This is a genomic window from Steroidobacter cummioxidans, from assembly GCF_003104955.1.
This window is the reverse complement of the sequence record NZ_LSRW01000016.1, coordinates 1-45,832: the sequence shown is the minus strand read 5'-3', so window position 1 is coordinate 45,832 and position 45,832 is coordinate 1. Positions and strand designations below refer to the sequence as shown.

The window sequence follows — 45,832 nt, the reverse complement described above, 5'->3', positions numbered from 1 at the left end:
GCAGCGTCAGATGTGTATAAGAGACAGACTTTCAGCTCGGCAGCGATCGTGTCGAGAGTGGTCGCTTCATAGCCCTGTGCAAAAAACAACTCACGTGATTGCTCCAGAATCCGCCGCCGCTTGAATTCCTGAACCTCGGTTCGTAATTCATGCTTGTGCGACTGCACTTCCGTTTTCTTATTTGCCTTCGAGGCGCTCACCCGCGCAGCCATAAACTTCCCTCAGCGATACTCGTGCAAAAAAGCCGGTGAATGATGAGGCAGAACGACAGTCATCGCAATCAATCGCTGTGCTGTGATGCTGTCGGAAAATTCGCCAGTCGCTGCTGGCGATTCATTTGTACAGATCGTCGACACTCGCGCGCGTGCGCACCGTCGGTGCGTTCGCCATCATCGATGCGAGCGATGCGCTCACTGGGTCGACACGGGCGTGGCGACGCACTCGCGAGGGTGCGTGGCGCGCGCGGGCTGGTGGCGGGCGGGGCAAAGAATTTTGCGGCCTTCCAGCACAGAGTAGCTGCATCTGCCGATTGTTGTGGTAGGATGCGCGCCCTCGCGGCGAATGCGCCCGAGAATGTCAGCGGATGGCTCGGCAAAGGGTTCGGTGGGATCTGGTAAGTAACTGATCCTGCTAAGGAAAAAGCCCTCAGCGTCGAGACGGCCCCGAAACGGCCGGCGACTCCAGCCCCGCTTGCGACATGGCCCCGCTGCCCCGATCCGGCTCATGCAAGTGAACGGCATTCGGCCTGCGGCGGATGGATGGGCGGCTCAAGCCGTCGGCCAGGTCAGTGTGCGCCCGTAGCTCAGTTGGATAGAGCGCATGGCTACGAACCATGAGGTCGGGAGTTCGAATCTCTCCGGGCGCGCCATTCTTCACATACCTTCGACACTCGCTCCACGACGCAGTCCCTGTGGTTGCGGGACCAATCAGCAAGCGTTCGCCATGCCGGGCTGCAGCTCCGTCTGCACTCGCGATCCCATCGATGTTTCCTATCTGCTCGCGCGCCGCGCGGTTTTATTTCGCGAACGCGTGAGAGTTCGTGCACTGAGACAACAGATGACATTTTGGCTCAGTGTCTCAACGCTCTCTTTCGAAATGTTTCGAAGTCATTGTGATCGACTTGAGCGCGATCGCCCGCCTTGGATCGGAGGGTCTTCTCAACCATTGCCCGACTAGCCGTGTCAGGCTCGACCTGAAAAAGGCGTTCTGCTCTCAAGAACCTACCCGCCGGTGTCGAAGTGTTACCCATCGGGTTAATGCGAAGGCGATGAGGCAGAAACAGGCATGGGCGGGACGTCATGAGCTTTTCGAGACTGAGAATCAAAGCACGGCTAATGGTGGCCTTCGGCATCATCGTCGCGGTCCTGATCGGTCTGATCGCGGCCGCAAAGGTCAGCCAGGTCAAGCAGCTCCACTCGCAGGAAATGAACATCCATACCTACGAGGTAATTCAGCGAGCCGATCGTATCCTGCAGTCGCTGATCAACATGGAGACCGGCCAGCGCGGGTACGTGATCACCGGCACCGATTCGTTCCTCGAGCCGTTCCAGGATGGGCAGAAGGGGTTCAAGGACAGCTTCGATGCAATTCGAGAGCTGACCTCCGACAATCCGGCGCAGCAGCGTCGGCTGGATGAATTGAATCGCTTGCTGCAGGAATGGACGCAACAAGCCGTAGAGCCATCGTTCGCATTGCGTCGGCAGGTGAACGCCGGTACCAGCTCCATGGACGAGCTAGTGCAGTTCGAGCGCGAGGCGCGTGGCAAGCAGGGCATGGATGCAATGCGTGCCAGGCTCTCTGAGATCGTGGACGTCGAGAGCGACCTCCTTGACGAGCGAACGGCCATCGCTGCCGCTGCTCGCAAGACGCTGGATCTCGTGCTCCTGGGCGGCGGCGCGCTCGCGATCGCATTGTCGATGGCACTGGCCTTGCTAATCGCCCGCAGTGTCGTGAATCCGCTGCGCCAGGTGCTGCGCGCAACCGAAGACCTGCGCGCCGGCGATGGCGATCTGACCTACCGTGTGCCGCAGTTGAACGCGGAATTTGGCGAGATTTCCAGCTCGCTCAACGGCTTCATCGAAAAGCTGCATGACATCGTAACGACGACGAAGTCGCTATCGAGCGCCATTTCGACGGGTACGCTGCAAATCGCCCGTGGCAACGACGATCTGAGTCAGCGCACGCAAGAGCAGGCCGCGGCGCTCGAAGAAACTGCTTCGAGCATGGAGCAGATGACCGCGACGGTGAGACAGAATGCGGACAATGCTCGCCAGGCGAATCAGCTGTCGACCAACGCACGCTCGCATGCGGAGAAGGGTGGGGCTGTCGTGCAGCGCGCGGTGCAGGCGATGGAGGAGATCAACGGTTCGAGCCGTAAGATCGCGGACATCATCAGCGTCATCGACGAGATCGCGTTCCAGACGAACTTACTCGCGCTCAATGCGGCGGTTGAGGCGGCTCGCGCGGGTGAGCAGGGCCGCGGATTCGCGGTCGTCGCGAGCGAAGTGCGCAGTCTCGCTCAGCGCAGCGCCACGGCAGCGAAGGAGATCAAAGATCTCATCAAAGATTCGGTCGACAAAGTGCAGGTCGGATCGGAGCTGGTCGACGAGTCCGGGCGCACGCTCAACGACATCATGGAGGCCGTGAAACGCGTTAGTGACATCGTGGCCGAGATTACCGCGGCGAGCGACGAGCAGGCGCAGGGTATCGATCAAGTCAACAACGCCGTGTCGCAGATGGACGCGACGACGCAGCAGAACGCGGCGCTGGTCGAACAGGCGTCGGCGGCGAGCAAGACGTTGGAGCAGCAGGCGCAGGGCCTGGTGGAGCAGGTGGGACAGTTCCGTACCATCGAGTTGTCTGGTGTGCCAGTCAAGCCGACTACCAACACGCACAAGTCCGCAGTTACGCCGATGCGTCGTCCGACGCAGCCGTCGAGGCCCGCCCTGAGGCAAGCAGCTGCGACTGCGCCGGTCGCGAAGGTGAGCGGGCACGATACGGCCTGGCAGGAGTTCTGAGCATGACCTCCGAGCCGTCGGCCTTCGCGCACGACTCGGGTTGCCCCGCACGAAGGTGGCCGCCACCACAGTGATGGTCGTTCTCACGGTGCTCGTCGGCGACGGGCACCGTGAGTTCGACTTGGTCGTGGATGCTGTGTCCGATGTCACCGACCCCGCGTGAGCTTGCGCATCATGGCGTGACCTCCTGCATAGGAGCAGCAGGACGCTGTTTGATCCGCTCGCCGAGGAACAACAGGATCGGCGCGGCGATGAACACAGACGAGCTGGCGGCCACGATGATGCCGAACACCATCGGCACGGCGAAACTGGACACGGTTGCGCCACCCCACAGTGCCATCGGCAGCATGGCGAGAAATGCCGTCGCCGAGGTGAAGATCGAGCGAGCCAGCGTTTCGTTGATGCTTCGGTCGATCATCTGACGCAACGGAAGGTTTGGATACAGCCGCATGTTCTCGCGCATACGGTCGTACACCACCACCTTGTCGTTGACCGAATAGCCAATCAACGTCAAGAGCGCGGCGATCGCGGTCAGGTTGAACTCCAGCCCGGTCAGCGCGAAGAAGCCGATCACCTTGGTGGTATCGAGCACCAGGGTCGCGATGGCGCCCACGCCGAAATGCCAGTCGAAGCGGATCCAGATGTAGATGAACATCGCGACGCTCGCGAACAGCACGGCGAGAATGCCCGCATCCGTCAGCTCGTCGCTGATCTTCGGGCCGATGATGTCGACCCGGTCGAAGCTCGCTGTGGGCTCGGCTTCGAGGATGGCTGCTTTGGCGCGCTCGGCAACTTCGGTTTGCGCCGAGGCTCCCGCATCGGGCTGCTGCTGAATGCGGACGAGAATGGTCGTGCCACTGTCGTTGGCCTGCTGCAGGCTCACTTCGCCGAGGTCGGCTCGTTCCAGATGAGAGCGAAGCTCCGCCAGCTGCATGGCTGCAGGCGCAGAGGCTTCGATGATGGTGCCGCCGGTGAAATCTACGCCGTAGTTCAAGCCAGGCTTGACGAACAGCAGCAGCGAGGCAACCGATAGCACCAGCGATACGCCGAGGCCGACGAAACGCGCACGCATGAACTGGAAATTCGGCGTCGCGCTGCGCCAGCGCGCGGGCAGCAGCGAGCCGATGATGAACTGTTTCGGCCGCTTCCATCGCAGCCACAACGACATGATCGCTTTGACGACTGCGACCGCCGTGAACAGCGAGATGCCGATGCCGAGCGCCATGGTCACGGCGAATCCTTGCACCGGCCCGGAGCCGAGCCAGAACAGCAGCGCCGTCGCAATCAATGCGGTGACGTTGGAATCGACAATGGTGGAATAGGCGCGATCGAAGCCATTCTTCAACGCCGCTTGGGCCGACTTGCCATTGCGTGTTTCTTCACGAATGCGTTCGTTGATCAGAACGTTTGCGTCGACCGCCAGGCCAATGCCCAGCACGATGCCGGCGATACCCGGCAACGTCAGCGTAACGCCGAGTAAGGTCACCGCGGCAAGGGTGAGCAGGACGTTCACGAGCAGCGCCAGATTGGCGACGACGCCCCAGCCGCGATAGAGCACGGTCATGAATGCCAGCACGAACAGCAGGCCGGCAGCGCCCGTGACCGCGCCCATGCGAATGGCATCACTGCCGAGATCCGGCCCCACCATGCCTTCCTGAATGATGTGCAACGGTACCGGCAACGCGCCGGCGCGCAGCAGCGCGGACAGCGAACTGGTCTCCGCTGTGGTGAAGTTGCCTGTGATCTGCCCTGAGCCGCCGATGATCGGCTCCTGGATCACCGGAGCGCTGATGACTTTGCCGTCGAGCACGATGGCGAATTGCCTGCCGACGTTGTCGCTGGTGATCTTGGCGAATTCCTTGGCGCCCGCGTCATCGAAGCGGAACGAAACCACTGGTCGGCCGGTGCGGCTATCGAGCCCGCTATTCGCCTGTACGAGTCGCTCGCCCTGAAGCATCGGGCGCTGTTGCAGGACGTATTCGATGTCTTCATCCGATGCTGGAACGCGGATGGTGCCAATGGCTGGCGTGCCTCGGCCGGGCACGCTCCACGATTCGACACGGTGGAACGTCAGTTTTGCGGTGCTGCCCAGCAAGGTCCGAATCGCGGCTGGATCTTGCAAGCCCGGCAGCTGCACCAGAATGCGACTGGTGCCGAGTGCCTGCACCGTAGGCTCGGCGACGCCGATGGCGTCGATACGCCGTCGGACGATCTCGATACTTTGCTGAAGTGCCGACTGCCGACGCGCAAGCGCGGCGCTGGCATCGAGACCTTCCTCTTCGATTTCCTTTTGCAGCGCGCGCTCGTCGATCTCGAGCACCATGTGCGCGCCACCACGCAAGTCCAGTCCCAGTGCGACCTGCTTGCGCGGCAGCCAGTCAGGCCACGACTCCACTTGCTGAGCAGTAAAGAGGCTGGGTAGTGCGATGAATGTGCCAACGGCGATGATGAGCCCGTACAGCACGAGCTTCCACTTGGATGGAACCACGAGATTCTCCCGTTCGATCTACGCGACGCGCGCGCATGCCGGCCGTCACTGCGTCAGGCAGCGATCTCGACCGGAACGAAATGACACCGATCAGGTGTTTGCGGGAGGCGCTCTGGGTTGAGCGGGGGAGTGAGTCGGCCGCGCAATGGGCCGATGAGTCGTGATGCCGAGCCACGGCACTGGCTCGAAAGAGACTTCGGCGATGAGCTTGGGTGTGAGTGCAATCGGCACGCTGCCGTCGCGCATTGTCTCAGCGCGGCGGCGATCGTTTGTCTGCAGCGACAGATGCCGATTCGCCGAGGCAACGGTAGCCGGCAGATCGGTAGCATCGAAAATGCCCGTTGCGAACGACCCAGCCTGCGCCGGATTCAGCAACGCCGCCCACCAGACGACGGCGATGAGCGCGAGCCACGTGGGCCCGCTCATGCTCGAAATTCGCGTCTGTGATGTGAGTGGCGTATGCATTGGTACACGGCAGGCTAGAGCATGTTTCGATCTCGGGCAACTCACGAGCTCAATTTTGCGAGAACAACTGACGGGCGTTGTCCGTCATCGCGGCCACGGCGGGATGTTTGATCTTGCGTTCCGCCGAGATGGCGTAAAACTCCGATTTCACGCCTTTTGCCAGTCCGATGCGCACGAATCCGTGCTGCCGGCGAAAGGATGATTCCAGCACGGAGGGCACCGGCGCGAAGCCATGTCCTTCGCGCGCGAACTCACGCAGCATCGCGTAGTCCTCGAACTCGCCGAGCAGCAGCGGGCGCACGCCTTGACGATCGAGCCATTGGTCGAGCGCGCGACGGATCGCAGTGTCATCGGTGGGTAACAGCACGGGTACTCCGTCCAGAGACTTCGGAAAATCACGGCGCAGCGTCTTGGCCAAAGTGGGCGTCGCCATCCAGTAGACATTGCAGCTGCCCAGTGGATGACTGTAGGCACGAACGTTAAGTGAGGGCGTAACCGGGGAATCCGAGAGCACCACGTCGATTTCGTGAATCGCCAGATCGGCGACCAGCCGCTCCAGGGTCCCTTCGCGGCAGATGACGCGCACCGACTGCTTCAATTGCAAACCCGGCTCGACGATGCGATAAGCAATCTCCTTCGGCAGCACGTCGTCGATGCCAATCAGCAATTTCAATGGGCGCGACGACGGGCGCTGCTCGAGGGCTTCCATCAGTTCCTGACCGAGTCCGAAAATCTCGTTCGCATAGCTGTAGACCATGCGGCCGACTTCGGTCGGCACGAGCGTGCGGCCCGACTTCACCAGCAGTTTCTCGCCGAGGCGCTCTTCGAGCGTGCGCAGCTGCGCACTGATCGTCGGCGCGGCCAGTGCGAGTTCTTCGCACGCACGCGTGAGACTGCCCGTACGCACCACCGACCAGAAGTACAGCAAATGCTGGTAGTTGAGCCTCCGTATCACGGCATTCATGGCGTCTCCAGGAAGCTAGAAGCTTCGACAGTAGCGAACGGATTACAAGAATAATTCTAATTGATCGAACTGAGCATAGCCTGCACCATGCTCTCAAACCTTGCTAGGAGTGAATGATGCGTGATCATCCGATCGTGATTTCCGAGCCCGATGCCCGCGTGCTGCGCGGTCTGCTCGCTCGTGCCGCCCAAGGCCATGATCAGGAGCATCTGGAAGAGCTGAGCCTGGAGCTGGAGCGTGCCCAGGTGTTGCAGCCCGAGCAGGTCGCAGCCGACGTGGTCACGATGCACAAGCCGCTACGCATTCTGGATTTGAGCAATGGCACGCGGCAGGAGCTGACGCTCGTGGGTCCCGCCGAGGCCAATGTCAGTGCACGTCGTATTTCTGTGCTGGCGCCGCTCGGTACCGCGCTGCTCGGCAACCGAGAAGGCGATGAAGTCGAATGGCAGATGCCGGGCGGCGTGCGTCGCTTGCGAATCGAATCCGTGCAGCCGGTAGTGCTTGCGGGAGCTCATTAGCGATTGCAGAGGTGAGGAGGGCGCGTAGATGCCGAGACTGATGTGTGCGACTGATTTGTTGCCAAAGAGCGAAGCTGCGCTCGACCGTGCGGGAATGCTCGCCGAACAACTTCACGCACCGCTGTCTCTGTTGCACGTGGTCGTACCGACGATCTCCGAGCTCAATCTCGAACAGTCGCTGCAGCAAGCCATCGCAGGTCTCAACTCGCGCGCTCGTGCTCCGGCCTGGCGTTTCGGTCCGCCGCCCGAAGTTGCGGTTCGCACCGGCAGCCCGGCCCGCCTGATTCTCGATTCGATCGACAAGCAACGAGTCGATCTGCTGGTCGTCGGGCCGCATCGCAAGCGCGGCCTGCGCGATGTGCTCGAAGGCACGATTGCCGAAAAGGTTCTCAACACTCGGCAATGTCCATTGCTCATGGTGCAGCGGCCCGCTGAAGCCGAGTATCGACAGGTCCTGTTAGCGCTCGACGTCGCGGAGGAGTCCGGCGCAGCCGTGCGGGCGGCAGAGAGTCTGGTTCTGAATGATCGAGCGCAGGCGATGGTGATGCACGTCGTCGAGCCTCCGTACCAAGGCATGATGCGTTCCGCCGGCGTAGGGACCGAGGAAGTCATCTCCTACGTCAACCATTCCAGGCGCGAAGCCGCGGCAGAGATTCGCGATCTGCTCCGGCGTACCAGCGCCGATCACACCCGTTATGGCGTGGTGATTGGCGACAGTCATCCGGCCCGCGCCATCCGGCGGGCCGTCGAAATGTATCAGCCCGATCTGCTGGTGATGGGAACGAGCAGCGGTCGCGTGCGTCGGGCCCTGATCGGCAGCATTGCGAGCCAGGTCATGGATGCCGCCGGCTGCGACGTGTTGGTCGTGCCGCGTGGCTCGTCGGTCCCGGCCCAGGCATCAAGTCTGCACTGAGCGAGAATCCTTTCGACATTGCCTGCGCCCCCGGGCGTGTGATGACATGTCGGCGTCGTAGTGGGTCGAGGACGCTGAGATGACGAACCAGGCATTCTTGCAGGCGCGCGACCTGTTGCTGCGACATCGGGAAGACTATGCGACGGCAGTCGACTCATTTCACTGGCCGCAACCCACCGAGTTCAATTGGGCGCTGGACTGGTTCGATGCGCATCTCGCCGCCGGCGAGCGAGGCAATCGGACCGCACTGAAAATCGTCGGTAGCGACGCGGCGACCAGAACGTTCCGCGAGCTTTCTGAGCAATCCAGTCGCGTCGCCAACGGCCTGCGTGAGTTGGGCGTCAAACGTGGCGACCGCGTGTTGATGATGCTCGGCAACTGTGCCGCGTTGTGGGAACTGATGTTGGCGTGCATGAAGCTGGGTGCCGTCACGATTCCCGCGACCACTCTGCTGACTGCGGATGATTTGGCCGAACGCGTGCGACTGGGCGGCGTGCGCTTCTGGATCACGGATGCCGAGTTGGCTGAAAAGTTTCAGGATCTCGACTTGCCGGTGACGCGCGTCGTCGTCGGTGATCGCAAGTCAGGCTGGATCAGTTACGCCGATCTCGCGGCCGGCGCAGCGGAGTTCCGGCCAGACGGCGTGACTCGCGCCGACGATCCGCTGCTGCTTTATTTCACGTCGGGCACGACGTCGAAGCCGAAGCTCGTCTCGCACACGCACGCCAGTTATCCAATTGGTGCACTGTCCACGATGTACTGGTTGGGGCTGCGCCCTGGCGATGTCCATATGAATGTGTCCGCGCCGGGATGGGCGAAGCACGCGTGGAGTTGTTTCTTCGCTCCCTGGAATGCGGAAGCCACGGTGTTCATCGCGAACATCGGTCGCTTCAATGCATTGACGCTGCTGCAGGCGATGACGCAGAACGGTGTCACGTCGATGTGCGCGCCGCCGACGGTGTGGCGCATGCTGGTCCAGGAAGACCTTGCGCCTCATCGCGGCGTATTGAACAACCTGTGTGGTGCCGGCGAGCCGCTGAATCCAGAAGTCATGGATGCGGTGGCGCGCGCCTGGGGATTGCAGATTCGCGATGGCTTCGGTCAGACCGAAACCACTTGTGTCATTGGCAACTCGCCCGGGCAAAGGATCAAACCGGGCTCGGTGGGTCGTCCGCTACCCGGTTACGAGGTGATGCTGCTCGACCCGGAGGGCAATTCAGCGGACGAAGGCGAGATCAGTTTGCGCTTGAATCCTGCGCCCACCGGCTTGATGCGTGGCTATCAAGATGAGACCGGCACGGTGCGCAAGCTCGAAGGCGCCGTCTACCGCACCGGTGATATCGCCAGCCGCGACAGCGATGGCTACATCACGTACGTTGGTCGTGCCGACGACGTGTTCAAATCATCGGACTACCGCATCAGTCCCTTCGAGCTGGAGAGCGCGCTGATCGAGCACGCGTTGATCGTGGAAGCGGCGGTGGTGCCGGCACCGGATGCGATGCGACTGGCCTTGCCCAAGGCCTACATCGTGCTGGCCGCGGGAGCCGAGTCGAATCGCGAAATGGCGCTGTCCGTGTTCCGTCACATTCAGAAGGTACTCGCACCGTACAAGCGAGTCCGCCGCATCGAGTTCACGGCCTTGCCCAAGACCATTTCAGGAAAGATCCGCCGCGTGGAGTTGCGGCGTCTGGAAGTGGAGAGAGCGCGCGTGGGCGAGCGCTCCGCGGGTGAGTTTCGCGAGGAGGATTTCCCCGAGCTGCGCGACTAGGTCAGCAGCCCGCTGAATATCCCGACGGGGCTGTGCGCACGGGCAACGCTGATGATGAACGCGTACACGAGCAATGCCGCCACCCAACACATGACGCGGATCTTTTTCGTCGAGCCGCGTTTCAGGGCGAGCGTGCCCAGCACGATGTAAACGACGAGCAGCAGCACCTTCACGGTAAGCCAGCCATGCACGAAGGGATACTGATGCAGCATGGTTGCGAGCATCAGTGCGGCGGTTAGCAGCGCCGTGTCGATGGCGTAGGTCAAATAGCGCACCGGCGCCGCCATCGCCCAGGTCATGCCAGCGTGTAGCGAAGCGCCGCGGAGGAAGAACAGCAGGCCGCTGGCCATGACCGCGGCGATATGAACCGATTTGATTTGCGGATAGAACTCGATCATCCCGTCGACCCGAGGCGTGATGTAGATCCAGCTGGATCGTAACATTCAGAGCGCAGGTCATGATCGTGCGTCAGGCGATCCGGGCCATCCTTGGCCCGGTGCGAGCTCGTTGGCTCGGTCGATATCAGAACTTGTACACGCCGTTCACCGACAGAATGCTGAAGTCGCCATCAGCCATGTCGATATTGTCGTACTCGCCGCGCAGCTCGAACGACGGGCCGACGTTGAACGCGATACCGGCGCCCCAGGCAACGTCCTCGTCGTCGAAAGTGGCCGAGTCGATCACATCGCCGTTCACGCGGCCCTTGAGCTCCGACTCGTACGAAGCGTAGCCGAGCTTGCCGTACACGGAGACGTAATCGCCGATCGGCAGGCGGCCGATTACCGAAGCGATCAGGCCAGTGGTGCCGATTTCGATGTCGCCTCGGAAGCCAGGGACGCTGACGACGGTCTCTTTCGGCTTGCCGCCATCGAAATAGGCCGCTTCAATTGCGAAATACTGATTGAAGTTATAGCCGCCGAACACCTTGAACGCGGTGTCGTCCGCATCGAACCTGAAATCATCGACCTCTTCGTCGAACTCGATCGTCGCCGAACCGATGCCGGCACCGACATAGAAGCCGGGTTGGATTTCGGCAAGAACGGTCGTGCTCGACAGCAAACCGAGCAGTGCCAGTCCGTTCAAAGCCATTCGCTTGTACATTAGAAACTCTCCCTTATGCGACCTCGGGCGCGAGCACCCTGCTCTCGTCTTCCGAGGGCTGCGGCAGTATGCCGAGGGCGGCCGCCCGCAGTCGCATGGCAGGGGTATCAGGAACTTAAATCTGAGAGGCGCATCACGAGTTGCGCCGTGCGAAATATTCCGGCCGGGCCAGCCCAGGCGCCTTTTGACGAAACAATCGCCGCAGTCGGCGTCACTTCCTGAAGAACATCAGGATCAGCGAGATGAGCAGGCTGATGATCACCATCGTGGTCAACGGGAAGAACAGCTTGAAGCCCGGCCGATCGATCAGGATGTCGCCGGGCAGCCGGCCGATGGGTAGCTTGGAAATCCATGGCCAGGCCAGACCGACCAGTGCGATCACCAGCCCCAGCACGATGAGTGAGCGTTGCATGCGACCTTCTCCGCGGCGCCGCGCGGTAACCACGATGTGCGACGTAGCGGGATCATAGGCCATTGAGCTGAACACGCGAAGTTGGACCTTGGGGGTGCGCCCGAAAGCGCTGCTCGGCGGCGTGTTGCTTAGAAGGTCAGCACGATCTTGCCCATGAAGTTTCCTGACGCCATCGCTTGCAACGCATCGGCGTATTGCTCGATCGGATAGGTCCGGTCGACCAGCGGGTGCAGGCGATGTCGCAACATGAACTCATTCATCCGCAGGTAGTCAGCGCGCGATCCCACGAAGATGCCCTGCGCGCTCGCGGATTTCTTCAATATTCCCCAAGCGGACAGCGAGCCGTCGTAACCCGTGATGCCGCCGATGATGGACAACGTGCCTTCGTCCGCGAGACTGTCTACCGATTGCGCGAGCGTGCTCTTTCCTACCACATCGAGCACGAGATCCGCGCCGCGCCCCTCTGTAAGCCGCAGCACGCCCTTTGACCACTCAGGCTCTTTTCGATAGTTGATGCCGTCCTTTGCGCCGAGCGCGACAGCATGCGCCAATTTTTCGTCCGAGCTGCTGGTGACGATGACGCGTGCACCGGCCGCGACCGCGAACTGAAGTGCGAACGTCGATACCCCGCCGGTTCCCTGCACCAGTACGACGTCGCCTTTCTGTGTGGCGGCGCGGCCGATGACTGCATTCCATGCAGTCACTGCCGTGGTCGGCAACGTCGCGGCTTCGTTGTAGTTGAGGTGCTCTGCAATCGGCACGACCGCTCGCGCATCGAGCGCGATGTACTCCGCTGCGACGCCTTCGATGGTCCAGCCATACACCGCATCGAGATATCGCTCGTGGTACGGACCGTCGAGCCAGTTTCTGAAGTAGGTGTTGGTGACACGATCGCCCCTGCGAACATTCTTCACCGAGCGGCCGATGGCGACGACTTCGCCGGCGGCATCCGACACCGGCGTCTTCGCTGCGTCATCGAAGTTTTGCCGTTCCAGCCGCGACAGATCGCCTCGATTCAGGCTGATCGCATGCACACGCACAAGCACCTGCCCGTCGCCGATGGTCGGCATTGGAGCCTGTATCAGCCGCCACTCGTAACGCTCGCCAGTCCGCTCGATGACGATCTTGCGGCTCTTGGCTGCCGGCTCGGATGAATGCGCGAGTGCCGACAGTGCGGTACCCATCGTTACAGCCGCGATTCGGAGCAGACCGGAGCGTAGTGACATCATGGTGCACAATGTCATGCCGCGAGTGGTCGCAAAGAAGGGCCACTTCGAGGCAACTACGAGGAGCCACTTCAGTAACTACTTGTTAGCCGCGAACGCCCGCGCCAGCCGCACCAGTCCCTCGGTGATTTCATGCTCGGCCAGGCTGCTGAAACCGAATACGAGCCCGTTGCGGCTGGCCCGCCCGATCTGAAACCGGCGCAGTGAATAGACGCCTGTGCCGAGATGAATCGCCCGCGCGACGATCTTCTCGACATCGACTCGAGATTGAGTGAACGCCGCGAGGTGCAAGCCGGCTGCCGATGGTACCGGCGCCAGGTCAGCGCTCAGATACTTCTCCAAGCCATCGAGTAGCGTCTGTCGCCGGCTGCTATATATCTGACGCATGCGACGTACGTGGCGGGCCAGATGACCTTCGCTGATGAAGCTCGCCAAGGTTTCTTGCAGCAGCGGCGAGCATTGGCCATCGGCGTAGTGTTTGGCGGCCACCAGTGCGGGCCGAGCCCATGACGGTGCAACCACGAATCCCAGGCGCAAGTCGGGAAACAGACTCTTGGAGAACGTGCCGACATAGAACACCGTGGCGGCTCGATCCAGCGTCTGCAGCGCGTCGAGCGGCCGCGCGCCGAAACGAAACTCGGCGTCGTAGTCATCCTCGATGATAGCGATGTTGTGAGCGCTGGCGAACGCCAGCAACTCGGCACGACGGCGCGGCGACATTACTGCGCCCGTCGGGAACTGATGCGACGGCGTCACATAGATCGCGCTGGCATGGATCGGCAGCTTGTGCACGATCAATCCTTCCTCGTCCACCGGTACCGGAACGATCTTTGCGCCCGCGGCTATGAACGCCATGCGGGCGCGTTGATAACCCGGATCCTCCATGACGATGACACTGCGCTTTGGCGTGACGAGAATTCGCGCGAGCAGATCGAACGCTTGCTGTGCGCCGCTGGTCACAACGATATCGGACGCGTCGCAGGCCACGGCGCGGGCAAACGAAACATGTTTTGCAATCGCCTCCCGCAAGGTGGCTCGGCCTGCCGACGTTTCATCGATCAGCGGCTGGCGGGCGAACGTCCGCTGCGCTCGGCCGGACAGCCGCCGCCAGGTCGCCATGGGAAACCTGGAAACATCGGGCCAGCCCAGCCGAAATTGATAGCGCACCGCCTGTGGCGCCGGCGCTGACTCGAATAGCGCGGGGCGTTGCCAGAACTCGGCCAATGCCCTAACGCGCGCGGCGTTGGATTTTTTCTGACCAGCGAGGCGCGTCACCCCTGGCAGCACATCCGCAACATAGGTGCCCGCGCCGTGCCGAGTCGTAATGTAGCCTTCGCTCAACAGCAGATCGTAAGTCGCAATTGCCGTGTTGCGCGAGACTCCATAGTGACTGGCAAGCACGCGCGTGGCCGGCAAGCGCAGGCCCGGACGCAGGCGGCCTTCGAGAATCGCTGCCTTGAGCTGCCCATGCAGCGCCCGCAGACGCTCGCCCGATTTGCGGGGCGGGATGCGGATCGGCAGCTCCAGCATTGGTTCCATCGAAGTTCGCCTTTTTGGCTCTTTCAGGGAGCCGCATTCGGGCGCATTCTGGCGGTTGTCAGCAGTTGTGAACAAGCACTCCCATGAACAAACTCGCTCTCGGCGCCGCCATCGGCATGGCTCTGCTCGGCGCTGCCAGTCAGGCCGCGGATTCGCAAACCCAGGCGGTCGTGAAGCCACTCATGACCGAACCGCTCAGCGGCATTCCCGGCAAGGAAGTCACAGTCCTCACGGTTGAATATCTGCCCGGCGGCGCTTCGTTACCGCATCGGCACGATGCCGATGTGTTCGTCTATGTGCTGGAAGGCGCGGTCGTCATGCAAGTGGACGGCAAGCAGCCGGTCACTGTGCGCAAAGGTGAAACCTTCCGTGAGGGTCCGGCGGACATTCACCGTCAGTCCATGAACGCCAGCAAGACCGAGCCGGCCAAGTTCGTCGTCTTCATGGTGAAGGATCAGGGCAAGCCGGCAACTCGTCCGCTAGAGGGCAACTGATACGGCGCTCACCGCATCGTATCCGTCTATGGCGTCCAGGTGACCGACAACAGCCAGTTGCTCTGGATGCCGCGATGTATCTGCTGTTCCAGGAACGCTTGTGTGAGGAACGTGCCCGCATCGATCGACAGATGCGAGGGAATGTAAGTCACCGTCAGGCCCAGAGTCAGCGACGGATCGCCGAAATGCTTGCCGTTGCCGGCGCCGGCCGTATCGCCATAGATATCGAAGCCGGGGCCGGTGATATGTCCCTGGACGCCGCGTCTCGGCAGCGGATAGGCGAACAACGCATGCGGCGTGAATAACCAATCGCCTCGTGTGCGCGGCAGCTCCAGGCCTGCGAACGGCGTGAAGTGATCGTAGTGACCGTCGAAATCGATCTGGCCCTGCAGTCCGGATTGCGGGCCGCTGGTTATGGCATAGTCGAATCGATAGTCTCGTAGCTCGACCCGTTGCCAGAGCAAGCCGGCGACCCAGCTCTGGTTGCCGAGCCAACCTTCCGACCCCTGTCGTGACCAGAACAGGCCGGCGCCGAAGTCGGTGGCCGTTCCATCCAGATGGGTGAACGCCGCGTCCACGGGGCGCTCGATCGGGGTCTCCGGCGCGAACAATGTTTGCAAGGGTCGAGTGTCGTAACCGGAGTGCAGGCGCAGCGGATCGTAGAAACCGAAGGCGCCCAGTCGCGTCTCGTTACTCAGCATCCGGCTGGTTGACACAGACAGCAAGGGACCTGAGATGCTCAGGTCGCCGGCGGTGGTCGACGAATAGGCGGCTTGAACTTGATACCCGCGATTCTCCGTCCCGGCGCCGAGCTCCCAGACCGGCAGCGTCGCATAGCGATTGTCCATCATCGCTTCAGGCAGATGCTCTGCGATGAATTCGATGTCGTGCTCGGCGCTGGCCGCTGCGGCCATGCTCAGCCCGATCGTCCCGAGCAGCGCGGTGCATGTGCGGTTCATGGGAGAATGCACGCTGGTTTCGTTGGGGGTATGCCTGGAGTAGGACGCTGTGCCTGGCGAAACCAATCGCAGTCACAGTCGTTATCCAGCAATGAAAAACACCGATTCACGCCGGGACGGTAGAGTCACGGTCCGCGGCGCGCGCGAGCACAATCTCAAGAATGTCGATGTAGAGATTCCACGCGATGCGCTGGTGGTGTTCACCGGCGTGTCAGGGTCGGGAAAATCCTCGCTCGCGTTTGGCACGCTGTACGCCGAGGCGCAGCGGCGTTACCTGGAATCGGTGTCGCCGTATGCGCGCCGATTGTTTCATCAAATGGGTGTGCCGCAGGTCGATGAGATCGACGGCTTGCCGCCGGCCGTCGCGCTTCAACAGCAGCGTGGCTCGCCGACAACGCGCTCGTCGGTCGGCAGTGTGACGATGCTGTCGAATCTGCTGCGTATGCTGTACTCGCGGGCTGGCGACTATCCGCGCGGTCAGGCGCTTCTCTATGCCGAATCCTTCTCGCCCAATACGCCGCAGGGTGCATGTCCGACATGCCATGGCTTGGGCAGAATTTACGATGCCACCGAAGCTTCGATGGTCCCCGATCCGTCGCTCAGCATTCGGGAGCGAGCGATTGCGGCGTGGCCACCCGCATGGCACGGGCAAAACTTACGAGACATCGCGGTTACGCTCGGTTACGACATCGACAAGCCCTGGCGCGAGCTGCCCAGGAAAGATCGCGATTGGCTGTTGTTCACCGACGAGCAGCCTACCGTTCCCGTGTACGCAGGCTACGAGCCGCACGAGGTGCGGCGTGCGCTGAAGCGCAAGGAAGAACCGAGCTATCAGGGAACGTTCACAGGCGCGCGACGCTACGTTCTGCACACTTTCGCGAACACAGAAAGTCCGCTGATGAAGAAGCGGGTGTCGCAGTATCTGGTCAGCACCGACTGTCCGCTCTGCAAAGGCAAGCGGCTGAACCTCGAAGCGCTAGCGGTGAAGTTTGCCGATCTGGACATCGCGCAGATGTCTGGGCTGCCGCTCAAAGAACTTGCGAAGTTGTTGCAACCGTACGCGTCGGGCACGGCGCCGCGCTGGCGCAAGCTCGAAGCGGAGCATCCGGAGAAAGCGCTGGTCACCCAACGCATTGTCCAGGATCTGGAAGCGCGTGTTGCGGTGATGCTCGACCTGGGCCTGGGGTATTTGTCGCTGGAGCGCAGTACGCCAACCCTCTCTCCGGGCGAGTTGCAGCGGCTGCGCCTGGCCACTCAGGTGCGATCGAATCTGTTCGGCGTGGTGTATGTGCTCGATGAGCCGTCCGCCGGTTTGCATCCGGCGGACACCAAGGCGCTGCTGGCCGCACTCGATCAGCTGAAGCAAGCGGGCAACTCGCTGTTCGTCGTCGAGCACGAGCTCGACGTGATTCGTCATGCCGATTGGATCGTGGACGTCGGCCCGGCGGCGGGCGAGCATGGCGGCGAGATTCTATATAGCGGTCCGCCCAAAGGCCTGGCGTCGGTAAAGGCATCGCACACGCGTCGGTTCTTGTTCTCCGAATTCAAGCTGCCGCCGCGTGAGCCGAGAACGCCGCGTGACTGGTTGAAATTGAGCGGTGTGACTCGAAACAACTTGCTGCAGCTGGATGCGCAGATTCCGCTCGGCTTGCTGACCAGCGTCACTGGTGTGTCGGGCTCGGGCAAGTCGACGCTCGTGAGCCAGGTGCTGGTTGAGCTGGTTGCCGCGCATCTCGGTCAATCGGTCGCGCCGGACGAGGAGGAGGGCAGCGAGCTGGAGCGCACCATCGTGCATACGCTGGGTGGCAAGATCACCGCCGGCACGGAGCGAATCAAGCGACTGGTGCGTGTGGATCAGAAACCCATTGGACGCACGCCGCGCTCCAATCTCGCGACCTACACCGGGCTGTTCGATTACGTCAGAAAATTGTTTGCGGCGACGAAGACGGCGCGCTCACGACGCTACGACGCAGGTCGCTTCTCCTTCAACGTCGCGAAGGGACGTTGTGAGACTTGCGAAGGCGAGGGCTTCGTGATGGTCGAGCTGCTGTTCCTGCCGAGCGTGTATGCGCCGTGCCCGACCTGTCACGGGGCTCGATACAACGCGCAGACCCTGGAAATTCGATATCGCGACAAGAACATTGCCGAAGTGCTGGCGATGACCGTGGACGCGGCGTGGCAGTTCTTCGAGGACGAGCCGCACATTCATCGCTCGCTCGATGTGCTTCGCGAAGTGGGCTTGGGCTATTTGCGGCTCGGGCAGGCGGCCACGGAACTGTCCGGCGGCGAAGCTCAGCGAATCAAGCTCGCCACCGAGCTGCAGCGCGTGTCCAAGGGCGACACATTATATGTATTGGACGAGCCCACCACCGGCCTGCATCCGTCGGACGTGGAGCGACTGGTCGTGCAACTCGAGCGTCTGGTCGAGGCGGGCAACACAGTGGTCGTCGTAGAGCACGACATGCGCGTGGTCGCGGGCAGCGATTGGGTCATCGACATGGGGCCCGGTGCGGGCGACGAGGGTGGCTCGATTGTCGTGACTGGGCTGCCGGCGCGCGTCGCCAAGTCCAAGCGGAGTCGGACCGCGCCTTATCTCGCGGAGTTTTTGCAGGAAGCCACTGGCTAAGGCACGTTCTGCTGCAGCTCGTCGAGCCAGATCTTCGCGTTGCCATCCGCTGGCGCGCGCCAGTCGCCCCGCGGCGATAGGTTGCCGCCCGACATGACTTTCGGTCCATTGGGCAACGCTGAGCGCTTGAACTGGCTCAACGCGAAGAACCGATGCAGGAAGACTTCGAGCCAATGCTTGATGTCCTGCAGTTGATAAGACCGTCGCATGCTTGCGGCCATGCCTTCCGGCCACGCGCCCTGGGCTTCGTCTTTCCAGCCATGCCATGACAGGAACGCGATCTTCGAAGGCCGCAGGCCGAAGCGTGTGATGTAGAAGAGGTTGAAGTCCTGCAACTCGTACGGGCCGATCTTCGCCTCGGTGCTTTGCAGGCCGGCGCCTTGGCCGGGCACCAGCTCCGGAGAGATCTTGGTTTCCAGGATGGAGCGCAGCGTCTGCGCGGTGTCCGAGTCGAATTGGCCGCTGCCGATGACCCAGCGCACCAGGTGTTGAATCATGGTCTTGGCCAGCGAGCCATTGACGTTGTAATGACTCATGTGATCGCCGACACCATAGGTGCACCAGCCCAGCGCCAGTTCGGACAGATCGCTGGTCCCCAATACCAACGCATTGCGCTGGTTGGCGAGACGGAACAGATAGTCGGTGCGCAAGCCGGCTTGCACGTTCTCGAAGGTCACATCGAATACCTGTTCGCCGGCAGCGTATGGATGCTTCAGGTCGGCGAGCATCTGCTTCGCCATCGGTTTGATATCGATCTCTTCGGCGGTGATGCCCAGCGCACACATCAGTGCCCACGCATTCTTCTTGGTGTGCTCGCTGGTTGCAAAGCCCGGGAACGTGAAGCCAAGAATGTTCGCGCGAGGCAGGCCCATCAGACCGAACGCCTTGGCGGCGACCAGCAGCGCGTGCGTCGAGTCCAGGCCGCCGCTGATGCCGATCGCGATCCTCTCGATGCTGGTGGCCTGCAGCCGTTTGATCAAGCCTTGCGCCTGGATGTTGAACGTCTCGTAACAGTCGCGATCCAGCCGGGCCGGATCGTCGGGGACGAACGGGAAGCGATCGATTTGCCGTCGCAGGCCCACATCCAGGGGCTTGCGCGCATGACTGAAGGCGATCCGGCGGAAACGGCGTTCGGGATGGCCGGCTGCGATCGCGGCGTCGTTGAACGTCGGCGTCCGCATTCGCTCCAGCCGCAGCCGCTCGACATCGATGTCTGCGACCGCCATCTGGCTCTCCAGCGGGAATCGCTCGGTGCAGGCAAGCTGCGCACCCAATTCGTGAATCGAGGCTTGTCCGTCCCACGCCAGATCCGTCGTGCTCTCGCCTGGCCCTGCCGCCGAGTAAATGTACGCGGCCTGACAGCGAACGGATTGAGATGCGCACAAGATCGCTCGTTCATCGGCTTTGCCGACGACGATGTTGGAGGCAGAGAGATTGCAGAGAATCAATGCACCGGCGAGTGCGCCAAGCGTCGAAGGCGGCGTCGCGGCCCAGAAGTCCTCGCAGATCTCGACATGGAATATGAAATCGGCCACATCGCGGCAGGCGAAGATCAAATCCGTGCCGAATGCGGTTGTCTGTCCAGCAAGCGCGATCGCAAGTCCTTCGGTGCCAATGCCGGGTGCGAACCAGCGCTTCTCGTAATACTCGCGGTAGTTCGGCAGGAATGACTTCGGCACGACGCCGAGCAGCTGACCGCGATGAATCACGACGGCGCAGTTATAGACACGCCCGTTCCTGCGCACCGGCGCGCCGATGATCAGTACAGGATGCAATGTTTCTGAGACTGGCAGCAGCGCTTTGATTTCGTCATCGACTCTTTGTAGCAGCGCATCTTGCAGAAACAGATCGTCGATGGCGTAAGCCGACAAGCCCAGCTCTGGGAACAGCATCAGATCGACATGCTGCTCGTGTCCCAGTCGGGCCAGTTCTATAGTCCGCTGCAGGTTTGCCGCAGGATTGCCTACTTCGACGCGCGGCGTGCAGCTGGCAACGCGCACCAGTCCATGAGTGTGAATGTCATAGAAAGCGGCGGTGTTCATATCTGGGCTTACCTATAGGCGCAGCTGCCGCGAGCTGGCGACTTTCGCCATCAGGGCGTGTGAAAAGATGTACAAGGCATGCCGGGTGTCCGCCGCCGCAGCGGCGCCGATGCAATCCGACGGAATGATCAGCTTGAACTCGCGGACATGCGCGTCCATGGCGGTAAACAGCACGCATTGATGACTGGTGATGCCGGTTGCGATCAGGTTGGCGATCTTCAGTCGCTGCAGCAGAGTGTGTAGCGGCGTGCCGAAGAATGCCGAGTGCCGCGGCTTGAAGATGAAATAGTCTTGCGGCGTCGGTGCGAGCAACTGGACGATCTTCCGCCCGGGCGAGTCGGGTTGCATGCAGCGGTCGACGAAGTCCTTCTGGTCCGATTCCCACTTGCCGGCCGTGTCGTTCGCATAGATCACAGGCATTCCGGCCGCATGCGCCCGCTCCCTCAGCCGGGCAATGTTCAACGCGGCTTTGCGCGCGCTGCGCACGATGCGATTGGCGTCCGGGTAGCGATACTCGGAAATCATGTCCAGGATCAGCAGTGCGGTGCCGGATTTGCTTCGCGTGGGCATGTGCAGAGAATGAAGCAGCGCCGTGATGGTTCCTTGCCGAGGGAACTTGGCTGACACGGGAAGAATTTTATGCAGCGCGACGGTTACGGAGCGCGGCATGAGCCTGCAAACCTTGCTGGAAACGTTGCTGCTGTGGGGAATCTATCCGCTTTGGCTGCTAGCCGGTGCGGGCGATTATCTGTGTCACCGCCGGACCGACATCGAGCACACGTCCGGCAGCACGGAATCGTGGTTTCATCTGCTGCAGTTCCTGACGTTGCTGATTGCGCTCGCGGCCGGTGCGCTGCTGGAACCGAACGCGTGGGCGTTCGGGGTGATGGTCGCGGCCGTGTTGGTGCACTCGGTGCTCGCACATCTGGATGTTTCCTACACGGACGCTCGGCGCTATATCTCGCCCTTTGAACAGCTCGTTCACGGCTTCATGGACGTGCTGCCGCTAATGGCGGTTGCCATCTTCGGCGTACTGCATTGGCAGGCCATCAGTGCGGGGCCGAGTGGCGCCTCCTTGACGCTGGTGCGCTCGGATCCCACTCGCTTCTGGCTGCTGGCGAGCTTCCTTGTGCTGGCGGGTATGCCCATCCTGGAGGAACTGGTGAGAACGCTGCGGTATCGCCGCGAACGTGAGCAACAGCGCTATCAGGCCGGCTTGGCCACCATCAAATAGAAGACGGCCACCAACGCTGTAAACGCGACGATGCCCAGCGCCACCCACCACTTCAGGAAATCCCAATACAACTGCGGCAACTGCGTGCCATTGGCAGCCGCGGCGACGGCCATGTCCCGCATTTTTATCTGCATCCACACGACGGGTAGCCAGGCGGCACCGGCGAGAAAATACAAAGCGATCGAGACGGCGATCCACGTGCTCGACAGCGGAAAGCCGGCGAGATGGATCAGGTACAGTCCAGTGACGGGTTGAATGATGATGGTCGGCGTGGTGAAGGCGTAGTCCGCGATCACGACATGACGCACCACCGTGGCGATGACGCGCGTGTCGCGCGTCAGACTGGTGAAGAACATGTAGAAGGCGGAGCCCAGTCCCGTACCGAACAGCACCGTCGACGACAGGATGTGCAGCCACTTTACGACGAGGTATTCCATCGACGCGCTTCCAGCGTGTACAGCAGATAAATGGCGGCGAGCATCACCAGATTCTTGCTCAGCGGGCCATAGGGGTGCAGCCAAAACTCGGGTAGCTTGAACGTGATGATGATCGTGTAGCCGCCGATGACCGCAAACTGCAGCAGCCACAGCCAGCGTCGTCGCTGTAGAACCAATGTAGCGATGCCGACCGACAGGTCGAGCACGGCGGCGCCATACAGCATCACTGGCGCGAGGGTGCCTGTGATGCCCACGCGAGCGAGCAATTCGTAGCTGTCTTGTATCGGGTACACGCCCAGCGACACGATGCCGGTCCAGATCCAGACCAGTGCGATGCTCAATCTCAGCAACTTTTGCGTGTTATCGGGCGGAGCCGGGATGCCGGCATTGAGCATGGACAATGGTTTCTCGATCCAATGACGAACCAGGCGCTCGTAGCACCGGACGTAATTGTAGCCGCGCGCGTAATCGTTGCAGAAGATCTTTCACGCCGATTGGCGCCGGTCCGACCAGCGCGACGCGCCGGCGTCCGCATTTCAGAAGTTTCAGTGATTTCTTGTTCTTTAGTGCTTGCGCTCAGTCTGTTTGCCGTGGAGGCGAGCCCTGGTTTCGTCGCTCATCAGTTTCGCGGCACTCACCTGCATCCTGTTCTTCACGCCGGGCACGATGTGATCGGCGCCTTCACTCAACGCTTGAATTGCGGCTTCGGCGACCTCTGCCGGATCCTGCTTGGCCGACTCGCCGACGACCGTATCTTCCATGTGTGCGCGCTCGAAGAACTCGGTGTCGGTGGGGCCGGGCATGAGCACGGTGACATTGATGCCCTTGTCCTTGAGCTCGTTGCGAATGGCCTGTCCGAACGAACGTAGGAACGCTTTGCTCGCCGCGTACACGGCCATGCGTGGGCCCGGCAGTACGCCGGCGACGGAAGAGGTTATCAAAATGTCGCCGCCGCCTTGTTCGAGCATGTCGCGCGAGATCAGCTTGACCAGGTGCACCTGTGAGGTGACGTTCAAGTTGATCAGTGCGATCTCCTCTTCCAGGTCGGTCTCCTCGGAGAAGCCGCCATACACACCGACGCCGGCATTGGCGGCGAGTAGCTCGACGGGTCGGTGCAGCGCACGGACGCTGTCATAGACTTTGCGCACGCCATCGCGCTGGGACAGATCCGCCTGTACAACTTCAACCTGCGTGAGATCGTCGATTTCAGACAGCGAGTCGCCCGCTTCGTTGAGCTTCTCCGCATTGTCGGAAACCATCACCAGATCATAGCCACGCTCGGCCAGCTTGCGCGCCAGCTCGAAGCCGATGCCGCTCGACGCGCCAGTAACGAGTGCCAGGGGACGTTGAACATCGGTGAGGGTAGTGCTCATGGAGTGGCTCCGCGTGCTCGTACAGCTGGGCAACGCATCGCCTGTGAGCATGTTCCTGGCTCCGGAGCAACCCTTGTACTTACCAACCTGATGGAATGCGCGGCCACTGTGCGACGAGTTGATCGTCGGCGATGACGTTGTAGTAAGTGTGTTGTGCAGCCGTGGCGCACGCATGGTTGGGCAGAATTCGGACCAGCGAGCCCACCGGCAGTTCGGGCAGCGGCGCCGAGCTGCCGGGGCGGATTTCCAAAATGCCATGCTCCTGGTTCGCCTGCCGCATGATGAGATCGGGATAGGGGCGGCCCGCGGGATCGCAGACCAGCCCGTAATACTGATCTACCGGTTGACTGGCAGTGCCGCGGTCGCGCGACATGGCCATCCAGCCGGCGTCGACCAGGATCTGATGTTTGCTCGGCTGATGACCGATGACGCTGGCCAGCACGCTGATGGCAATGTCGTCCACGGAGCAGACGCCGATGCCGGCCATCACCAGATCGAAGAACACAAAGACCCCGGCGCGCACTTCGGTGACACCTGTCAGGTCGCGGGCGAAGTGGGCGGTCGGAGTCGAGCCCACGCTCACCACGGGTGCTGCGAAGCCCGCAGCCCGCAATTGTTCGGCACATCGGACTGCGGCAGCTCGCTCCTGTTCGGCCGCCGCCACGAGTTGTGCTTCGCTACGCGCATCATAAGAACCGCCGGCGTGAGTCATGACGCCTCGTGGATCGGCTCCGCCTGCTTGCAGGGTGCGGGCGATCTCAACGAGCAGAGGATCGCCCGGTTGTATACCGGCGCGGTGGCCGTCGGAATCGATTTCGATCAGTGTCGGAATCTGAATGCTGAGCTCACGGCACTTTGCGGCCACTGCCGTTGCCTGCTCCAGGTTGTCGACGACGATGGACAGGTCCACGCCGCGCTTGCGCAACGCGATTGCTCGGTCCAGCTTGGCGGGCGCGATGCCGACTGCATACAAGATATCGCGCACCCCCGCGGCAGCAAACTCTTCGGCCTCTTTCAAAGTCGACACTGTCGCGGGCCCGGCGGGCGTGCTCAGCAAGCGTCGCGCGACGTCGATCGATTTGGCAGTTTTCAGATGCGGCCGCAGACCGACGCCGAGCTCGCGCAGATGCAGTTTCAGTCGCGCAATGTTTCGATCCATGCGTTGCTGATCGAGCAGCAGACCCGGCGTGGGCAGGTTGGCGAGAGCGAATGCGAGTGCAGATTGGGGCATAAACAAATTTTTAGATTGTTGCGCCCCGACATCTTCGCATCGGACCCGGCGCATCGGCAAAAGAAACGTTAGGGCCAAAATTCAGGTTGCACGACTGACAGTGCTATCCCAATATCGGATGCAAATAACGACCGGCGGATCGGTTCGGGCGACCCATCCAGCAATGACTCAATTATGTCGCGGCCGGAGTGTGAGTGGGGAAGCGGGGCGCTTGCTGGGAGCGCTGCTGTTGATGCTCGCGTTCTCGACCCCGGCCGCGGATCAAGCGCGCTCGCGACAATATGAATTCGATATTCCGCGCACGACGCGGCTCATGGCGCTGCATGAACTGAGTCGTCAGGCCGACGGTCTGGTGGTGGCATACCTGAGCTCCGACGATGTGGAGGAGCGCAGTCTGGTCGGGCCGGTGAAGGGCTGGCTGACGGTCGATGAAGTATTGCGAGTGATCTTGCGCGCATCGCAGCTCGGCTCGCGCTGGATCGAGGACACCATGGTCTCGGTCGAGCCCAGGCCGGAGTCCGCCGGGCCGTTCGAGTCGGCTGCCGGGCTCGCGGCCGGCACCCTGCCGCATTCGAGCGACTTCGATCCGTCGCGGCTCGAGCCCGAGGAGATCCTGGTGCTGGGCTGGCCGATCCGCGATCTGACTTTGTCGGTGTCGCCGGTGGTCCTCATGGACCGTGACGATCTGGATGCGATGGGCGCACCGACCCTGCCGGACGTGCTTCGGTATCTTTCGCAAAGCGCCTACTCGCGGCCGGAAGGCTATCGATCCAGCGGGGCGCAATATGCGGAGCTGCGTGGACTGGGGCCAGACACGGCACTGATTCTCATCAATGGGCGACGGGCCTTGCCCAGTGCCAACAGTCTGTCTTCCAGCGCGTTCGATCTGAACACCATTCCGGTCACCGCGGTGGAGCGCATCGAGTTTCTGCTCGACTCGGGGGCGGCCGCTTATGGCAGCGATGCGATCGGCGGTGTCATCAATATCGTGCTTCGTGACAAAGTCTCCAAGCCGACGGTGGAGCTGCGTTATGGCGGGGCCGACGGTGGCGCGCAGCAGGAGCGGGTGACCTTCTCCGCTGGCTTGAACAAAGATCGATTCCAGGGCGCGGTGGTGTTCGATTATTTCGATATCGGCGGGCTGCTCGGCGAGCAGCGGGACCTGTGGCGCGATCAGGACTTTCGTCGTTATGGCGGACGGGATCATCGCTCGCTGGTCAGCAGTCCGGGCAATGTCAGCGCACTGATTGGCAACCTGCCAGGCTTGTCGTCGCCGATCGCGGCGGTGCCGCCGGCAGGCAGCGATTTCTCCACGACTGCGGGGCAACCGAATCTCGAGAGTCTGCTGCGTTATTCGAGCATCGTTCCGGAAGCGACGCGCCGGACCGTGACTGCGACCGGAACCGCACGACTGACGGACCGAATGACAGCGACGGGTGAGTTGCTCTATGTGAATCGCGACTCCACTTATTACGTCGCGCCGCAGCTGCTGCCGAGCATGCCGGTGCCGGGCTCGAGTGTTTTGGGCGCGGGCAATCCATACAATCCTTTCGGTACCACCGTGATCGTCAATCGTTTGCTCACGGAATATCCGTCGCAATCGCAGTCCGTCGACTCGCAGTGGCTGCGTTGGGTAGCGGCTCTGCACGGCGATTGGGGCCGTTGGAATTGGGAGCTGTCGGCGCTGCGCTCCGATGAGCAGGCGACCACGACTCTCGACAACACAGTGGACCTGTTGGCGGCGATGCGCGCCTTGGCCAATCCAGATCCGGCGCTGGCGCTGAATCCGTTTTCGTCCGGCCCGATGGGCAGCAAGGCATTGCTCGACAGTTTGTTGTTGCCGAGTGTCGCGAATGAGTTCAGTTCCGCGGGTCAGCAGTTCGCCGGATTCGTGCAAGGCCCGGTCTGGTCCTTGCCCGCGGGTCCCATCACCACGGTGCTGGGCGGCGAGTGGCGCTCGGAAAAGATGCGAGCTGCGAACGGAGCTGCCGGCTCGTTCGATCACCAACGCAACATCAGCGCAGGGTTTGCACAACTGCGCGTCCCGCTCGTCAGCGACAGACTGCGTGAGACCTTGCCCGGTCTGCGCGAGCTGACGCTCACGGCCGGCACTCGTTGGGATCACTACAGCGAGTTGGGTCGCGTGGTGCGCTCACAAATGGGTTTGAGTTGGAAACCGCATCGTGACTTCAGCGTGCGTGTCTCGGGCGGCAGCAGCTTTCGGCCGCCGTCGTTGTACGAGTTGTATCTGCCGCGAATTTCCACGGCGTCGCGTGTGACAGATCCGGCACGAGGCGAACTGGCGCCCATCACCCTGACGCTGGGCGGAAACGGCGAGCTGGATCCGGTTACAGCACGATCATTTACCGCCGGCGTGGTGTTCAGCCCGGATTCGGCGCTGAATTGGAATGTCTCGGCCGACTGGTGGCGCATCGATATGAAGAATCGCGTGGTCTCGGTGCCACCGCAGTTGATGCTTGCCAACGAAGCACTGTTCAGGGACCGCATCGTGCGCGATCCGTCCACTGAAGAGGGACGACCCGGCGTACTGCGATCCATCGACTCTTCGCGCATCAATGTCGGTGGCGTCGACACCGCCGGCGTGGATCTCGCCGTCAAAGCGGATTTTCTGACCGAGCTCGGCCGCTTCACGCCGGAGCTGCAAGCCACCTGGTTCGATCGGTTCGAGTCCACCGATGTGCCGGGTCAGGCGCCGGTCGACCGTGTCGATCTGGCGAGCGAGCTGGGTTCCATTCTCGACTGGCGGGCTGTCCTGTCACTGAGGTGGCGGCGTGGTGCGCTGGGAGCTGTATTGGCTGCACGCTACACACCTTCTTATGACGATGCCGTTGCCGGCGTGCGCACCGGTCGAACCATCGCCGCACAGACCTTGCTCGATCTGCAGGGCTCGCTGGACCTCGGTGCGTTGTATGGCGGCCAGTCACGCCTGGGTGGGCTGAAGCTGTGGGTGGGTGCGGCCAACGTGTTCGATGAACAGCCCGGTTTTGCCGATGTCGGCGACGTCGCCGGCTTCGACTCATCACAGAGCGAGTTGAAGCAGCGCACGTACTACATGCGTCTGGAAAAACAATTCTAAGCAGTCGCGCGACGTCGAGCGTCGAGCGCACAGGACCGCCAGCTTCTCGCCCAGACTTCCACGTCCAGATGACGCAGCAACTCGCCGGGATGGATTGCACTCTTCGACACTCGCTCGCTCAACGCTTCTTCGACGGCCTTGCGATTCAAGAGCTGCGCTTCGACGAGCACACCATCGAGCAGCAGCTCGCGTAACAATCCGCGATGTCGCTCGACCAGTCGATCGGCGATACCCGGCGCTCGATCCTTCCAGTGGCGACGAATGATTTCAGCGGGCACGTCGTGCGCGAATGCTTGACGCGCCAGGCCGCGCTCTCGACCGTCTTGAAAGTGCACATCGACCGGAATGCGCAGGAACAGCTCCATCGCAGGTTGAGAGTAAAGCGGCGCGAGCACTTCCGGCGGGTCGATGCCGGAGGCGACGTTGTAGAACTCCGGCGTGGCCAGCAACGTGCCGAGTCGTCTGACGAGTGACCAGGGCACAGTTTGCAGATGAGCGAGCCACGGATGTGGAAAGCTCGAGACGTCGGCGTAGCTCGCACGCAGCGCTTCATCGACCAGCGTCGAAACAGACATCACCGTTCTGCGCTGATGCTCCATCCCGGCGCCGCGACGCCAGCGACGCAGCGATTTCATCATCACTGTCCAGGTCGATTCTTCCGTCAAGCCAGCCACGCGCGCCGCGAGCCGAAATGCGTGAGGACGCAGGCCGTGACGGTGCAGATATTCCGAGGCGGCGTAGGCGAAGGTGTCGCCACAGAAACCAGAGTCGCCGCCATCGCCGCAAAACACGGCAGTCGCTCGATGCTCGCGAGCAATCTGATGTTCCAGAGAGCTTCGCAGCAAATAGCCCAGGCTCGCGGTGGGCTCGACCAACGGCGGCAGGCTCATCACCTTGGGCAACGGGATTTGATCCGCGGTGACTGAGTGTTCTTGGTGCTGCAATCGATGTCTGCTGGCAGCGAGCCGCGCCCAGGGGCGCTCGTCCGATCGACCGCCGGGCGTGAAATACGTGTAGCAGGTCAAGCGTGGCGGGGTGGGGGCGTCGGCCAGACAGGCCGCAATGATCGACGAATCCAGTCCGCCTGACAGCCGATGCAGGATGCTCTCGTGATCACTGCACAGCGTGCGTGTGCATGAGCGCACCGTGGCGCGCATGGCGCGAGCCGCGAAGGCAGGATCTTCGATCGCCGTGCTCGTTTCGACAAAGTGCAGCGGCTGCCAATGGAACACTCTTGGCTGTGCAGTCCCGCCCAGCTCGACACATTCACCACGATAGATGGTCTGGACTTCATCCAGTGCACGCTGATCGAGGACGCCGCCGTGGAGCACCCGGTCGCGCAAATAGCGCTCGTTGATCGTGAACTTGAATAGTTGCGTGCTCACCAGAGTGGCGATGTCTCCAAAAATCACCTGTACGCCATGAAAGCTGGTGACGAAGCACGGCAGGCTGCCGGTGGGATCTTTGAGCACCCAGGTGCGATTCGCCGCGGGATCTCGCAATAGCGCGACGTAATTTCCCCACGTGTGTTCGACCAGCCATCGACCGCGACTGGCAATGATCTGCTCGCTTTGCTGCACGGTCGGGCGGAAGCGGGGCGCCGCCGAGTCGTCCGTGACATCGTTCAAGCGCTCGAACGATGCGCCTATCAGCACGCCGCGCTGGTCCGGCAGCGCCTGCACATCGAGCGATCCCTGCCGGAAATTCCGGTGGAGCACGCATAGACCCTTGCTTTGCTCGATTCGTCCCCACGGTTTGGGGCGAGCGGTCAATCGGTCGATCAATAGCTGGGCGGCTGCGCACTGCTGAGTCGCATCGACGTTCCATGCCAAAGCGAGATAACGAAACATATTCTTCTCCAGACATCCGGGTGCATTCGGCCGCATGCACCCGGACGGTCAGGTTTCAGACATCAGCCCAGATCCGGCATCAGGCCCCAGAACCAGGTACTGTCCGGAAAGACATGGAGCGGAAAAAGCTGTTTGGTTTCTTCCGTCGCATCGCCGAGGTCTACGAGCTCGATGGGGTCCGTGTTCATTGCCCTCTCCTTAATCGGCACGTCGAACAACGCGGGATGCATTGCCCGGTGCGTCGGCAACCTGCCATACCAAAATAGGATTGGAATTAAGGGACGGGCCGCGGGTTCGAGCGCCGCATTGCGATGATCCGCGTCATCGCTGGAGTTGCCGGTTGTGGCTGGCCCACGGTCCGTTGGGTGACAGACATTGTGTTATTGGTAATTGGACACTGTGATCTGCGTCACTGCCGCGCCCGGGATGCACGAAGCCGGGGGTGGGGCAAAGCCTGAAAGCGATGCGATTGCGTCATGCCGGTCCAGCGCATGCCGATGTAGTGCCCGATTGGGGACGGGCCAACGGGGCTGCTGGATGAGTTGGGAGATTTCGAAGAACCTTACCTTGATGAGCGCAGGTGTCTGCGCGACCTGTGCGGCGGTGTCCGCGCAGGCGGGCGACTTTGCGTCGAGCATGCAATTCGAGGCTGGGTACGCCAGCGACTTCTTCGTCAATCTGCGCGGCGGGCTGGCGCGCGGCGATCGTCATCTCGCCAATCTCGATGTCGTGGCCACGCTCGATATGCAGGAGTTATGGGATATCCGCGGGCTGACGCTGTTTGTGTACGGCCAAAGCAATGCCGGCGGAGGCCTGTCGGAGCGTTTCGTCGGCGACTCGTTCGATGTGTCGAACATCGACGCCCCGGCGGCGTCGCGATTCCTCGAACTCGGCGCGGCATGGGAGTTCGGTGACGACGGCGAGCACGGCGTGCGCGTCGGTCTGCTGGATTTGAATACGGAGTTCGACGTGAGTGCCCCGCGCAACCTGTACGTCAACGGGGCGTTCGGCATGGGCCAGGAGTTGGGTCAGAGTGGCGAGCACGGTCCATCGAGTTATCCGACGACGTCCTTGGGCGTGAGCCTGAATCTGCAAGTGGCGCCGCAGTGGCACTGGCTCAATGGGGTGTTCGACGGCGTGCCGGGCGATCCGCATCGACCGAAAGCGACGACCGTGCAGCTACATCATGACGATGGCCTGTTGTTGATCTCGGAGTTGCAGCGCCTGTCCGCTGGGCGCGTGGAGAAACTCGCCTTCGGTGTGTGGGGCTACACGCGGGCGACCGAGCATCTGGCCGGTTCGGCGCACAACCAGGGCTGGTATGTCTCTGCCGATTCGCGTCTCGGTCCGCTGGATGAAGTGCGACCCTGGCGCACGTCGCTGCGCATTGGTCATGCCGAACAGAGCGTGAACGATCACGACTGGAGCCTGACGACGGCCTTGAACTATGACCTCGCACGTCCGGTAGGAAGAGAGCAGAGCTTTGGTGTCGGTGCCGTCTGGATCAAAACATCAGCGGCGCTGCGCGACAGCGAAGATGTGGATGACTACGAGACTGCGCTCGAGCTGACCTGGCGAGTCACGGTGAGCGACTGGCTGGTCCTGCAGCCTGACGTTCAATACATCATCAATCCGGGCTCACAGCGTTCGCTGAGCAACGCTGTGGTGCTGGGACTGCGTTTCGAAATCGTCGCGCCGACATTTCAGTGGTGACAGGGCGGTGCCGGCGCGTGGGCGCCGGCACTGCCATCGACATCACATCCTGGTGTTGAGACGGAAAGTTATCGGCAGCTGTTTCCACATCGCCATCGGCTTGCCATCGCTGGTGCCAGGAACGAAGCGCCACTTCTTCGCTTCGCGCAGGGCCGAATCGTCGAGCTTGCTGAAGCCGCTGGAACTGATCAGTTTCACCTCGCCGACGCGGCCGTCCGCGAGGATATAGATCGACAGCACTACGGTGCCTTCGGCGCCGCTGCGGATCATGTCGACCGGATAGTACGGCTCACTGAGGCCACGCCGAGAATCGATGCGAGGCTCGACGAGCACTGGCGCCGGTGGCAGCACGTCGCCACCGCCGTTACCGATGATGTTGTTGGGCGGCGTCGGTATGGGATCTACGATCGGCGCGCGCGACGTCGGCTCGACCGGAACGTCGATCGGCGGCAGCACGTAGGTCGGGTCGAGCTTCTGCGGCTTGATCTGTGGATCCTTCACGTCCACCGGTTTGGGCTGGAGCGGCTCGGGCGCCGGCAGCAGGACCGGCGCCGCCGGCACGAATATGCTGGTGATCTTTTGCGTCATCCCATTGGTCAGCGCCCAAAAGAACCCCAGATGCAATAGCACGATGATCGCCAGCGCCCACGCGCGCGGCGAATTCCAGTTGTGCATCGATGGAAAGCTATTAACCGTCATCGCAGTCATTCGGTTTACTCCCAGCGTGTTATTCGATTCCCACTCGTGTGCGCACCAGGCGCCTGTGAGAATCTGCGCCCGCGCGGGACGAACCAGGAAGTAAGCATATTCCGGTCGTGAGGACCGGGAATTTTTTGTGAGTTCGTGTTGTCGAAACTGGCTGAATGCGATGAATCTCAGCCCTGGCGTTCCGCCAGGCGAAGGCGCTGCTCGAACTCGCGGACCAGCGCGCCATCGTCGTGGTCCCACGGATGGAAGCCAGGGCGGAAGAAACTGAGATAGGGCACAAAGATCCGGCGCACCATGCCGGGCTTGAAGCATAAATAAGTAAACACGCGCCACCAGGTGCGCGGCGTGTTGATGCCATCCTGACGGAAGAAGTCCGCCATGCGCTGAAAGTTCGAGTGCCAGAACTGCACGCTGATCAGCACCATCACCTGGCATCGTATGGACCAGCGCCTGAAGGCCGACAGCTCGCGCGTGACTGCCAGATAGGTGTCGAACGCGACCGCCTTGTGCTCCACCTCCTCGATCGCATGCCATTGCCACAGTCGCAGCACTTCAGGGGGCGCGCCGGGCAGCGGGTCTTTCTCGGTCAACAGGCTGTGCGCCATGATCGCGGTGAAATGTTCCAGCGCCACGGTGATCGCGAGTTGCCCGACCGGATGACGTGAACGAGCGATGTCGAGCCGACGCCGCATCTCGGCATCCATCGCGGTGGTGTCATAACCCGCATTCTTGATGAGCTTGTTGAACACCACGTGCTCGCGGGTATGTGCGGCCTCCTGCTCGATGAAAGCCTGGATCTGTGCCTGCAGCCCACCGTCGACCCGGTCGCGGAAGCGGCGGACTGCCTCGATGAAGAAAGTCTCCCCTTGAGGAAACGAGGCCGACAGGGCATTGAAATAGGCGGTCGCCACCGGGTCGCCGCCGTGCCACCATCGGGCACTGAGCGCATTCCGATCCAGGCGCAGATCTCGCGGCGTGATCGTGAGGTCGGCGGGTGTGCCGGTGGCTGGGGTGGGCATGACCATACTCGTGGGGAGCGGGGGCGGGACTCGGAGCCCGCGTATTAGAAGTTCTTATTGAGAGCAATGTCAATAGTGACTCAGGCGAAGAAAGCAGCACGCTCGGCGGGGAAAAATGCCGGCAAAACGCCGGTCCCCAGGGTGCGGCGCACCCCCGAGGAAGCGCGCACTCTGGCGTTGGCGTCGGCGCGCCGCTTGCTGCTGGCCGAGGGCCCGGACGCCATCACCCTGCAGGCAGTGGCCAGCGATCTGGGCATGAGCCACACCAATCTGATTCATCACTTCGGCTCGGCCGCCGGTCTGCAGTCGGAATTGATGCGGCAGATGGTCAGCGAGCTGACGACCACGATCGAATCCGCCGTCATGCGGCTGCGTGCCGGCAAGGGCGAGGTAAAGGATTTCGTCGACATCGTGTTCGATGCGTTCGATCGCGGCGGCGCGGGCCGATTGGCCGCATGGATGGCGCTCTCCGGCGAGTCCACGCATCTGGCGCCGATTGGCGAGGTGGTCCGAGACTATATCGACAGCGTCGAGCGAGGCGCCGATGCCGAAGGCGACGCGGCCCGGATTCACGAGCGCGTGACATCCGCGACTTTGTTTGTGACCGTCGCGGCGTTGGGCGATGCCATCATAGGCAACGAGTTACGCAAGATGGTGGGCCGGGAGCGAGAGGCGGTGCGCAAACTGATGGGCGCATTGCTGCCGGCGGTGCTCGATCCGCATCGGCCGCCTCGCTGAGCGCCCCTTGAACGCAGCTTGCACCCAGCAAATACTCCGCTCATTACCCGTCCGCAGATGCCTCCCGTGAGCTCCGGAATACTGCGAATCGAAGGCCGCGACGTGCCCGCAATGAGCGAGCCTTTCAATACCATTCTGGAGGAGATCGCCAGCGAGCTGGAGCTGCGTCCGTTGTTGACCAGCATCATCACGCGCGCCTGCGAGTTGCTCGGCGCGGATGGCGGGTCGATCGGTTTGTATGTGCCGCGCCGGCACACGGTGCAGGTCGAGGCCATCCATCAGCTGCCGCTGACCGAGCTGGGCATGGAGTTCGAGCCTGGCGAAGGATTGATCGGCAAAGTACTCGCGACGGGCCGGCCCGTGATCGTCGATCGCTATGGCGAGCTGCAGCACATTTCCTTGCCCGAGATGCGCGAGTACACCGTCATTGGCGTGCCGATTCCCGGACCGGGCGGCGGGTTGCTCGGCGTGTTCGGCATTGGCGCACCGCCGCCTCGCAAGTTCGGCGAGTCCGATCTCGATACCTTGCGGCTGTTCGCGCGACACGCCGCGATCGCCATTCAAAACGCCATGCGCTACGAGCGCGAGAGGCGTCGCACCGAGCGCATGACGTTGATTGCTCATATCGCTCGCGTCATCACCGCCGGCCTGGAAGCAAACGAGCTGGCCGCGACCGCCGCGCAGGTGATTCACGAGCATCTGGGGTATCCCAATGTCGTCATCCCGCTGCTCTATCGCGACGAGGACGAGGAATATTTGTTGTTCGACGGGCATGCCGGCAATTACGACGACATCGTGGATCTGTCGCATCGGATGCCGCTGACCCAGGGCGTCACGGGGGCGGCGGTCCTGACGCGCATGCCGCAGATCGTCAACGACATTCGCAAGGATCCGCGCTACGTGCCGCCGCCCATTCCCATCAACGTGCGCAGCGAGCTGGCCATGCCCATCGTGCTCGGCGACGAGGTGTTCGGTTGTATCAACATCGAGGCCCTGAATCCTTTCGACGAAGACGATGTCGCGAGTATTCAGATCATCGCGGATCATCTGGCCGTCGCCATCAAGAACGCCAGCTTGTCGCGCGAGGCTCGGCAGGCGGCGGTGATGCGTGAGCGTCAGCGTCTGGCGCGCGATCTGCACGACGCGGTGAGTCAGGCGTTGTCGTCGATCAGCTTGATGTCGCAGTCGATCGTGCCAGCGTGGCGTCGTGATCCGGCGGAAGGTGAGCGCCGGGCTCGTCGCATCGAGGAACTGGCGCGCCTCGCGTTTGCCGAGATGCGCGCGCTGCTTCGAGAGTTGCGGCCGGATCCGTCCAGCGAGGCCGGTGTGAGCTATGTCGAGAATGCCGGGGTCGGTGACGTCAAGCGCATGGGGCTGGCGGCGGCGCTGCAAAGATTCGCATTCATTCTGGCGCCGCAGACGCCGAGTATTCGATTGGATTTTGCGACCTATCGCTCACAATTGCCGTCGCTGGAAGAGCGGTTGTATCTGATCTGTCGCGAGGCGCTGTCGAATGCCATTCGTCATTCAGGCGCGGATCGGCTGGACGTGAGCGCCGCGGTGAACGACGACGTGTTGATATTGAGTGTTCAGGACAACGGCCGCGGCTTCGACGTCGCCGCTCGCGCCGAAGTCATGGGGGATTCTCGCGAACAAGGGATCGGCTTGCAGACCATGAGCGAGCGCGCCGCTGCGCTCGGCGGGGTCTGCGAAGTTCAATCGCAGTCTGGACGAGGCACTACCGTATGTATTCGCATTCCGCTGCTGGCGACGACACCATGACCGCCAGCGCGACCACCATCAAGCTGCTATTGGTCGACGATCACGGCATCGTTCGCGAAGGCCTGCGTGCGCTTCTCGACGACGGCGAGGAATTCGTCATCGTCGGCGAAGCGGGCAATGGCGATGAAGCGTGCGACGCAGTCCGTCGCTTGCATCCGAACATCGTGCTCATGGATCTGAAGATGCCCGGCATGGCCGCGAGCGATGCCATTCGCGTGATCCGCGCTACCGCACCTTCCGTGAAAGTCATCGCGTTGACTTCGTACGCCGAAGACGGCCAGGTCCGCGAAATCATGGCCGCTGGCGCCGCCGGTTACATTCTGAAAGACGTCACCAAAGCCGATTTCGTCACCGCGCTGCGCACGGTCGCCGGCGGCCAAACCTGGCTGCACCCGTTAGCGCAACGCTCCCTCGTCGAGCAACTTCGCAATCGCCAGGCCGATCCTCTGGCGCTACTCACGCAACGCGAACGCAGCGTGCTGGATCTCATCGCCCGCGGCATGAGCAATCGACAGATTGGCGACGAGCTGCATCTCACGGAAGGCACGGTGAAGGGCTACGTGAGCACGATCCTGGCAAAGCTGAAACTCGAGGATCGTACTCAAGCGGCGCTGTTCGCCGTGCAGCGGGGGCTGGGGCGGCGCTAGACCGAATACCCTTCCTTCGTGAACGGCATCGACCTCACCCGGTGTCCGGTCGCGGCGAAGATCGCATTTGCGATTGCCGGAGCGACGGGCGGTAGCGCGGGCTCGCCGATACCGGTCGGTGTGAAGTCGCTTTGGATGAAATAGGACTCGACCTTCGGCGCGTGAGGCATGCGCAGCAGGGGATAGGTGTCGAAGTTGTTTTGTTGGATGCGGCCGTTGTCGAAATCGATCTGCTGAGCGAGCGCGACGCTGAAGCCGTCGATCACGGCGCCTTCGGTTTGATTCTCGGCGCCGCTCATGTTGATGATGGGGCCGACGTCGCCGGCGACGACGATGCGATGGATGGTGAGTTTGCGGTTGGCGTCGACGCTCACGTCGGCGACTTCAGCGAAGTGGCCGGCGTGGCTGAAGTGGAACGCCAGGCCGAGGCCGCGGCCTTTGGGCAGAGGCTTGCCCCAGCCGGCCTTCTCGGCAGCGAGTTTGATGACAGCTGCAGCGCGGCCAGTATTCAACGCGAACTCGTTGCCTTCCTGCAGCCAGCGAGGCTCGCCCATGACTTCCAGCAGGAATTCCAAATGATCGCGTTTTGCAGCCACGGCGCATTCGTGCAGGAACGACTGCGTCGCGAACGCGATCGAGCAGGAGCGAGGGGCGCGCCACGGGCCGGTGGGAATCTGTAAGGGAAGCTTTGTCTGAGTGAGGCGCGCATTCGGCAGGACCTGCGCCGGGAACTCGTCGGCCGGCATGTCGCCGCCGCTGGTCGGACGCTGCCCGTCCTGCGTGAAAGTGATGAAGTGATCCTGCCACGCGATCAGCTTGCCCGACTTGTCCAGGCCGCCCTTGAACGAGTGGAAGCCGCCGACGCGATAGAAGTCATGATGCATGTCGTCTTCGCGCGTCCACTGCAACTTCACCGGCACGCCGGCCTGCCTGGCGATAACAGCGGCTTCGCACACGTAATCGTTCATCAAGCGACGGCCGAAGCCGCCACCCACGCGCGTCTGATGCACTGTAACTTTCTCAGGCGCAATCCCGAGCAAATCGGGCAGTATTCTCAATGCGGCGTCGGGCGTCTGCGTCGGCGACCAGACTTCGATCGCGCCGTCCTTGAACACAGCGGTCGTGTTCATCGGCTCGAGCGGCGCGTGCGCGATGAACGGATAGGTGTAGAACGCTTCGATCGGCTGCGACTCCTTGAACACTTGGTCGACGTCGCCAGTGTTACGAAGCGAATCCGGGCCCGATTGCGAGGCTAGCTTTTTTGCCTGTTCGACATACGCCGCCCAGCTGTCTTTCGAAGCAGCCGACTCGTCCCACTTCACTTGTAACTTCTGGCGCGCGCTGAATGCAGCCCACGTGGACCTGGCAAGGATCGCCACGCCCGGCATCACTTCATAGACCCTGCCGGTGCCATTCACAACGAAGGCTTGTGTCACGCCCGGCAGCTTGCGGATCTCTTCGAGATTCGCTTCAACTACCTTGCCGCCGACGGCCGGGCATTTCACGAATACCGCGTACTGCATGCCCGGCACCACTTGATCGATGCCGAACAACGGCTGGCCCGTGACGATGGCGCGATTGTCGACACCCGTGATGCGCTTGCCGAGCAACTTGTATTCGCTGCGAGACTTCAGCTTGATCGTCTTCTCGTCGGGCACCGGCAACGCAGCGGCCGCAGTGGCCAGCGAGGCATAGGTCGCCTTGCGATTGCTGGCTTTGTGGAAGACGGTGCTGTTCTCGGTGGTGAGCTCCGCTTCGCTCACGTTCCATTGTTTCGCGGCGGCGCTGACGAGCATCGCGCGACCGACGGCGCCGGCGGTGCGCAGCTGATTCCACGACATGGGAATGGAGCGCGAGCCACCTGCGGCCTGCCGGCCATACACAGCCGGATTGATCGCGGCCTGTTCGACCTGCACGTGTGCCCAATCCGCATCGAGCTCTTCGGCAATGATCATCGGGAACGCGGTCTTGATGCCCTGACCGATCTCGGGCGCCTTGGAATACAGTGTGATCGTGCCTTCCGACGCAATGCGCAGGAATGCGTTGGGCGCGAAGTCCGCGGCCTTCGCCTTGGCTTTGGCGAGAGCGACGCCGTTCTCGCCGACGTGGAACGCGAGTACCAGTCCCCCGCCAACCAGGCCGGTGACTTTCAGGAACGTGCGACGGCTGACCTTGCTGACCGAGGACTGTGCTTCGGCGGCGCGAAGCATCTCCTGCACGTACGCATCGGCGGACACAATCGAAGATTCGACGGCGCTCATGGGGACCTCCGATCAGTTCTGGCTGACCATTTCGCCCGCTTTGGCAGCGGCGGCGTGAATGGCTTTGCGGATACGGATGTAAGTGCCGCAGCGGCACAGATTGCCAGCCATCGCGGCGTCGATGTCGGCATCGGTGGGCTTGGGATTGTTCTTCAGCAGTGCGGTCGCGGACATGATCTGGCCCGCCTGACAGTAGCCGCACTGAGCGACATCGTGCTCGATCCAGGCGGCCTGCACCGCGGTCAACTTGCCATCTTTACCCGCCAGGCCTTCGATCGTCGTGATCTGCTGTCCCGCGGCCGCGCTCACCGGAATGGAACAAGAGCGCACCGGTGCGCCATTGAGATGCACGGTGCAGGCTCCGCACTGTGCGACACCGCAGCCGTATTTGGTGCCCACCAACCCGAGGTGGTCGCGGAGCACCCAGAGCAGTGGAGTGGTCTCGTCGGCGTCGTTCACTGCGACTTCTTTGCCGTTTACATTCAGGCGCATAGCTATCTTCCTGACGCGAGCTGGGATCAGTCGGTCGATTCTTTCACGGCCCGGCGGTCATGGACAATGCAGCTCGTCGAGCGTGAGTGGCGATTTGTCGCGCGCGAGCGTCAGGAAGTGCCAACGCTGTTACCGCTCGCTGACAATGCGCTGACTCGCACCTGACAAAGCCGTCGCAGGATGCTTGTGTAGAATCCTGCAACGACCCTTCCTCGAGCGATGCGGGAGAGCAGTTTTGAGCACCAATGTGAGTGATAACGCGACAACCGCCGGTGTCGACGGCGCCATCCAGGCGGATGCAGTCATCGTCGGTGCGGGACCGTGCGGCCTGTTCCAGATTTTCGAGCTGGGCCTGCTGGGCATTCGCGCCCACATCATCGATTCGCTCAAACACCCCGGCGGTCAGTGCAGCGAGCTGTATCCGGAAAAGCCGATCTACGACATCCCCGCACTGCCTGTGTGCGGCGCGCAGGAATTGGTCGATCGATTGTTACAGCAGGCCAAGCCGTTCAATGCGCAGTTCCATCTGGGGCAGGAAGTCACCGAGCTGCAGGTGCTGCCCGACCATACATTCCTGTTGCGCACGTCGCTCGATACGCGCTTTCACGCCAAGACCGTGATCGTTGCCGGCGGCCTGGGCTCGTTCCAGCCGCGTCGCCTTGGCTGCGAAGGCGTCGACGCGTTCGAAGGCACGAACATTCATTACAAAGTGACCAGCTCGGCGGAGCTCACCGGCAAGCACCTGGTCATCTTCGGCGGCGGCGATTCCGCGCTCGACTGGACGCTGGAACTGGCGGGCAAGGCGCGTAGCCTCACGCTAGTGCATCGTCGCCCGGATTTTCGCGCGGCGCCGGCGTCGGTCGCGAAGATGCGCGACCTCGTCAGTTCGGGAAGCATGCGCTATGTGGAAGCGATCGCGCACTCGCTCATCACCGAGGGCAGCGAGTTCAAAGGCGTGCGCGTGAAGAAGAGCGATGGTGCGATCGAAGAGCTGCACGCAGAGCGCGCGTTGGTGTTCTTCGGGTTGCATCCGAAGCTGGGGCCGATCGCCGAATGGGGACTGGGGCTCGACAAGCGCGCCATCCAGGTCGACACCGAGAAATTCCAGACCAACATTCCGGGCATCTTCGCGGTCGGTGACATCAACACCTATCCGGGCAAGAAAAAGCTGATTCTGTCCGGGTTCCACGAGGCGGCACTGGCGGCGTTCGCGGTCGCGGCGCATCTGAATCCCGCCAAGAAAATTCCACTGCAATACACCACCACCAGCCCCATCATGCAAAAGCGGCTGGGCGTCGCGGGAGAGCAGTAGCGGTGAATGCATTGCTGGCCGATCTGCTCCAGGTGCTGAAACTGGAGCGATTGGAAATCGATTTGTTTCGCGGCCAGAGCCGCAAGCTCATTGGCGGTCGCGTGTTCGGCGGGCAGGTGCTGGGCCAGGCGCTGGCTGCGGCGTATGCAACCGTCGAAGGGCGCGAGGTGCATTCGTTGCACGCGTATTTCCTGCGTGCCGGCGATGCCGAGCATCCAATCATTTATGAAGTGGACCGCAGCCGGGATGGGCGCGGTTTCTCCTCGCGCCGGGTGGTCGCCATTCAGCATGGCGCGCAGATCTTCCACATGTCGGCGTCGTTTCAGAGTCCCGAGGCGGCCATCGATCGGCAGGCCGACATGCCCAAGGTCCCGCCTCCCGAAGCCGTGCCGGATCTGGCCACCGCCGTTGCCGAAGCGAAGCGCATGGCGCCGGATCGTCCGCAGCCGTTTCGCATTCACGAGCATCCGTTCGAATTCCGGCCCGCGGAGCTGCCCGATCCGCTGGCTGAGATTCCGCGCGAGCCTCAGGTGAAGGTGTGGATCCGGCTGGTCGATCGGGTGCCGGACGACCCGGTTCTGCACCATTGCCTGCTGGCCTATACCTCGGATTACTTCCTGCTCGGGGCGGCGAGCATGGACGCGCGGATGACCAACGACCGCGAGCACTTGCAGATGGCCAGCATCGATCACGCGATGTGGTTTCACCGCGCGGCGCGGCCGGATGAGTGGCTGCTCTACGTGCTGGATAGCCCCACGGCGTCGGGTGCCCGCGGGTTCGCGCGAGGCAGCCTGTTCACTCGCGACGGCCGGTTGGTCGCATCGACTGCTCAGGAGGGCTTGGTCCGGCGCCTAAGTTCTTGATTTCTGTGACCCCTTTCTAACCGGCATCTGGTCATATCCAAGTCGAATTTCTCCCGTCATGGCGCGGCTTTACAGTCCCGCACCATGTATCAGTACGACCAGATCGACCAAGCGCTCGTGGACCAGCGCGTCGCCCAGTACCGGGACCAGACGCAGCGTTTTCTTGCGGGCCAGTTGTCTGATGACGACTTCAAGTCCCTGCGACTGCGCAATGGCCTGTACATCCAGAAGCATGCGCCGATGCTGCGCATCTCGATTCCGTACGGCCTGCTCCGGCCCGACCAGGTTCGCATGCTCGGCCGCATCGCGCGCGAGTACGACAAGGGCTACGGCCACTTCTCCACGCGCCAGAACATGCAGTTCAACTGGCCGAAGCTCGAGCAGGTGCCGGACATCCTGGAATTGCTCGCGACGGTGCAATTGCACGGCATTCAGACCAGCGGTAACTGCATTCGTAACGTCACCGCCGATCATCTCGCCGGCGTCGCAGCCGATGAGCTGGAAGATCCGCGGCCGTGGTGTGAATACGTACGCCAGTGGGCGACGCTGCATCCCGAATTCTCGTATCTGCCGCGCAAGTTCAAGATCGCGGTCACCGGCTCGCCGGCCGATCGTGCCGCCTCGCGCGTGCATGACGTTGGTCTGCACCTGGTGAAGAACGAGCAGGGCGAAGTGGGCTTCGAAGTGCTGGTCGGCGGTGGCCTGGGTCGCGCGCCGATGATCGGCCACGTGATTCGCGAGTTCCTGCCGAAGAAGGATTTGCTCGCGTATCTCGAAGCCATCCTGCGCGTGTACAACCTCGAAGGCCGTCGCGACAACATTCACAAGGCACGCATCAAGATCCTGGTGAAGGCGATCGGCCCGGCGAAGTTCCGCGAGCTGGTCGAAGAGGAGTTCGCGGCTGCCAAAGACACCGCGCCGGTGTTCGATGCGGCCGACTTCGAGCGCATCAAAGCGTTCTTCGTGCCCAAGAGCTACGAAGTGCTGCAGGACCAGGATGTGGTCTCCGGCAAGCCGCAGGAATTCCGCAACTGGTACCAGTACAACACGCGCAAGCACAAGGTCGCGGGCTATCGCGCCGTGTATGTGTCGCTGAAGTCGCCGAAGCGTCCGCCCGGTGACATCACTGCGGACGAGTTGGATCACGTTGCCAATCTGGCCGAGCAATATTCGCTGGGCGAGCTGCGTTCGACGCACGATCAGAACGTGCTGTTCGCACACGTCAAGCAGAGCGATCTGTTCGCGCTGTGGCAGCAGCTGAAGCTGCACGACTTCGCGACCGCGAACATCGGCACGCTCACCGACATGATCTGCTGCCCCGGCGGCGATTTCTGCGCGCTGGCGAATGCGCGCTCGATTCCGCTCGCCGAGCAGATCAACGAGCGTTTCGACAATCTCGATTACCTTTACGATCTCGGCGAGATTCAGCTGAAGATGTCCGGCTGCATGAATGGCTGCGGCCATCATTCGGTCGGCCACATCGGCGTGCTCGGCGTCGATAAGGACGGCGAGGAGTGGTATCAGATCACGCTCGGCGGCTCGACCGGCGGTCAGGACGCATCGCTGGGCAAGGTGATCGGGCCGTCCGTCGCGCACAACGACGTGGCCGAGACCATCGAACGCATCATCAATGTTTTTGTCGAGCACCGGCAGGAAGAGGAACGTTTCCTCGACACCTTCCGTCGCATCGGCGTCGCTCCGTTCAAGGCCAGAGTTTATGCGCCAGCTAATCAAGCAGCGTGAAGTCGTCGTCGATGAGTGGCGTTACGCCGACGAGGACCCGGTCGGCCGCGAACGCGCGCTGATCCTGCCGTTCGCCCGCTGGAAGGCGGAGCGCGAGCAGTGGTGGCTGTGGGACGGCCGTCTCGGTGTGCGCCTCGGGCCCACCGACCCGGTGGCCGAGCTGAAGAACGATTTCACTCGCATCGGTCTGGTCGCAATCGAATTCGGCGGCCTGGCAGAAGGTCGTGGCTACAGCCAGGCGGCGCTGCTTCGCTCGCGTTACAAGTTCACTGGCGAGCTGCGTGCGGTGGGCAAAATCCAGCGCGATCAATTGTTCTATATGGCGCGCTGTGGCTTCGATTCTTTCGAGCTGCCGGAAGGCGCCAGTCTCGACGTCGCGCTCACCGCGTTCGATGATTTCTCGGTCGCCTACCAGGGCGCCTTCGACACGGCTGGCGTGCACGTTCAGCGTCGCGCAGCCGGCTAGTACACACTCCGCGCGCGCTCGTTCAGCCCGGGATGCCAGGTCCGGGCTGTCAGCTCCTTTCCCTCGCCCTATCGGGAACAAGCGGCGCCTCTGAAGAATCCTTCCTGGGGCGCCCCACGCACAAGATGCTCTTCAGGTCCGCACCGAACGACGGGCGCCGAGGAGGTCCTTGTGGCCCACGCGAAATCTCCCCACCGGGAAGTGTTCGTCGGTGCAAGGGTGCTGTTGTCGCTGTTGCCCCTGCTGGCATGGATGAGTGCGGCTTGGACGGGGCAGCAGCCCAGTTCTCCGGAGCAGCGGCAGCCCACGCTGCTGCATTTGGAAATCCGCGATGCGATCGGGCCAGCGACCAGCAGTTTCTTCCTGCAGGCCCTGCAACGTGCGCAGGAGCGCAACGCACAGCTCGTGGTGCTGGAGATGGATACGCCGGGCGGTCTCGATTCCGCCATGCGCGAAATGATCCAGGCCATACTCGCGTCGTCAGTGCCTGTGGTTATCTATGTCGCGCCTTCCGGTGCGCGCGCGGCCAGTGCCGGTACTTATCTGCTGTACGCCAGTCACGTTGCCGCAATGGCTCCGGCCACGAATCTCGGTGCGGCGACACCGATTCGGATTGGAGGTCCTCAGCCGTCCAAAGACGAGCGCCCGCGCGACAAAAACAAGAACGAACAGCCGAGGGATGAGCCCGAGGGGGCTGAGGAGCGCAAGGCAGTGAACGATGCCGTGTCGTTCATTCGCGGGCTGGCGGAGTTGCGTGGTCGTAATGCCGATTGGGGTGAGGCGGCCGTGCGGCACGCAGTGAGTCTCACGGCGCGAGTCGCGCTGGAGAAAAAAGTCATCGATATCGTCGCGACCGACCTGCCGGATTTGTTGCATCAGCTCGATGGCCGCAAGGTGAAAACTCGCTATGGCGTCGTGCAGCTGGCGACGCAAGGCATCGTGACCGAGGAATTCACCGCCGATTGGCGCACCAAGCTGCTGAGCATCGTTACCAATCCGAACGTCGCGTATTTGCTGATGCTCGCCGGCATTTACGGACTACTCCTGGAAGGCTTCAATCCCGGCGGCTTCGCACCAGGGGTGGTTGGCGCCGTGTGTCTGCTGTTGGCGCTGTACGCGTTTCAGATTCTCTCGGTCAACTACGCCGGCCTCGCGCTCATCGCCTTGGGGACTGCCTTGATTGTTGCCGAAGCGTTCGCGCCCAGCTTCGGTGCGCTCGGCGTGGGCGGCATCGTCGCGTTCACGATCGGCTCCATCATGCTGTTCGAGGGCCGGGTTCCAGGATTTCAGATCGCGCGAGGTCTCATCGGCGGCATAGCGGTAACGGCGGCGATCGTCATGTTGCTGTCCGTGGGCTTGTTCATGCGGTCGCGGCGTGCGCGTGTCGCCACTGGCGTCGAGCAACTGCTGCGGGAGCATGCGGTGGCGCTCGAGGATTTCGATAGCGTCGGGCGTGTCGACATTCGCGGTGAAATCTGGCGCGCCGTGACTCGGACGCCGATCAAGAAAGGCGCGCGCCTGAAGGTGTTGAGCATCGATGGGTTGACCTTGGAAGTCGCGCCGGGCGAGGAATGATTGTTCAACCAACGAGGATCGAGCTATGTACCTGATCGTACCCGCCGTCATCCTGCTGTTTCTGCTCTTCAGCGCGATTCGTATTCTGAATGAATATGAGCGCGGCGTCGTTTTCACGCTGGGACGCTACACGGGGACGCGCGGTCCCGGGGTCATCGTCATCCTGCCGCTCGTGCAGCGAATGGTGAAGATGGATCTGCGCACCGTCGTGCTGGATGTGCCCACGCAGGATGTCATTTCGCGCGACAACGTTTCGGTAAGGGTGAGCGCGGTCGTTTACTTTCGCATCGTGGATCCGGCCCGAGCCGTGATCCAGGTGGCGAATCGTGTCGAGGCGACCAGCCAGCTGGCGCAGACCACGCTACGTTCGGTGCTCGGTCAGCACGAACTGGATGAAATACTCAGTCAGCGTGAGAAGCTCAATCTGGATATCCAGCAAATCTTGGATCACGCCACCGATGCGTGGGGCATCAAGGTGGCGACCGTGGAGATCAAGCACGTGGACCTCAATGAGAACATGATCCGCGCCATTGCCAGACAGGCCGAGGCGGAACGAACCCGGCGCGCAAAGATCATTCATGCCGAAGGCGAGAAGCAGGCGGCGGCGATGCTGGTAGAGGCCGCGCAGGCGCTCGGCACCGAGCCACGCGCGATGCAGTTGAGGTATCTGCAGACGTTGAGCGATATCTCCAGCGAACGAACCTCGACCGTGTGTTTCCATTGCCGATCGACTTGATCAAGCCGCTGCTGGAGCGCCAA

General features: G+C 62.1%; 41 protein-coding genes and 1 tRNA gene. 20 read left to right on the top strand and 22 right to left on the bottom strand.

Annotation, left to right across the window (positions count from 1 at the left end; genetic code table 11):
- Positions 1 to 212: TetR family transcriptional regulator (locus tag D0550_RS10290; RefSeq protein WP_116809095.1), on the bottom strand; the 212-nt coding region annotated here is incomplete at its 3' end.
- Between the two features lie 579 nt (positions 213 to 791).
- Here D0550_RS10290 and D0550_RS10285 point away from each other — a divergent pair.
- From D0550_RS10285 to D0550_RS36340, 3 genes are all read left to right on the top strand, one after another.
- Positions 792 to 868: transfer RNA gene (locus D0550_RS10285), tRNA-Arg, on the top strand.
- 430 nt (positions 869 to 1,298) lie between these two features.
- Positions 1,299 to 3,017 (top strand): methyl-accepting chemotaxis protein, encoded by a 1,719-nt coding sequence (locus D0550_RS36345; protein ID WP_116809094.1) that lies wholly within the window; start codon positions 1,299 to 1,301, stop codon positions 3,015 to 3,017.
- A 40-nt stretch (positions 3,018 to 3,057) separates the two neighbouring features.
- Positions 3,058 to 3,180, top strand: a complete 123-nt coding sequence (locus D0550_RS36340) for a hypothetical protein (RefSeq protein ID WP_275129231.1) — start codon at positions 3,058 to 3,060, stop codon at positions 3,178 to 3,180.
- A gap of 9 nt (positions 3,181 to 3,189) precedes the next feature.
- Here the strand turns inward: D0550_RS36340 and secD are convergent, their stop codons facing one another.
- From secD to nhaR, 3 genes are all read right to left on the bottom strand, one after another.
- The gene (gene secD / locus D0550_RS10275; protein WP_116809093.1) at positions 3,190 to 5,505 is read right to left on the bottom strand and encodes a protein translocase subunit SecD; all 2,316 of its coding nucleotides are present in this window, start codon (positions 5,503 to 5,505) and stop codon (positions 3,190 to 3,192) included.
- Positions 5,506 to 5,595: 90 nt separating this feature from the next.
- Positions 5,596 to 5,931, bottom strand: coding sequence for a hypothetical protein (locus D0550_RS10270; protein ID WP_116809092.1), 336 nt, complete (start codon positions 5,929 to 5,931; stop codon positions 5,596 to 5,598).
- A gap of 88 nt (positions 5,932 to 6,019) precedes the next feature.
- The gene (nhaR, locus tag D0550_RS10265; RefSeq protein WP_206606189.1) at positions 6,020 to 6,934 is read right to left on the bottom strand and encodes a transcriptional activator NhaR; all 915 of its coding nucleotides are present in this window, start codon (positions 6,932 to 6,934) and stop codon (positions 6,020 to 6,022) included.
- 116 nt (positions 6,935 to 7,050) lie between these two features.
- Between nhaR and D0550_RS10260 the strand changes: the two genes are divergently transcribed.
- From D0550_RS10260 to D0550_RS10250, 3 genes are all read left to right on the top strand, one after another.
- On the top strand, positions 7,051 to 7,452 hold the full coding sequence (locus D0550_RS10260; protein ID WP_116809103.1) for a GreA/GreB family elongation factor: 402 nt from the start codon (positions 7,051 to 7,053) through the stop codon (positions 7,450 to 7,452).
- 28 nt (positions 7,453 to 7,480) lie between these two features.
- The gene (locus D0550_RS10255; RefSeq protein ID WP_116809091.1) at positions 7,481 to 8,365 is read left to right on the top strand and encodes a universal stress protein; all 885 of its coding nucleotides are present in this window, start codon (positions 7,481 to 7,483) and stop codon (positions 8,363 to 8,365) included.
- 79 nt (positions 8,366 to 8,444) lie between these two features.
- Entirely contained in the window at positions 8,445 to 10,133 is a 1,689-nt protein-coding gene (locus D0550_RS10250; RefSeq protein WP_116809090.1) for an AMP-binding protein, read from the top strand.
- On the opposite strand, the gene D0550_RS10245 is transcribed toward D0550_RS10250, so the two are convergent.
- The 5 genes from D0550_RS10245 to pdxR all read right to left on the bottom strand — a co-directional run bounded on the left by D0550_RS10245 (position 10,130) and on the right by pdxR (position 14,411).
- Positions 10,130 to 10,531: a SirB2 family protein gene (locus tag D0550_RS10245; protein WP_116809102.1), complete on the bottom strand. Its 402-nt coding sequence runs from the start codon at positions 10,529 to 10,531 to the stop codon at positions 10,130 to 10,132. The genes D0550_RS10250 and D0550_RS10245 overlap by 4 nt on opposite strands.
- Positions 10,532 to 10,655: 124 nt before the next feature.
- On the bottom strand, positions 10,656 to 11,234 hold the full coding sequence (locus D0550_RS10240; RefSeq protein WP_116809089.1) for a porin family protein: 579 nt from the start codon (positions 11,232 to 11,234) through the stop codon (positions 10,656 to 10,658).
- Between the two features lie 211 nt (positions 11,235 to 11,445).
- A complete protein-coding gene (locus tag D0550_RS10235) occupies positions 11,446 to 11,646 on the bottom strand; it encodes a DUF2905 domain-containing protein (protein WP_116809101.1) in 201 nt (66 codons plus the stop codon).
- A gap of 128 nt (positions 11,647 to 11,774) precedes the next feature.
- Positions 11,775 to 12,830, bottom strand: coding sequence for a zinc-dependent alcohol dehydrogenase family protein (locus tag D0550_RS10230; RefSeq protein WP_161965749.1), 1,056 nt, complete (start codon positions 12,828 to 12,830; stop codon positions 11,775 to 11,777).
- A 120-nt stretch (positions 12,831 to 12,950) separates the two neighbouring features.
- Positions 12,951 to 14,411, bottom strand: coding sequence for a MocR-like pyridoxine biosynthesis transcription factor PdxR (pdxR, locus tag D0550_RS10225; protein ID WP_116809087.1), 1,461 nt, complete (start codon positions 14,409 to 14,411; stop codon positions 12,951 to 12,953).
- 83 nt (positions 14,412 to 14,494) lie between these two features.
- Here pdxR and D0550_RS10220 point away from each other — a divergent pair, with 83 nt between their 5' ends.
- A complete protein-coding gene (locus tag D0550_RS10220) occupies positions 14,495 to 14,905 on the top strand; it encodes a cupin domain-containing protein (protein ID WP_116809086.1) in 411 nt (136 codons plus the stop codon).
- Between the two features lie 26 nt (positions 14,906 to 14,931).
- Here the strand turns inward: D0550_RS10220 and D0550_RS10215 are convergent, their stop codons facing one another.
- A complete protein-coding gene (locus D0550_RS10215) occupies positions 14,932 to 15,864 on the bottom strand; it encodes a hypothetical protein (RefSeq protein ID WP_116809085.1) in 933 nt (310 codons plus the stop codon).
- Between the two features lie 91 nt (positions 15,865 to 15,955).
- Between D0550_RS10215 and uvrA the strand changes: the two genes are divergently transcribed.
- Positions 15,956 to 18,490 carry an excinuclease ABC subunit UvrA gene (gene uvrA, locus D0550_RS10210; protein ID WP_116809084.1) on the top strand — a complete coding sequence of 845 codons (2,535 nt, stop codon included), beginning with the start codon at positions 15,956 to 15,958 and terminating at the stop codon, positions 18,488 to 18,490.
- Here uvrA and D0550_RS10205 read toward each other — a convergent pair.
- Both D0550_RS10205 and D0550_RS10200 read right to left on the bottom strand, forming a co-directional pair.
- Entirely contained in the window at positions 18,487 to 20,532 is a 2,046-nt protein-coding gene (locus tag D0550_RS10205) for an NAD(+) synthase (RefSeq protein ID WP_116809083.1), read from the bottom strand. The two genes, uvrA and D0550_RS10205, sit on opposite strands and share 4 nt — an antisense overlap.
- 12 nt (positions 20,533 to 20,544) lie before the next feature.
- Complete coding sequence (locus D0550_RS10200; RefSeq protein ID WP_116809082.1) at positions 20,545 to 21,201, bottom strand: cysteine hydrolase family protein; 657 nt, start codon at positions 21,199 to 21,201, stop codon at positions 20,545 to 20,547.
- Between D0550_RS10200 and D0550_RS10195 the strand changes: the two genes are divergently transcribed.
- Positions 21,200 to 21,766, top strand: a complete 567-nt coding sequence (locus tag D0550_RS10195) for a diguanylate cyclase (RefSeq protein ID WP_116809081.1) — start codon at positions 21,200 to 21,202, stop codon at positions 21,764 to 21,766. The genes D0550_RS10200 and D0550_RS10195 overlap by 2 nt on opposite strands.
- On the opposite strand, the gene D0550_RS10190 is transcribed toward D0550_RS10195, so the two are convergent.
- From D0550_RS10190 to D0550_RS10175, 4 genes are all read right to left on the bottom strand, one after another.
- On the bottom strand, positions 21,739 to 22,203 hold the full coding sequence (locus D0550_RS10190) for a DUF2269 family protein (RefSeq protein WP_116809080.1): 465 nt from the start codon (positions 22,201 to 22,203) through the stop codon (positions 21,739 to 21,741). The two genes, D0550_RS10195 and D0550_RS10190, sit on opposite strands and share 28 nt — an antisense overlap.
- Positions 22,185 to 22,598 carry a DoxX-like family protein gene (locus D0550_RS10185; protein WP_116809079.1) on the bottom strand — a complete coding sequence of 138 codons (414 nt, stop codon included), beginning with the start codon at positions 22,596 to 22,598 and terminating at the stop codon, positions 22,185 to 22,187. The genes D0550_RS10190 and D0550_RS10185 overlap by 19 nt, the downstream gene beginning before the upstream one ends.
- Before the next feature lie 168 nt (positions 22,599 to 22,766).
- Positions 22,767 to 23,576: an SDR family NAD(P)-dependent oxidoreductase gene (locus D0550_RS10180; protein WP_116809100.1), complete on the bottom strand. Its 810-nt coding sequence runs from the start codon at positions 23,574 to 23,576 to the stop codon at positions 22,767 to 22,769.
- A 79-nt stretch (positions 23,577 to 23,655) separates the two neighbouring features.
- Positions 23,656 to 24,807, bottom strand: a complete 1,152-nt coding sequence (locus D0550_RS10175) for a DSD1 family PLP-dependent enzyme (protein ID WP_116809078.1) — start codon at positions 24,805 to 24,807, stop codon at positions 23,656 to 23,658.
- A gap of 163 nt (positions 24,808 to 24,970) precedes the next feature.
- Between D0550_RS10175 and D0550_RS10170 the strand changes: the two genes are divergently transcribed.
- The gene (locus D0550_RS10170; protein WP_161965748.1) at positions 24,971 to 27,904 is read left to right on the top strand and encodes a TonB-dependent receptor plug domain-containing protein; all 2,934 of its coding nucleotides are present in this window, start codon (positions 24,971 to 24,973) and stop codon (positions 27,902 to 27,904) included.
- Here D0550_RS10170 and D0550_RS10165 read toward each other — a convergent pair.
- Together D0550_RS10165 and D0550_RS36335 are read right to left on the bottom strand one after the other, a co-directional pair.
- The gene (locus D0550_RS10165) at positions 27,901 to 29,754 is read right to left on the bottom strand and encodes an asparagine synthase-related protein (RefSeq protein ID WP_161965747.1); all 1,854 of its coding nucleotides are present in this window, start codon (positions 29,752 to 29,754) and stop codon (positions 27,901 to 27,903) included. The genes D0550_RS10170 and D0550_RS10165 overlap by 4 nt on opposite strands.
- A gap of 62 nt (positions 29,755 to 29,816) precedes the next feature.
- The gene (locus D0550_RS36335; RefSeq protein WP_275129230.1) at positions 29,817 to 29,942 is read right to left on the bottom strand and encodes a hypothetical protein; all 126 of its coding nucleotides are present in this window, start codon (positions 29,940 to 29,942) and stop codon (positions 29,817 to 29,819) included.
- A gap of 349 nt (positions 29,943 to 30,291) precedes the next feature.
- On the opposite strand from D0550_RS36335, the gene D0550_RS10160 reads away from it, so the two are divergent.
- The gene (locus D0550_RS10160; protein ID WP_161965746.1) at positions 30,292 to 31,467 is read left to right on the top strand and encodes a carbohydrate porin; all 1,176 of its coding nucleotides are present in this window, start codon (positions 30,292 to 30,294) and stop codon (positions 31,465 to 31,467) included.
- Between the two features lie 42 nt (positions 31,468 to 31,509).
- Here the strand turns inward: D0550_RS10160 and D0550_RS10155 are convergent, their stop codons facing one another.
- Positions 31,510 to 32,175, bottom strand: a complete 666-nt coding sequence (locus D0550_RS10155) for an energy transducer TonB (protein WP_161965745.1) — start codon at positions 32,173 to 32,175, stop codon at positions 31,510 to 31,512.
- Positions 32,176 to 32,342: 167 nt separating this feature from the next.
- Positions 32,343 to 33,194, bottom strand: coding sequence for a metal-dependent hydrolase (locus tag D0550_RS10150; protein ID WP_116809099.1), 852 nt, complete (start codon positions 33,192 to 33,194; stop codon positions 32,343 to 32,345).
- A gap of 66 nt (positions 33,195 to 33,260) precedes the next feature.
- Here D0550_RS10150 and D0550_RS10145 point away from each other — a divergent pair, with 66 nt between their 5' ends.
- The 3 genes from D0550_RS10145 to D0550_RS10135 all read left to right on the top strand — a co-directional run bounded on the left by D0550_RS10145 (position 33,261) and on the right by D0550_RS10135 (position 36,361).
- Entirely contained in the window at positions 33,261 to 33,932 is a 672-nt protein-coding gene (locus tag D0550_RS10145) for a TetR/AcrR family transcriptional regulator (RefSeq protein WP_116809073.1), read from the top strand.
- Between the two features lie 66 nt (positions 33,933 to 33,998).
- Complete coding sequence (locus D0550_RS10140) at positions 33,999 to 35,714, top strand: sensor histidine kinase (RefSeq protein ID WP_161965744.1); 1,716 nt, start codon at positions 33,999 to 34,001, stop codon at positions 35,712 to 35,714.
- Positions 35,678 to 36,361, top strand: a complete 684-nt coding sequence (locus D0550_RS10135) for a response regulator (RefSeq protein ID WP_116809071.1) — start codon at positions 35,678 to 35,680, stop codon at positions 36,359 to 36,361. The genes D0550_RS10140 and D0550_RS10135 overlap by 37 nt, the downstream gene beginning before the upstream one ends.
- Here the strand turns inward: D0550_RS10135 and D0550_RS10130 are convergent.
- Together D0550_RS10130 and D0550_RS10125 are read right to left on the bottom strand one after the other, a co-directional pair.
- Positions 36,358 to 38,622, bottom strand: a complete 2,265-nt coding sequence (locus tag D0550_RS10130) for a xanthine dehydrogenase family protein molybdopterin-binding subunit (protein WP_206606187.1) — start codon at positions 38,620 to 38,622, stop codon at positions 36,358 to 36,360. The two genes, D0550_RS10135 and D0550_RS10130, sit on opposite strands and share 4 nt — an antisense overlap.
- Before the next feature lie 12 nt (positions 38,623 to 38,634).
- Positions 38,635 to 39,114 (bottom strand): (2Fe-2S)-binding protein, encoded by a 480-nt coding sequence (locus D0550_RS10125; protein ID WP_116809070.1) that lies wholly within the window; start codon positions 39,112 to 39,114, stop codon positions 38,635 to 38,637.
- 247 nt (positions 39,115 to 39,361) lie between these two features.
- Here D0550_RS10125 and D0550_RS10120 point away from each other — a divergent pair, with 247 nt between their 5' ends.
- From D0550_RS10120 to D0550_RS10095, 6 genes are all read left to right on the top strand, one after another.
- Positions 39,362 to 40,426: an NAD(P)/FAD-dependent oxidoreductase gene (locus D0550_RS10120; protein WP_116809097.1), complete on the top strand. Its 1,065-nt coding sequence runs from the start codon at positions 39,362 to 39,364 to the stop codon at positions 40,424 to 40,426.
- Between the two features lie 2 nt (positions 40,427 to 40,428).
- On the top strand, positions 40,429 to 41,289 hold the full coding sequence (locus tag D0550_RS10115; RefSeq protein ID WP_116809069.1) for an acyl-CoA thioesterase: 861 nt from the start codon (positions 40,429 to 40,431) through the stop codon (positions 41,287 to 41,289).
- A gap of 84 nt (positions 41,290 to 41,373) precedes the next feature.
- A complete protein-coding gene (locus tag D0550_RS10110; protein WP_116809068.1) occupies positions 41,374 to 43,032 on the top strand; it encodes a nitrite/sulfite reductase in 1,659 nt (552 codons plus the stop codon).
- Entirely contained in the window at positions 43,007 to 43,498 is a 492-nt protein-coding gene (locus D0550_RS10105; protein ID WP_116809067.1) for a DUF934 domain-containing protein, read from the top strand. The genes D0550_RS10110 and D0550_RS10105 overlap by 26 nt, the downstream gene beginning before the upstream one ends.
- Before the next feature lie 171 nt (positions 43,499 to 43,669).
- Positions 43,670 to 45,073: an NfeD family protein gene (locus tag D0550_RS10100; protein WP_206606185.1), complete on the top strand. Its 1,404-nt coding sequence runs from the start codon at positions 43,670 to 43,672 to the stop codon at positions 45,071 to 45,073.
- Between the two features lie 25 nt (positions 45,074 to 45,098).
- Complete coding sequence (locus tag D0550_RS10095; RefSeq protein ID WP_116809066.1) at positions 45,099 to 45,809, top strand: slipin family protein; 711 nt, start codon at positions 45,099 to 45,101, stop codon at positions 45,807 to 45,809.
- The last annotated feature ends 23 nt before the right edge of the window (positions 45,810 to 45,832 follow it).

Coding starts and splice junctions, on each gene's coding strand:
- D0550_RS36345 (WP_116809094.1), top strand. CDS start 1,299: ATGAGCTTTTCGAGACTGAGAATCAAAGCACGGCTAATGGTGGCCTTC.
- D0550_RS10270 (WP_116809092.1), bottom strand. CDS start 5,931: ATGAGCGGGCCCACGTGGCTCGCGCTCATCGCCGTCGTCTGGTGGGCG.
- nhaR (WP_206606189.1), bottom strand. CDS start 6,934: ATGAATGCCGTGATACGGAGGCTCAACTACCAGCATTTGCTGTACTTC.
- D0550_RS10260 (WP_116809103.1), top strand. CDS start 7,051: ATGCGTGATCATCCGATCGTGATTTCCGAGCCCGATGCCCGCGTGCTG.
- D0550_RS10255 (WP_116809091.1), top strand. CDS start 7,481: ATGCCGAGACTGATGTGTGCGACTGATTTGTTGCCAAAGAGCGAAGCT.
- D0550_RS10250 (WP_116809090.1), top strand. CDS start 8,445: ATGACGAACCAGGCATTCTTGCAGGCGCGCGACCTGTTGCTGCGACAT.
- D0550_RS10245 (WP_116809102.1), bottom strand. CDS start 10,531: ATGATCGAGTTCTATCCGCAAATCAAATCGGTTCATATCGCCGCGGTC.
- D0550_RS10240 (WP_116809089.1), bottom strand. CDS start 11,234: ATGTACAAGCGAATGGCTTTGAACGGACTGGCACTGCTCGGTTTGCTG.
- D0550_RS10235 (WP_116809101.1), bottom strand. CDS start 11,646: ATGCAACGCTCACTCATCGTGCTGGGGCTGGTGATCGCACTGGTCGGT.
- D0550_RS10230 (WP_161965749.1), bottom strand. CDS start 12,830: ATGGGTACCGCACTGTCGGCACTCGCGCATTCATCCGAGCCGGCAGCC.
- pdxR (WP_116809087.1), bottom strand. CDS start 14,411: ATGGAACCAATGCTGGAGCTGCCGATCCGCATCCCGCCCCGCAAATCG.
- D0550_RS10220 (WP_116809086.1), top strand. CDS start 14,495: ATGAACAAACTCGCTCTCGGCGCCGCCATCGGCATGGCTCTGCTCGGC.
- D0550_RS10215 (WP_116809085.1), bottom strand. CDS start 15,864: ATGAACCGCACATGCACCGCGCTGCTCGGGACGATCGGGCTGAGCATG.
- uvrA (WP_116809084.1), top strand. CDS start 15,956: ATGAAAAACACCGATTCACGCCGGGACGGTAGAGTCACGGTCCGCGGC.
- D0550_RS10205 (WP_116809083.1), bottom strand. CDS start 20,532: ATGAACACCGCCGCTTTCTATGACATTCACACTCATGGACTGGTGCGC.
- D0550_RS10195 (WP_116809081.1), top strand. CDS start 21,200: ATGAGCCTGCAAACCTTGCTGGAAACGTTGCTGCTGTGGGGAATCTAT.
- D0550_RS10200 (WP_116809082.1), bottom strand. CDS start 21,201: ATGCCGCGCTCCGTAACCGTCGCGCTGCATAAAATTCTTCCCGTGTCA.
- D0550_RS10190 (WP_116809080.1), bottom strand. CDS start 22,203: ATGGAATACCTCGTCGTAAAGTGGCTGCACATCCTGTCGTCGACGGTG.
- D0550_RS10185 (WP_116809079.1), bottom strand. CDS start 22,598: ATGCTCAATGCCGGCATCCCGGCTCCGCCCGATAACACGCAAAAGTTG.
- D0550_RS10180 (WP_116809100.1), bottom strand. CDS start 23,576: ATGAGCACTACCCTCACCGATGTTCAACGTCCCCTGGCACTCGTTACT.
- D0550_RS10175 (WP_116809078.1), bottom strand. CDS start 24,807: ATGCCCCAATCTGCACTCGCATTCGCTCTCGCCAACCTGCCCACGCCG.
- D0550_RS10170 (WP_161965748.1), top strand. CDS start 24,971: ATGACTCAATTATGTCGCGGCCGGAGTGTGAGTGGGGAAGCGGGGCGC.
- D0550_RS10165 (WP_161965747.1), bottom strand. CDS start 29,754: ATGTTTCGTTATCTCGCTTTGGCATGGAACGTCGATGCGACTCAGCAG.
- D0550_RS36335 (WP_275129230.1), bottom strand. CDS start 29,942: ATGAACACGGACCCCATCGAGCTCGTAGACCTCGGCGATGCGACGGAA.
- D0550_RS10160 (WP_161965746.1), top strand. CDS start 30,292: ATGAGTTGGGAGATTTCGAAGAACCTTACCTTGATGAGCGCAGGTGTC.
- D0550_RS10155 (WP_161965745.1), bottom strand. CDS start 32,175: ATGACTGCGATGACGGTTAATAGCTTTCCATCGATGCACAACTGGAAT.
- D0550_RS10150 (WP_116809099.1), bottom strand. CDS start 33,194: ATGCCCACCCCAGCCACCGGCACACCCGCCGACCTCACGATCACGCCG.
- D0550_RS10145 (WP_116809073.1), top strand. CDS start 33,261: ATGTCAATAGTGACTCAGGCGAAGAAAGCAGCACGCTCGGCGGGGAAA.
- D0550_RS10135 (WP_116809071.1), top strand. CDS start 35,678: ATGTATTCGCATTCCGCTGCTGGCGACGACACCATGACCGCCAGCGCG.
- D0550_RS10130 (WP_206606187.1), bottom strand. CDS start 38,622: ATGAGCGCCGTCGAATCTTCGATTGTGTCCGCCGATGCGTACGTGCAG.
- D0550_RS10125 (WP_116809070.1), bottom strand. CDS start 39,114: ATGCGCCTGAATGTAAACGGCAAAGAAGTCGCAGTGAACGACGCCGAC.
- D0550_RS10110 (WP_116809068.1), top strand. CDS start 41,374: ATGTATCAGTACGACCAGATCGACCAAGCGCTCGTGGACCAGCGCGTC.
- D0550_RS10105 (WP_116809067.1), top strand. CDS start 43,007: ATGCGCCAGCTAATCAAGCAGCGTGAAGTCGTCGTCGATGAGTGGCGT.
- D0550_RS10095 (WP_116809066.1), top strand. CDS start 45,099: ATGTACCTGATCGTACCCGCCGTCATCCTGCTGTTTCTGCTCTTCAGC.